Source organism: Kitasatospora sp. NPDC057965, from assembly GCF_042887135.1.
Taxonomy (GTDB): Bacteria; Actinomycetota; Actinomycetes; order Streptomycetales; family Streptomycetaceae; genus Kitasatospora.
In genome coordinates, this window is the sequence record NZ_JBHVPZ010000032.1 from 1 (window position 1) to 54,729 (window position 54,729).

The 54,729-nt window shown below is 74.0% G+C and carries 55 protein-coding genes; 13 read left to right on the forward strand and 42 right to left on the reverse strand.

From position 1 onward, the window contains the following. Positions 1-321: 321 nt before the first annotated feature. The 3 genes from ACFVVU_RS31770 to ACFVVU_RS31780 all read right to left on the reverse strand — a co-directional run bounded on the left by ACFVVU_RS31770 (position 322) and on the right by ACFVVU_RS31780 (position 2,270). Entirely contained in the window at positions 322-1,125 is an 804-nt protein-coding gene (locus tag ACFVVU_RS31770) for a DUF3710 domain-containing protein (protein ID WP_387793645.1), read from the reverse strand. 69 nt (positions 1,126-1,194) lie between these two features. Continuing rightward, a complete protein-coding gene (gene dut, locus ACFVVU_RS31775) occupies positions 1,195-1,662 on the reverse strand; it encodes a dUTP diphosphatase (RefSeq protein ID WP_380686934.1) in 468 nt (155 codons plus the stop codon). Continuing rightward, positions 1,659-2,270, reverse strand: a complete 612-nt coding sequence (locus tag ACFVVU_RS31780) for a PaaI family thioesterase (RefSeq protein WP_380686932.1) — start codon at positions 2,268-2,270, stop codon at positions 1,659-1,661. The genes dut and ACFVVU_RS31780 overlap by 4 nt, the downstream gene beginning before the upstream one ends. A gap of 85 nt (positions 2,271-2,355) precedes the next feature. On the opposite strand from ACFVVU_RS31780, the gene ACFVVU_RS31785 reads away from it, so the two are divergent. Next, the gene (locus ACFVVU_RS31785) at positions 2,356-2,805 is read left to right on the forward strand and encodes a DUF3093 domain-containing protein (RefSeq protein WP_380686930.1); all 450 of its coding nucleotides are present in this window, start codon (positions 2,356-2,358) and stop codon (positions 2,803-2,805) included. 255 nt (positions 2,806-3,060) lie between these two features. Here ACFVVU_RS31785 and ACFVVU_RS31790 read toward each other — a convergent pair whose 3' ends face one another. From ACFVVU_RS31790 to ACFVVU_RS31805, 4 genes are all read right to left on the reverse strand, one after another. Next, a complete protein-coding gene (locus ACFVVU_RS31790; RefSeq protein ID WP_327681335.1) occupies positions 3,061-3,360 on the reverse strand; it encodes a DUF4193 domain-containing protein in 300 nt (99 codons plus the stop codon). Between the two features lie 454 nt (positions 3,361-3,814). Then, a complete protein-coding gene (locus ACFVVU_RS31795) occupies positions 3,815-4,795 on the reverse strand; it encodes an acyl-ACP desaturase (protein ID WP_380686928.1) in 981 nt (326 codons plus the stop codon). 321 nt (positions 4,796-5,116) lie between these two features. Further along, on the reverse strand, positions 5,117-6,427 hold the full coding sequence (locus tag ACFVVU_RS31800; protein ID WP_380686926.1) for a sensor histidine kinase: 1,311 nt from the start codon (positions 6,425-6,427) through the stop codon (positions 5,117-5,119). Between the two features lie 94 nt (positions 6,428-6,521). Further along, positions 6,522-7,175 carry a response regulator transcription factor gene (locus ACFVVU_RS31805; RefSeq protein ID WP_148642660.1) on the reverse strand — a complete coding sequence of 218 codons (654 nt, stop codon included), beginning with the start codon at positions 7,173-7,175 and terminating at the stop codon, positions 6,522-6,524. A 455-nt stretch (positions 7,176-7,630) separates the two neighbouring features. Between ACFVVU_RS31805 and ACFVVU_RS31810 the strand changes: the two genes are divergently transcribed. After that, entirely contained in the window at positions 7,631-7,816 is a 186-nt protein-coding gene (locus tag ACFVVU_RS31810) for a hypothetical protein (RefSeq protein ID WP_030301315.1), read from the forward strand. Between the two features lie 198 nt (positions 7,817-8,014). On the opposite strand, the gene ACFVVU_RS31815 is transcribed toward ACFVVU_RS31810, so the two are convergent. Together ACFVVU_RS31815 and ACFVVU_RS31820 are read right to left on the reverse strand one after the other, a co-directional pair. After that, positions 8,015-8,818, reverse strand: coding sequence for an inositol monophosphatase family protein (locus ACFVVU_RS31815; protein ID WP_380687153.1), 804 nt, complete (start codon positions 8,816-8,818; stop codon positions 8,015-8,017). A gap of 42 nt (positions 8,819-8,860) precedes the next feature. Next, on the reverse strand, positions 8,861-10,003 hold the full coding sequence (locus ACFVVU_RS31820; protein ID WP_387793646.1) for a ferrochelatase: 1,143 nt from the start codon (positions 10,001-10,003) through the stop codon (positions 8,861-8,863). Between the two features lie 133 nt (positions 10,004-10,136). Between ACFVVU_RS31820 and ACFVVU_RS31825 the strand changes: the two genes are divergently transcribed. Together ACFVVU_RS31825 and ACFVVU_RS31830 are read left to right on the forward strand one after the other, a co-directional pair. Beyond that, the gene (locus ACFVVU_RS31825) at positions 10,137-11,405 is read left to right on the forward strand and encodes an MFS transporter (protein ID WP_387793647.1); all 1,269 of its coding nucleotides are present in this window, start codon (positions 10,137-10,139) and stop codon (positions 11,403-11,405) included. Between the two features lie 92 nt (positions 11,406-11,497). Then, a complete protein-coding gene (locus ACFVVU_RS31830) occupies positions 11,498-12,820 on the forward strand; it encodes a D-arabinono-1,4-lactone oxidase (protein WP_387793648.1) in 1,323 nt (440 codons plus the stop codon). Here ACFVVU_RS31830 and ACFVVU_RS31835 read toward each other — a convergent pair. Then, positions 12,817-13,683 carry a hypothetical protein gene (locus ACFVVU_RS31835; RefSeq protein WP_387793649.1) on the reverse strand — a complete coding sequence of 289 codons (867 nt, stop codon included), beginning with the start codon at positions 13,681-13,683 and terminating at the stop codon, positions 12,817-12,819. The two genes, ACFVVU_RS31830 and ACFVVU_RS31835, sit on opposite strands and share 4 nt — an antisense overlap. A gap of 580 nt (positions 13,684-14,263) precedes the next feature. Between ACFVVU_RS31835 and sepH the strand changes: the two genes are divergently transcribed. Continuing rightward, positions 14,264-15,340 (forward strand): septation protein SepH, encoded by a 1,077-nt coding sequence (gene sepH / locus ACFVVU_RS31840; RefSeq protein WP_380687143.1) that lies wholly within the window; start codon positions 14,264-14,266, stop codon positions 15,338-15,340. Positions 15,341-15,397: 57 nt separating this feature from the next. On the opposite strand, the gene ACFVVU_RS31845 is transcribed toward sepH, so the two are convergent. After that, positions 15,398-16,258 (reverse strand): sulfurtransferase, encoded by an 861-nt coding sequence (locus tag ACFVVU_RS31845; protein ID WP_387793650.1) that lies wholly within the window; start codon positions 16,256-16,258, stop codon positions 15,398-15,400. 155 nt (positions 16,259-16,413) lie between these two features. On the opposite strand from ACFVVU_RS31845, the gene ACFVVU_RS31850 reads away from it, so the two are divergent. Beyond that, positions 16,414-17,163, forward strand: coding sequence for a VOC family protein (locus ACFVVU_RS31850; RefSeq protein WP_387793651.1), 750 nt, complete (start codon positions 16,414-16,416; stop codon positions 17,161-17,163). Between the two features lie 12 nt (positions 17,164-17,175). Here the strand turns inward: ACFVVU_RS31850 and ACFVVU_RS31855 are convergent, their stop codons facing one another. The 4 genes from ACFVVU_RS31855 to ACFVVU_RS31870 all read right to left on the reverse strand — a co-directional run bounded on the left by ACFVVU_RS31855 (position 17,176) and on the right by ACFVVU_RS31870 (position 22,716). Beyond that, a complete protein-coding gene (locus ACFVVU_RS31855) occupies positions 17,176-17,832 on the reverse strand; it encodes a thymidine kinase (protein WP_380686681.1) in 657 nt (218 codons plus the stop codon). A 33-nt stretch (positions 17,833-17,865) separates the two neighbouring features. Next, positions 17,866-19,050, reverse strand: coding sequence for an alkaline phosphatase family protein (locus ACFVVU_RS31860; protein WP_380686683.1), 1,185 nt, complete (start codon positions 19,048-19,050; stop codon positions 17,866-17,868). A 159-nt stretch (positions 19,051-19,209) separates the two neighbouring features. After that, positions 19,210-19,809: a DUF5998 family protein gene (locus ACFVVU_RS31865; protein WP_355364902.1), complete on the reverse strand. Its 600-nt coding sequence runs from the start codon at positions 19,807-19,809 to the stop codon at positions 19,210-19,212. A gap of 93 nt (positions 19,810-19,902) precedes the next feature. Beyond that, positions 19,903-22,716 (reverse strand): GNAT family N-acetyltransferase, encoded by a 2,814-nt coding sequence (locus ACFVVU_RS31870; RefSeq protein WP_387793652.1) that lies wholly within the window; start codon positions 22,714-22,716, stop codon positions 19,903-19,905. Positions 22,717-22,955: 239 nt separating this feature from the next. Here ACFVVU_RS31870 and ACFVVU_RS31875 point away from each other — a divergent pair, with 239 nt between their 5' ends. Next, positions 22,956-23,237 carry an HPr family phosphocarrier protein gene (locus tag ACFVVU_RS31875; protein ID WP_355364908.1) on the forward strand — a complete coding sequence of 94 codons (282 nt, stop codon included), beginning with the start codon at positions 22,956-22,958 and terminating at the stop codon, positions 23,235-23,237. Positions 23,238-23,310: 73 nt separating this feature from the next. Here the strand turns inward: ACFVVU_RS31875 and ACFVVU_RS31880 are convergent, their stop codons facing one another. The 11 genes from ACFVVU_RS31880 to ACFVVU_RS31930 form a co-directional block, all read right to left on the reverse strand. After that, positions 23,311-25,887, reverse strand: a complete 2,577-nt coding sequence (locus ACFVVU_RS31880; RefSeq protein WP_380715418.1) for an ABC transporter permease — start codon at positions 25,885-25,887, stop codon at positions 23,311-23,313. Then, entirely contained in the window at positions 25,884-26,636 is a 753-nt protein-coding gene (locus ACFVVU_RS31885; RefSeq protein ID WP_355365251.1) for an ABC transporter ATP-binding protein, read from the reverse strand. The genes ACFVVU_RS31880 and ACFVVU_RS31885 overlap by 4 nt, the downstream gene beginning before the upstream one ends. A gap of 38 nt (positions 26,637-26,674) precedes the next feature. Then, positions 26,675-27,064 (reverse strand): SHOCT domain-containing protein, encoded by a 390-nt coding sequence (locus ACFVVU_RS31890; RefSeq protein ID WP_380683995.1) that lies wholly within the window; start codon positions 27,062-27,064, stop codon positions 26,675-26,677. Positions 27,065-27,279: 215 nt separating this feature from the next. Then, on the reverse strand, positions 27,280-27,945 hold the full coding sequence (locus ACFVVU_RS31895; protein WP_380683993.1) for a response regulator: 666 nt from the start codon (positions 27,943-27,945) through the stop codon (positions 27,280-27,282). Continuing rightward, the gene (locus ACFVVU_RS31900; protein ID WP_380683992.1) at positions 27,942-29,150 is read right to left on the reverse strand and encodes a sensor histidine kinase; all 1,209 of its coding nucleotides are present in this window, start codon (positions 29,148-29,150) and stop codon (positions 27,942-27,944) included. Before ACFVVU_RS31900 ends, ACFVVU_RS31895 begins: the two co-directional genes overlap by 4 nt. 13 nt (positions 29,151-29,163) lie before the next feature. Then, positions 29,164-29,829 carry a DUF2269 domain-containing protein gene (locus tag ACFVVU_RS31905; RefSeq protein ID WP_387793653.1) on the reverse strand — a complete coding sequence of 222 codons (666 nt, stop codon included), beginning with the start codon at positions 29,827-29,829 and terminating at the stop codon, positions 29,164-29,166. A gap of 223 nt (positions 29,830-30,052) precedes the next feature. Beyond that, positions 30,053-30,691, reverse strand: a complete 639-nt coding sequence (locus ACFVVU_RS31910) for an NAD(P)-dependent oxidoreductase (protein WP_387793654.1) — start codon at positions 30,689-30,691, stop codon at positions 30,053-30,055. Between the two features lie 151 nt (positions 30,692-30,842). Further along, positions 30,843-31,472 carry an NAD(P)-dependent oxidoreductase gene (locus tag ACFVVU_RS31915; protein WP_380683989.1) on the reverse strand — a complete coding sequence of 210 codons (630 nt, stop codon included), beginning with the start codon at positions 31,470-31,472 and terminating at the stop codon, positions 30,843-30,845. Positions 31,473-31,549: 77 nt separating this feature from the next. Continuing rightward, positions 31,550-33,181: a PQQ-binding-like beta-propeller repeat protein gene (locus tag ACFVVU_RS31920; protein WP_380683988.1), complete on the reverse strand. Its 1,632-nt coding sequence runs from the start codon at positions 33,179-33,181 to the stop codon at positions 31,550-31,552. A 31-nt stretch (positions 33,182-33,212) separates the two neighbouring features. Continuing rightward, positions 33,213-34,187 carry an NAD(P)-dependent oxidoreductase gene (locus ACFVVU_RS31925; RefSeq protein WP_387793655.1) on the reverse strand — a complete coding sequence of 325 codons (975 nt, stop codon included), beginning with the start codon at positions 34,185-34,187 and terminating at the stop codon, positions 33,213-33,215. A gap of 332 nt (positions 34,188-34,519) precedes the next feature. Beyond that, positions 34,520-36,184 carry an MDR family MFS transporter gene (locus ACFVVU_RS31930; RefSeq protein ID WP_387793656.1) on the reverse strand — a complete coding sequence of 555 codons (1,665 nt, stop codon included), beginning with the start codon at positions 36,182-36,184 and terminating at the stop codon, positions 34,520-34,522. 219 nt (positions 36,185-36,403) lie between these two features. Between ACFVVU_RS31930 and ACFVVU_RS31935 the strand changes: the two genes are divergently transcribed. Together ACFVVU_RS31935 and ACFVVU_RS31940 are read left to right on the forward strand one after the other, a co-directional pair. Continuing rightward, complete coding sequence (locus ACFVVU_RS31935; protein ID WP_387793657.1) at positions 36,404-37,267, forward strand: SDR family NAD(P)-dependent oxidoreductase; 864 nt, start codon at positions 36,404-36,406, stop codon at positions 37,265-37,267. A gap of 171 nt (positions 37,268-37,438) precedes the next feature. Continuing rightward, on the forward strand, positions 37,439-38,191 hold the full coding sequence (locus ACFVVU_RS31940; RefSeq protein ID WP_387793658.1) for a GNAT family N-acetyltransferase: 753 nt from the start codon (positions 37,439-37,441) through the stop codon (positions 38,189-38,191). Positions 38,192-38,349: 158 nt separating this feature from the next. On the opposite strand, the gene ACFVVU_RS31945 is transcribed toward ACFVVU_RS31940, so the two are convergent. The 13 genes from ACFVVU_RS31945 to ACFVVU_RS32005 all read right to left on the reverse strand — a co-directional run bounded on the left by ACFVVU_RS31945 (position 38,350) and on the right by ACFVVU_RS32005 (position 48,394). Then, complete coding sequence (locus ACFVVU_RS31945) at positions 38,350-39,399, reverse strand: ArsR family transcriptional regulator (protein WP_380690391.1); 1,050 nt, start codon at positions 39,397-39,399, stop codon at positions 38,350-38,352. Between the two features lie 149 nt (positions 39,400-39,548). Continuing rightward, positions 39,549-40,727: an RCC1 domain-containing protein gene (locus tag ACFVVU_RS31950; protein WP_387793659.1), complete on the reverse strand. Its 1,179-nt coding sequence runs from the start codon at positions 40,725-40,727 to the stop codon at positions 39,549-39,551. A 34-nt stretch (positions 40,728-40,761) separates the two neighbouring features. Beyond that, positions 40,762-41,160 (reverse strand): nuclear transport factor 2 family protein, encoded by a 399-nt coding sequence (locus tag ACFVVU_RS31955; protein WP_380684792.1) that lies wholly within the window; start codon positions 41,158-41,160, stop codon positions 40,762-40,764. A gap of 80 nt (positions 41,161-41,240) precedes the next feature. Beyond that, a complete protein-coding gene (locus tag ACFVVU_RS31960) occupies positions 41,241-42,668 on the reverse strand; it encodes an FAD-dependent oxidoreductase (protein ID WP_380684791.1) in 1,428 nt (475 codons plus the stop codon). A gap of 4 nt (positions 42,669-42,672) precedes the next feature. Beyond that, positions 42,673-43,038, reverse strand: a complete 366-nt coding sequence (locus ACFVVU_RS31965; protein WP_355364958.1) for an antibiotic biosynthesis monooxygenase family protein — start codon at positions 43,036-43,038, stop codon at positions 42,673-42,675. 33 nt (positions 43,039-43,071) lie between these two features. Beyond that, the gene (locus ACFVVU_RS31970; RefSeq protein ID WP_387793660.1) at positions 43,072-44,307 is read right to left on the reverse strand and encodes a beta-ketoacyl synthase N-terminal-like domain-containing protein; all 1,236 of its coding nucleotides are present in this window, start codon (positions 44,305-44,307) and stop codon (positions 43,072-43,074) included. After that, entirely contained in the window at positions 44,304-45,590 is a 1,287-nt protein-coding gene (locus ACFVVU_RS31975; RefSeq protein ID WP_380684789.1) for a beta-ketoacyl-[acyl-carrier-protein] synthase family protein, read from the reverse strand. The genes ACFVVU_RS31970 and ACFVVU_RS31975 overlap by 4 nt, the downstream gene beginning before the upstream one ends. Then, on the reverse strand, positions 45,587-46,015 hold the full coding sequence (locus ACFVVU_RS31980) for a cupin domain-containing protein (RefSeq protein WP_355364967.1): 429 nt from the start codon (positions 46,013-46,015) through the stop codon (positions 45,587-45,589). The genes ACFVVU_RS31975 and ACFVVU_RS31980 overlap by 4 nt, the downstream gene beginning before the upstream one ends. A 5-nt stretch (positions 46,016-46,020) precedes the next feature. Continuing rightward, the gene (locus ACFVVU_RS31985) at positions 46,021-46,527 is read right to left on the reverse strand and encodes an SRPBCC family protein (RefSeq protein WP_380684788.1); all 507 of its coding nucleotides are present in this window, start codon (positions 46,525-46,527) and stop codon (positions 46,021-46,023) included. 2 nt (positions 46,528-46,529) lie between these two features. Beyond that, positions 46,530-46,799, reverse strand: coding sequence for an acyl carrier protein (locus ACFVVU_RS31990; protein ID WP_380684787.1), 270 nt, complete (start codon positions 46,797-46,799; stop codon positions 46,530-46,532). 102 nt (positions 46,800-46,901) lie between these two features. Continuing rightward, positions 46,902-47,234 carry a TcmI family type II polyketide cyclase gene (locus ACFVVU_RS31995; protein WP_355364976.1) on the reverse strand — a complete coding sequence of 111 codons (333 nt, stop codon included), beginning with the start codon at positions 47,232-47,234 and terminating at the stop codon, positions 46,902-46,904. Positions 47,235-47,389: 155 nt separating this feature from the next. Then, positions 47,390-47,845 (reverse strand): ester cyclase, encoded by a 456-nt coding sequence (locus ACFVVU_RS32000; protein ID WP_380684786.1) that lies wholly within the window; start codon positions 47,843-47,845, stop codon positions 47,390-47,392. A gap of 84 nt (positions 47,846-47,929) precedes the next feature. Further along, entirely contained in the window at positions 47,930-48,394 is a 465-nt protein-coding gene (locus ACFVVU_RS32005) for a hypothetical protein (protein WP_355364982.1), read from the reverse strand. Positions 48,395-48,802: 408 nt separating this feature from the next. Between ACFVVU_RS32005 and ACFVVU_RS32010 the strand changes: the two genes are divergently transcribed. The 4 genes from ACFVVU_RS32010 to ACFVVU_RS32025 all read left to right on the forward strand — a co-directional run bounded on the left by ACFVVU_RS32010 (position 48,803) and on the right by ACFVVU_RS32025 (position 52,160). Continuing rightward, a complete protein-coding gene (locus ACFVVU_RS32010; protein WP_387793661.1) occupies positions 48,803-49,867 on the forward strand; it encodes an amidohydrolase family protein in 1,065 nt (354 codons plus the stop codon). 61 nt (positions 49,868-49,928) lie between these two features. Then, on the forward strand, positions 49,929-50,843 hold the full coding sequence (locus ACFVVU_RS32015) for an SDR family NAD(P)-dependent oxidoreductase (RefSeq protein ID WP_380684784.1): 915 nt from the start codon (positions 49,929-49,931) through the stop codon (positions 50,841-50,843). A 62-nt stretch (positions 50,844-50,905) separates the two neighbouring features. Beyond that, entirely contained in the window at positions 50,906-51,286 is a 381-nt protein-coding gene (locus tag ACFVVU_RS32020; protein ID WP_355364991.1) for a SchA/CurD-like domain-containing protein, read from the forward strand. A gap of 1 nt (position 51,287) precedes the next feature. Then, positions 51,288-52,160, forward strand: a complete 873-nt coding sequence (locus tag ACFVVU_RS32025) for an LLM class flavin-dependent oxidoreductase (RefSeq protein WP_380684783.1) — start codon at positions 51,288-51,290, stop codon at positions 52,158-52,160. A 138-nt stretch (positions 52,161-52,298) separates the two neighbouring features. Here the strand turns inward: ACFVVU_RS32025 and ACFVVU_RS32030 are convergent, their stop codons facing one another. The 3 genes from ACFVVU_RS32030 to ACFVVU_RS32040 form a co-directional block, all read right to left on the reverse strand. Next, complete coding sequence (locus tag ACFVVU_RS32030) at positions 52,299-52,934, reverse strand: TetR/AcrR family transcriptional regulator (protein ID WP_380687927.1); 636 nt, start codon at positions 52,932-52,934, stop codon at positions 52,299-52,301. A gap of 167 nt (positions 52,935-53,101) precedes the next feature. Further along, on the reverse strand, positions 53,102-53,608 hold the full coding sequence (locus tag ACFVVU_RS32035) for a quercetin 2,3-dioxygenase (protein ID WP_380687929.1): 507 nt from the start codon (positions 53,606-53,608) through the stop codon (positions 53,102-53,104). Between the two features lie 141 nt (positions 53,609-53,749). After that, the gene (locus ACFVVU_RS32040) at positions 53,750-54,727 is read right to left on the reverse strand and encodes an alpha-ketoacid dehydrogenase subunit beta (RefSeq protein WP_380687931.1); all 978 of its coding nucleotides are present in this window, start codon (positions 54,725-54,727) and stop codon (positions 53,750-53,752) included. Positions 54,728-54,729: the final 2 nt, after the last annotated feature.

Here is a 54,729-nt window from a genome sequence, read left to right on the forward strand (position 1 = left end):
CTCCAACCCCAGAGAATCTGAGGCCGGGGATGTCAACATATCTGGCGTTGACTTTTGGCACGCTGTTGAGTTCTCAAGGAACGGACGCTTCCTTCGAGCCGCCTTCCAGCGGGCCCTCCGGGCGCTTCGTTCTTTCGTGTTTCCAGCTTATCAGACGTTTTCCGCTCCGTTTTCCGGAGTTTCATTCATCGGACTTCGCTTTCCGCTTGTCCCCGCTCTCTCGCGGCGACTCCGGAACTGTACGGGGACGGGGCCGCCACATGCAAATCGCCCCCGCCCGGTGGTGCGGGCGGGGGCGATCGGCGAGCTCACACGTGCTGCTCAGCGGACCTCGGTGATCTCCGGGCCGCGGGCGAACGGGTCCAGCGCGGTGTTGCCGAAGCGGTTCTCACCCTCGCCGGTGGCCGCGACGGCGCCGCCGCCGTCGGCGACCATCTGCGCGTCCTCCGGGAGCTTCAGCACGATCGGATCGCGGGGCGCCATCGGGGTCTCGCCGCGGACGACGACCGTCTGCCGGAAGACCTGCTCCAGGATCCCACCCATCTCGGGCTGGACGGCGGCCTGGCCGGAGATCACGCCGCGGAGGAACCAGCGCGGGCCGTCGCAGCCGACGAAGCGCACCAGCTGCACGCCCTGCGTGCCGTCCGGCAGCTGCACCGGGACCTGCGCGCGGAGGTGCCAGCCGAGCGGGCCCTCCTCCTCCTCGACGATGCCGCCCTGCGCGGTGATGCCGCTGCCGATCTCCTCGCGGACCTCCCCCCAGATGCCCTCGGACTTGGGGGCCGCGAAGGCCTGCAGCTGGATGGCGCTGTTGCCGAGGACCAGGGTGGCGGCCACGATCGCGTCGCCGGCCACCTCCACCCGGAGTTCCATGCCCTCGACACCGGGGACCAGCAGGCCCCCGAGGTCGACGCGGCCCTCCTCCGGGTTCTCCAGCTCGGAGTGGTCCCACGGCCCGTCCGGACGCGGGGCCGGCGGCAGGCCGACCCGGTCCGCCGGGTCCAGCTCGGTCACGTTCTCGCTCTCGGCGGAACCTTCGACGTCATCGGCCGTCTCGTCGGCGCTGATGGCGTCGTCGGCGAGCTGCTCGACAGCGTCCTCGCTCTTCTGGCGACGACGGAACACGGTCACTGTCCTTCCCGGTCCAAGACCGATGCGAATACCTGCTCGGCTTCCTGCGAGGCCGCGGGCAGCCTAGACCGCGGCGTGGCCGCCGGTCGACCCGAACCCGCCCTCGGCGCGTGCCGACCCAGGCAGCTCGGCCACCTCGTGGAAGCGGGCCTTCTCGACCTGCTGGATCACCAGCTGGGCGATCCGGTCCCCTCGGCGGAAGCTGACGCCCTCGCGCGGGTCCAGATTGACGACGATCACCTTGATCTCTCCACGGTACCCGGCATCGACCGTCCCTGGGGCGTTCACCAGAGCAACGCCGCAACGAGCTGCCAGTCCCGAGCGGGGGTGGACGAACGCGGCGTAGCCGTCGGGCAACGCGATGGCGACGCCGGTGGGCAGCACGGCCCGCTCGCCGGGGGCCAGCTCGGCGTCGACGGTGGTCCGCAGGTCGGCGCCGGCGTCGCCGGGCTGCGCGTACGCGGGCAGCGGCAGCTCGGGGTCGATCCGCCGGATCAGGACGTCCAGGGGCTCGCGGGGGGTGGTGCTCAAGGGTTCACCTCAAAGGCTCGGGCGCGCTTCATCAGGTCGGGGTCGTCGAGGACCTTCTCGATGTCCTCGGGTCGACCGTGCTTGGTGAAGTGTTCCAGCTTCACCTGGACGAAGAGTGCCTGCGCGCGCACCGCGACCGGCCCGTCGGGGCCGCCGATCCGTGCCTCGGCGGCGCTGTAGATCTTCCGGCCGTGCACACCGGTGACCCAGGCGCGCAGGTGCAGGGTGGAGCCGACCGGTACCGGGGAGAGGAAGTCGGTCTCCAGCCGACCGGTGACGGCGGGGGCGTGCAGCAGCCAGTTGAGCGTTCCCAGGGTCTCGTCCATGGCGGTGGTCAGCAGGCCGCCGTGGGCCAGGCCCGGGCCGCCCTGGTGCTCCGGGCGGACGGTGAACTCGGCGGTGACGTCGAGGCCCTCGCCGGCCACCGCCTCGATCCGCAGGCCGCCGGGGTGCTGCGGGCCGCAGCCGAAGCAGTGCTCGTAGTGGGAGCCGAGCCGGGTGCCGGGGGCGGGGGCCTCGGGGGCGCGCGGCGGGAGGACGGCCTCCGGCGGCGGCGTGGTGGGGGTCGTGGGGGCGGCGGGCGCGGTGGGGGCAGTCGAACCGGTCACGGCGCCCCACCCTACCGAGCGGTAGCCGGGCCCCGGACGGGGGTTGCGTCCGGGCGCCGCCGTCATGGCGCCCACAATGGAGGGCATGTACGACGAACGCCTCACCGTGCCGCGCTCCTGGTGGCTGTTCCCGGTCGTGATCGGCCTCACCCTCGCGCTGATCCTGCTGCGCCTCAGCGCGGTGGGCGCGCTGGTCGGGCTGGTGGTCGGCATCGCCGCCGGCGCCGCCGCGATCAGCAGTTACGGCTCGGCCCGGATCCGGGTGGTCCAGGGCTCGCTGGTGGCCGGCCCGGCCCGGATCCCGGTGGACGCCCTCGGCGCCGCTCAGGCGCTGGGCCCGGCGGACGCCGCCGCCTGGCGCGGGCCGAAGGCCGACCCGCGGGCCTTCATGCTGCTGCGCAGCTACGTGCCGACCGCGCTGCGGGTCGAGGTGAGCGACCCGGCGGACCCGACGCCGTACCTCTATCTCTCGACCCGCTCGCCGATGAAGCTGGCGGAGGCCCTGGACGAGGCCCGCCGCAACGCCCGCACCTGAGGCCCGGCCGGGCAACGGGCCCGGGCGGGGCAGGACGGGACGGAGCAGGAGACGACCGAACGGAAAGGGACGGTACCGCCTGGGCGGTACCGTCCCTTCGCGTTTCCTGGAAACGCTTTCCATCCGACCGTATGACTGGTGCGTCCGTCACGACGGACGCCGGAGCTGCCGTCCGGCCCCGCTGCCCGGGGCCGGAAGGGGCGTCGCACCGGTCTCGCGAACACCGCGAGGCCCGAGTCATGACCGCCCTGGATCTCAGGCGCCGCAGTCCCGGCAGATCGGGTTGCCGTTCTTCTCGCTGTACAGCTGGCTGCGGTGGTGGACCAGGAAGCAGCTCATGCAGGTGAACTCGTCGGCCTGCCGCGGCAGCACCCGGACGGAGAGCTCCTCGTTCGAGAGGTCTGCGCCGGGGAGCTCCATGCCCTCGGCCGCCTCGAACTCGTCGACGTCGACCGAGCTGCCGCCCTTGTCGTTCCTACGGGCCTTGAGCTCCTCGATGCTGTCCTCGTTGAGCTCGTCATCGGTCTTGCGTGGGGTGTCGTAGTCGGTAGCCATATTTCGCTCTCCCCCTCCGGGTTGTGCGGTGTGTGCGGTATCTCCAGCGCACGTAACGCATGGGGGGTCGGTCTTGTGCCCGACCCGAGGCGGAGATTTTGCCTTACTTCAAGCCCCGTTACTCAATCGACACTCAGCCAGGGGTCCGTTGGGGTGATCCACTCGGGCGTTCGGGGCTTCACGCAGGGCCATCGTCGCGGGGTGCGAGTGACCACATGCTGGACACGCTCCGTAAGCGAAGCTCCTCGGCGCGCCCGCCAATTCCCTTGCCCACCTGGGCGGGAGGCGAACCCTCCGACTCGCCTCCGATCGCCGTTCCGCTCACGGACGGCGATCGGAGGGGCCGATGGCATGATCACTCTCCGGCGTCGCCCGATCCCGTGGAGCGACACGGTGTGAGCTTGCTCACGTTCACCGCCACCCCGGGCAAACCGTGGAAAATCCGCCCAAGCTCCTATGCCTGCTGCCGGGCCGCGCGGCGGGCCAGCAGCGCCGCCTGCCGCTCGTCGAACTTGGCCGCCTGGGCCTCCAGCCCGTCGAGGAAGAGGCCCAGCTCCTGCTGGGCCCGCACGCCGTCCGGGCCGAGGCCGTCCAGCTCCATGATCTTGAGGTGGCGCAGCACCGGCTGCAGCACGTCGTCGTGGTGGATGCGCAGGTTGTAGACGCCGCCGAGGGCGATCTGGGCGGCGGCCCGCTCGAAGCCGGGGATGCCGTGGCCGGGCATCCGGAAGTTGGTCACCACGTCGGTGACGGCGCGCATGGCCTGGTCCGGGGCGATCTCCAGGGCGGCCTTCAGCAGGTTCCGGTAGAAGACCATGTGCAGGTTCTCGTCGTTGGCGATCTTCGCGAGGAGCTGGTCCGCCAGCGGGCAGCCCGCGGAGTGGCCGGTGTTGCGGTGCGCGATGCGGGTGGCGAGCTCCTGGAAGGCCACGTAGGCGACCGACTGCAGCATGCTGTGCGCGTTGTCGGACGAGAAGCCGTCCGACATGTGGGCCATCCGGGCCCGCTCCAGCTCGTTCGGGTCGACGGCCCGGGTGGTGAGCAGGTAGTCGCGAATGGCTATGCCGTGCCGGCCCTCCTCCGCGGTCCAGCGGTGGACCCACTCCCCCCAGGCGCCCTCGCGGCCGAACATGGTCGCGATCTCGTGGTGGTAGCTGGGGAGGTTGTCCTCGGTGAGCAGGTTGACCACGAGCGAGACCCGGCCGAGCGGGGTCACCTTGGACTGTCCGAGCTCCCAGGCCTCGCCGCCCAGCACGCCGTCGAAGTCGCGGCCCTGGCTCCACGGGACGTACTCGTGCGGCATCCAGTCCTTGGCGACCTTGAGGTGCCGGTCGAGCTCCTTCTCGACGACCTCTTCCAGGGCCAGGATCAGCCGCGTGTCGGTCCAGGCGCTCGAACCGAGCGAGGTGCTGCGCTGCGCGGGGGCGATGGTCACGGGGCTGGCTCCTGGGGGACGGGCACGCGCGGTACGGGCGCGTTGGACGGGTACGCCGGAGTCCGTTCGGACGGCACTTACGGTCGCGTAGGTTACGACACCGTAAGTTGCCCGGGCCGGAAATGACAAGCCGCCCCCGCCAGGCCTTATGTCGTCTTGACGGGCCTGGCGGGGGCGGCTGGAAACGGTCGGCGCACGGACTTCGCTCACCCGGACGGCGCAACGGCCCCGCCATGGCCCCGAGAAGGGCCGTGACGGGGCCGCGGAGGCCCGGGGAGCACCCGCCCGGAGGGGAGGGCGCCCGGTGTGTCGGGAGGCCGGTCACCCGGCCGGGATGCGGACCCGCATGGTGAGGCCGCCGCCGGCGCGCGGGGTGGCCTCGATGGTGCCGTTGTGGGCGCGGACCACCGAGCGGACGATCGAGAGGCCGAGGCCGACCCCCTTGTCGCTGCGGGTCCGGTCGGCGCCCTTGACCCGGCGGAACGGCTCGAAGATGTGCTCCAGCTCGTAGCCGGGCACCACCGGGCCGGTGTTGGAGACCACCAGCTCACCGCCGCCGGGCACCGGGGCGGTGGTGATCTCGACCCAGCCGTCCGGGGCGTTGTAGCGCACGGCGTTCTGCAGCAGGTTGAGCGCGATCCGCTCCAGCAGGACGCCGTTGCCGGAGACCGTCGCCGGGTGCAGCGAGGCGCGCAGGTCGACCTCGCGCCGGGCGGCCTCCGCCCGGGTCTGCTCCAGGGCCCGGGTGGCGACCTCGGAGAACTCCACCGGGCGGCGGTCGGTCAGCTCGTTGTCGCTGCGGGCGAGCAGCAGCAGGCCCTCGACCAGCTGCTCGCTGCGCTCGTTGGTGGCCAGCAGGGTCTTTCCGAGCTGCTGGAGGTCGGGCGAGGCCTGCGGATCGGAGAGCTGGACCTCCAGCAAGGTGCGGTTGATCGCCAGCGGGGTGCGCAGCTCGTGCGAGGCGTTGGCGACGAAGCGGCGCTGGGAGTCGAAGGAGCGGTCGAGGCGCTCCAGCATGTCGTCGAAGGTGTCGGCCAGCTCCTTGAGCTCGTCGTCCGGGCCGTCCAGCTCGATCCGCCGGTGCAGGTCGGAGGAGGCCACCTCGCGGGCGGTGCGGGTGATCCGGCCGAGCGGGCGCAGCACCCGGCCGGCCATCGCGTAGCCGGCCGCGAAGGCGATCACGGCGAGGCAGACCAGCATGGTGAGCGACTTGCGCAGCAGGGTGTTGAGCGCGCTGTCCGACTTCAGGGTGTGCATGTTGGCGAGGTACTGGTTGAACTGGTCGGTGCTCATCCAGGCGCCGTTCACCCGGGCGCCCGAGGGCCCGAAGTCGAAGGGCGGCGGCTGGACGTCCCGCAGGGCCTGCTTGACGAACACGTACATCAGCAGCAGCAGCACCACGCCGGCCATCAGGAACATCCCGCCGTAGAGCAGGGTGAGCCGGATCCGGATGGTGGGGCGGAACGGCAGCCAGGCGAGCATTCCGTCGCCGGGCACGTAGGTGTCGTGCGAGGAGTGCAGCCGGGGGGCCCGCGGCGGGTGGGCGGGCTTGGGCGGTACGGGCCGATTGGGCACGGCGCGCCCGCCGGTGGGCGCGCCGGAGGGCCCGCCGGCGGAGGGCGGGGTGGTCATGATGGTCCTCTCGGGGCGTCCGCCGGGGCGGGCGCGTGGGTGGGGGCCGGTTCCTGGCGGGACCGCGGGTTCCGTTCGGAGCCGCGGGGTCCGGTCAGATCCGGTAGCCGGAACCCGGGACGGTGACGATCACCGGCGGGTCGCCGAGCTTGCGGCGCAGCGTCATCACGGTGACGCGCACGACGTTGGTGAACGGGTCGGTGTGCTCGTCCCAGGCCTTCTCCAGCAGCTGCTCGGCGGAGACGACGGCGCCGCCGGCCCGCATCAGCACCTCCAGGACGGCGAACTCCTTGGGGGCGAGCTGGACGGGTCGGCCGTCGCGGATCACCTCGCGGCGGCCGGGGTCGAGCGAGATGCCGGCCCGTTCCAGGACGGGGGGCAGCGGGACGGTCGCGCGGCGGCCCAGGGCGCGGACCCGGGCGACGAGTTCGCTGAAGGCGAACGGCTTCGGAAGGTAGTCGTCCGCTCCGATCTCCAGGCCCTCGACCCGGTCGCTGATGTCGCCGGAGGCCGTCAGCATGATCACCCGGGTGGCCAGGCCCTGGTCGACCACACTGCGGCAGACGTCGTCACCGTGGACCAGCGGCAGGTCGCGGTCGAGCACGACCACGTCGTAGTCGTTGACCGCGATGCGCTGGAGCGCGGCCTCCCCGTCGTAGACCACGTCGACGGCCATCGCCTCGCGGCGCAGACCGGTGGCCACTGCCTCGGCGAGCAGCTGCTCGTCCTCGACGACGAGAACCCGCACGGTGGTTGTCCCTTCTTCAGGCCGGCCCGGGAAGCGGACGCACGGCTCCGACGCTGCCTCCATCCTGCCTGGTCCGGCGGTAAGGCAGCGATAAGCTGCCCCGGAGGCACGGCCGCCCGCGGGCGGCGCCGGGCGCGCGCGGGCGTGGTTCGCGGCGGAAGCAGTCCGGTTGGACTGTGACGCAGGCAACTTTCTTCCGTCCGGAGGTTTCCCGGCCCCCGGGGCGGGGAGGACATCCGCACACCCGCGATCCGGTTTCTGAGCCGATCGCACCCACCCGCCGTGCGTTCATCCGCGCCGGCCCTGGGGCAGGGGAGTCACCGGGAGCGGCCGAGGGCCGTCTCCGCGTCCGTCCGGAGAGGTACGCCACCCGGACCGGACGCTTCCGCTGGCCGCCGTCACCCCGGGGCGGGGGGCGCACGACCGTGCACGTCCGACACAGTAAGGGGGCCCGTATGGACGCCTTCACCGCCGGAATCCTGCAGCGCATCGCCAATGCCGAGCAGGACCTGCACCGCGCGATCGAGGCCGGGGACGAGTTCCTCGCCGAGGTGGAACAGTCCGAGCTGGACGATCTGCGCCGTCTCGCCGCCGAGCACGGCGTGGACACGGTGCTGGAGCGCCACCGCACCGCCGCCTGATCCCCAGTCCGACCCGTCGCCGGATCTCCGGCACCAGCGGCCCTGTGGGGGCCGTGCGAAACCCAGGCCCTGGCATCCCCCGTATGTCAGGGCTCTTCGTCGCCCGGAGAGTCGTCCAGTCATCCGCAAGGGGCCCGTTCCCGACCGCCGGTGCGGTCGGGAAACGGGCCCCTCGGTGTGTCCGGTCCGTGTGCGGGCTCAGTCCGCCCAGGCGTTCAGCGCGGCCAGCCGCTCCTGGAGCGGCTCGTAGACGCCGGGGGCGGCGGCCACGGTCAGCTCGCCGTCCGCGCCCCGCCCGGGGCGGCCGCCGACCAGGGCGCCGGCCTCGGCCGCGATCAGGCAGCCGGCCGCCCGGTCCCACGGGGCCAGCCCGCGCTCGTAGTAGCCGTCCAGCCGGCCGGCGGCGACGTCGCAGAGGTCCACGGCGGCGGCGCCGGCCCGGCGGATGTCGCGCACCTCGGACATCAGCCCGAGCACCACCTCGGCCTGCCGGACCCGCACCTCGCGGACGTAGGCGAAGCCGGTGCCGATCAGCGCCTGGCCCCACGGCGGGGCCGGGCGGACGGCGATCGCGCGGCCGTCGCGCCGGGCGCCGCGGCCGAGCACGGCCTGGAACAGCTCGCCGCGCGCCGGGGCGTACACGACCCCGACCACCGCGCGCCCGTCCAGCTCGGCGGCCACGCTGACCGCCCAGGACGGAAGTCCGTACAGGTAGTTGACGGTTCCGTCGAGCGGGTCGACGACCCAGCGCACACCACTGGTGCCGGGCCGCTCGGCGCCCTCCTCGCCCAGGTAGCCGTCCTCGGGCCGGCGGGCGGTGATCAGTTCCAGGACGAGCTTCTCGGAGGCCAGGTCCATCTCGGTGACCACGTCGACCGGGCTGCTCTTGGTGCCCGCGACACCGAGGTCGGCGGGCCGGCCCTCCAGCAGCAGGGTGCCGGCCCGGCGGGCGGCGTCCAGGGCGACGTCGAGCAGTTCGTCGAGCAGGGCGGGATCGGGCACGGCGGGGCTGGACACGGGGATCTCCTCCGGGGGCGGAACGGGTCAGCGCTCGGCGGCGGCCGGGCGGGGGGCGCGCGGGTTGGGGCAGCAGGCCACGGCGCAGACGTCGTGGCTGGGGCCGAGCGAACCGAGGGCGCAGCGGCTCACCGGCTCGCCGCGCTCGGCGGCGGCCCGCTCCAGGACGAGTTCGCGGACGGCGGCGGTGAACCGGGGGTCGGCGCCGACGGTCGCGGCCCGGGCGACCGGCAGGCCGAGCTCGGCGGCCTTGGCCGCCGCCTCGGTGTCCAGGTCGTACTTGACCTCCATGTGGTCGGAGACGAAGCCGATCGGGACCATCACCACGGCCGGGGCGCCGTCGGCCCGCTGGGCCTCCAGGTGGTCGCAGATGTCCGGCTCAAGCCAGGGGACGTGCGGGGCGCCGCTGCGGCTCTGGTACACCAGCTCCCACGGGCGGTCGGCGACGCCGGTGCGCTCGGCGACGGCCGCGGCGACCAGCCGGGCGACCTCCAGGTGCTGGGCGACGTAGGCGCCGCCGGGGCGGCCGCGGGCCGGATCGTCGGGGGCGCCGGAGGTCTCGGCCATGGTGTCCGGGATCGAGTGGGTGGTGAACGCCAGCCGCGCGCCGGCCCGGACCTCCTCGGGCAGCCGGCCCAGGGCGGCCAGGGTGGCGTCGATCATCGGCTCGACGAAGCCGGGGTGGTTGTAGAAGTGGCGCAGCATGTCGACCCGCGGCTCCGGCAGGCCCTCGGCGGCCAGCGCGGCCAGCGCGTCGGCGAGGTTCTCCCGGTACTGGCGGCAGCCGGAGTAGCCGGCGTAGGCGCTGGTGGCCAGCACGGCGATCCGGCGGTGGCCGTCGGCGACCATCCCGCGCAGGGTGTCGACCAGGTACGGCGCCCAGTTCCGGTTGCCCCAGTACACCGGCAGGTCGAGGCCGTGCCCGGCGAAGTCCTCGCGCAGCGCGGCCAGCAGTTCGCGGTTCTGCCCGTTGATCGGGCTGACGCCGCCGAACAGGAAGTAGTGCTTGCCGACCTCCTGGAGCCGTTCCCTGGGGATGCCGCGCCCGTGGGTGACGTTCTCCAGGAAGGGGACGACGTCCTCGGGGGCCTCGGGCCCGCCGAAGGAGAGCAGCAGCAGGGCGTCGTACGGGGCGGCGCCGGTGCGGGAGGTGTTGCGCGCGTCGGACATGGCTCCGATCCTGCCACTGTGGACAGGGGGGCCGGGCCCGGGCCGGCTCCGGGTGCCCGGAAAAATACCGTTTGCCAAGGTTCGTAGGCTGTCTTTGCCAGCAACGTTCCTTACCCCCTGCGGAGCCTCCCCCGTGCTGTCCAGCTACCGCCAGATCTTCGCCTCCCCCGGCAGTCTGGCCTTCTCCTCCACCGGGTTCATATCCCGGCTGCCGATCTCCATGACGGGCATCGGCATCGTCACGATGCTCTCCGAGCTGCGCGGCTCCTTCGGGGTCGCCGGTCTGGTCTCGGCGACGATGGCGGTGTCCGCGGCGATCCTCGGCCCGCAGGTGTCCCGGCTGGTGGACCGGCACGGGCAGCGCCGGATCGTCCTGCCGGCCACCGCGATCACCGTCGTGGCCGCGATCGGCCTGCTGCTGTCCGCCCGGTTCGAGGCGCCGGTCTGGACGCTCTTCGTGTTCGCCGCCGGGATGGGCGTGATGCCGAGCACCGGGGCGATGGTGCGGGCCCGCTGGGCGCACCTGTACCGGGAGGAGGCACCGAAGCTGCACACCGCCTACTCCTTCGAGGCGGTGGTCGACGAGATCTGCTTCATCGTCGGCCCGATCCTCTCGGTGACGCTGGCCACCGCGGTCTTCCCCGAGGCCGGCGTGCTGCTCGCCAGCGTGTTCCTGGCCGTGGGCGTGGCCCTGTTCGCCGCCCAGCGCTCCACCGAGCCGCCGGTCCATCCGGCCGCCCGCCACGCCGGCAGTCCGGTGATCCTCAACCGGGGCCTCCAGGTGCTGATCCTGACCTTCGTGTCCACCGGCGCGATCTTCGGCTCCGTCGAGGTGGTCACCGTCGCGTTCACCAAGGCGCAGGGCCACGGCGCCACCTCCGGTCCGATCCTGGCGCTCTGGGCGCTCGGTTCCTGTGTGGCCGGCGTGGTCTTCGGTGCCCTCAAGCCGAGGGGGTCGATGCCGGTGCGCTTCCTCGTCGGCGTGGTGTTCATGGCCGTCAGCATGGTCCCGCTGCTGCTGCTCGCCGAGACGGTGAACGGCGTCGGCGGCCTGGTGGCGGTCGGTGGCGCGCTGCTGATCGCCGGCATCGCCATCTCCCCCACCCTGATCACCGCGATGGCCGTGGTCGAGCGGCTGGTGCCGGCCGCCCAGCTGACCGAGGGCATGACCTGGACGACCACCGGGCTGGCGCTGGGTGTCGCGGTCGGCTCCTCGGCCGGCGGCTGGGTGGTCGACGCGTCCGGCGCGGCGGCCGGCTACTGGGTGCCGGTGGCCGCCGGGATCTTCGGCGTGCTGGCGGCGCTCGTCGGGCTCGCACGGCTGCGGGCCGGGCTGGCCGCCGGGGAGACCGTCGCGCGGAGTGCCCCGTCCTCGGCCGAAACCGTGGACCTCGAACGGTGACCTGACCTACTCTCCTCCCTACCCGTGGCCTACCCGCGGGTAGGGACCGAGGTGAGCCGACGCCGTTCGGCCACGGAGCAGGAGGCGCCGCAATGCCCCAGGCCAGTACCGCGACCCGCACCCGCTGGACCAACTGGGCGGGCAACCAGAGCGCCGCGCCCGCCCGGGTGGTCACCCCCGGCACCGCGGAGGAGCTGGCCAAGGAGATCCTGCGCGCCGGCGACCAGGGCCGGACCGTCAAGGCGGTCGGCTCGGGCCACTCCTTCACGGCGATCGCCTCCGCCGGGGACGGCGTGCTCGTCCGCCCGCACGCGCTGACCGCCGTGCGCGGGATCGACCGGGAGAACGGCACGGTCACCGTCGAGGCCGGACTGCCGCTGCACCGGCTCAACCGGCTGCTGGACGCGGCGGGCCTGTCGCTCACCAACATGGGTGACATCGAGGTGCAGACCGTGGCCGGCGCCACCAGCACCGGCACCCACGGCACCGGCCGGGACTCCGGCTCGCTCGCCGCCCAGATCCGCGGCCTGGAGATCGTGCTCGCCGACGGCAGCATCCGGCGCTGCTCCCCCACCGAGGACCCGCGGCTCTTCGAGGCCGCCCGGCTCGGCCTCGGCGCGCTGGGCGTGATCACCGCGCTCACCCTCGGCGTCGAGCCGGCCTTCCTGCTCACCGCGCACGAGCAGCCGATGCGCTTCGACGAGGTGCTGGAGCGGCTGGACGACCTCACCGCGGTCAACGAGCACTTCGAGTTCTACTGGTTCCCGCACACCGACCGCTGCTCCACCAAGCGGAACAACCGCAGCCAGGGCCCGGCCGCGCCGCTGCCCCGGTTCAAGGAGTGGCTGGAGGACGACTTCCTCTCCAACACCGTCTGGGAGGGCGCCTGCCGGGTGGGCCGCCGGTTCCCCGGTTCGGTGCCGGCCATCGCCTCGCTGGCCAGCCGCGCCTGGTCGGACCGCAGCTACACCGACACCGCGTACAAGGTGTTCACCAGCCCGCGCAAGGTGCGCTTCGTCGAGATGGAGTACGCGGTGCCGCGCGCGGCGGCCGGTGAGGTGCTGCGCGAGCTGCGGGCGATGGTCGAGCGCTCCGGCTGGCGGATCAGCTTCCCGGTCGAAGTGCGGTTCGCCCCGGCCGACGAGGTCTGGCTCTCCACCGCGCACGGCCGGGACACCGTCTACATCGCCGTCCACCTCTACCGGGGCACCGCCGAGCAGGGGTACTTCACGGCGGTCGAGCGGCTGATGACCGAGCACCGGGGCCGCCCGCACTGGGGCAAGCTGCACACCCGGGACGCCGAGTACCTCGCCGGGGTGTACCCGCGCTTCGCGGAGTTCACCGCGCTGCGCGACGAGCTGGACCCGGACCGCCGCTTCGGCAACGACCACCTGCGCCGGGTGCTCGGCGCCTAGCCTTCCGCCCCGCCGGGAGCGGCCGGGGCGGCCGGAGCGGCGGGGGCGGCGGGCGGTTCGACGGCGGTGGTCGGGGCCGGGGGCTTCGGGGTGGCGCCGCCGTACGGCTTCGCGGAGGCGGCCCCGTCCCCGGCCGGCGCGGAGGGCGCGGTGGACGCGGGGGGCGTGGACGGGGCGGACGGCTCGCCGCCGGGGCGCGCGGAGGGCTTCGCGGACGGCTCCGTTCCCGCCCCCGACCCTGAACTGGAACCGGCCGACGGGGAGGCGGACGGCTCGCCGCCCTCCGCACCCGGGCGCGGGTCGGGGCTCGGCCGCCCGGAGGCGCCGCCGTCCCGGCCGGCCGACGGCGAGGGCACCGAGGCGGGCCCGGAGGACGGCGCGTCACCCGGTGGGACGGTCGGTTTCCGGTCGACCCGGCCACCGATCGAGGTACCGGTGCCCGACCCGCCCTTGACGGTCGCCGACACCGGCTGCCCGGTCGCCACCTCGAAGGCGAGGATCGGCACCATCGCGAGGGTGAAGACCAGCGCCGAGACCGCCGCGTACGACTTCCAGGTCCATCGCCGACGCGCCCGGACCACCTGCGGCGTGTTCCACTCCGCGGAGGGCGGCGGCTCCACGCCCGGAACCGGCTCCGGCGCCTGCCGCAGTCCGTTCGCCAACTGCCCCGGCCCGGCGGTCCGGTCCACGGCGCCGCGCAGCTGTTCACCGGTGCGTTTGAAGACGTGCTGGAACACCGCACTGCCGGTGGTGGCGCCGATGCTCACCACCGCCGCGCCGAGAATGGTTCCGTAGACCCCGAGTTCGGACGCGAGCACCGCCCCCACCACGGTGGCCAGTGCGCTGGCGGCGACCTGAGCCACACTCAGATCAATTCGCCTGCGACCTTCCTCGGCTCCGTCCGGGGCGGGCTTCACCTGCGGCATCAACATCCCTCAAGTCAGTACGACTGTCCTTCGAACAAGTCACTCCATCTTGCACAAAGAAGGACACAAGGGTCGAAAATGCGGTTCTGCGCGGGAGATATATGTGAAGATGATCACCGTTCACCGGCCGATCCTCGGCCATTGGGGTCGCGTGCTCTTGAGATTCCCGTGAATCGCGGGAGACTTGAGCGGCGAGCCGCCCCTTTGGATGCCACGAATGGAGTACTGTTCGTAAAGCCTGAGGCCCGGGTCGACTTGTCGACTGCCCATCAACCGGCAGCTCGACGAAGAGCTACGGCACAGGCACGCACGGCGACGCCCGTCCCGGACCGTCGCGACACTCCGCGTGCGAGGACGGCCGGGACACCCAGGCGCGACGCCGACGGATGGCGTGGCAAAAAGGCAACCGTGCCACAGCGACGTGGACGGGCGTGAGCCCGACACGCCGGGGAACTCAGCAAGGTTGTGGCCAGTCGCGAGTGGGCAGGCCACACTCAGTACGGGAGCAGCGACGCAGGTGACGTCGGCAGGCACCACCCGGGAGGTAACCGTGCCCGAACTGCGGGTTGTGGCCGTCAGCAACGACGGCACACGGCTGGTGCTCAAGGCTGCCGACAGCACGGAGTACACCCTTCCCATCGATGAGCGGCTGCGCGCCGCCATCCGTGGTGACCGGCCGCGCCTCGGCCAGATCGAGATCGAGGTCGAGAGCCACCTCCGCCCCCGGGACATCCAGGCGCGGATACGAGCCGGTGCCTCCGCCGAGGAGGTCGCGCAGGCGGCCGGCATCTCCGTCGACCGGGTCCGCCGCTTCGAGGGTCCGGTGCTGGCCGAGCGCGCCTTCATGGCCGAGCGGGCCCGCAAGACCGCGATCCGCCGGCACGGCGAGGCCCCCGGCCCGCAGCTGGGCGAGGCGGTGGCCGAGCGGCTGGCGCTGCGCGGCGCGGAGAAGGAGACCGAGCGCTGGGACTCCTGGCGGCGCGACGACGGCACCTGGGAGGTCATCCTCTCCTACCGGGCCGACGGCGAGGGCCGCAGCGCGTCCTGGACGTACGACCCGCCCCGGCGGCTGGTCCAGCCGAACGACGACGAGGCCCGGGCGCTGATCGGTGAATCGGTCGAGCGCGAGGAGGAGTCGGTCTTCCCGTTCATCCCGCGGATCGCCCGGCTCCCCCAGGACCGGCCGCCGCGCCCGATGATCGACCGGCCGTCGGCGGACCGCATCATGTCGGCCCGTGAGGTCCGGGAGTCCCGCGAGGCGACGGCCGAGTCCCGCGACTCGCTGACCAGCCTGCTGGACGTGGTGCCCGCCTTCCGCGGCGACCTCGCGGTCGGCGCGCCGCCGCCGATCGAGCCGGTGCCCGCCGAGGTGGCCGAGGAGGCGGAGGAGCCGGCGGCCGCCGCCCCGGCGGTCGGCGCGGGCTCGGCGTACGCGGACATCCTGATGCCGCGCGCGGTCGCTCCGCACCGGGACCGGCTGGTCGGCACCACCGACCGGCAGGCCGAGGCGGACGGCGTCCGGCCCGGGCGCCGGGCCACCGTGCCGAGCTGGGACGAGATCGTCTTCGGCAGCCGGCGCAAGAAGCAGGAGTAGTCGCACGAACGGAGGGGCGGACGGCCGTGGCCGTCCGCCCCTCCGGTGTGTCCGGGATCAGCCCGGCTGGTCGGTGACGGCGACCGGGCGGCTCCCGTCGCTCGACCACTCGCTCCAGGACCCCGGGTAGAGGGTGGCCGGCAGGCCGGCGACCGCGAGGGCCAGGATCTGGTGGGCGGCCGTCACCCCGGAACCGCAGTAGACGGCGGTCTCCCGCTCGCCCGCGCCCAGCGCCCGGAAGCGGGCGGCGAGTTCGGCGGCGGGCCGGAAGCGGCCGTCCGGGCCGACGTTCTCGGTGGTCGGCGCGGAGAGCGCGCCCGGGATGTGGCCGGCCCGCGGATCGATCGGCTCGGTCTCGCCCCGGTAGCGCTCCCCCGCCCGGGCGTCCAGCAGCAGCGCCTCCCGGGCCCAGACCGCGGCGCCGTCCGCGTCGGTCACCGGCAGCTGCCCCGGCACCGGCTTGAAGTCGCCGTCCTCGGCGGGCGGCACCTCGGTGACGACCGGCAGTCCGGCCTCCCGCCAGGCCGCGAAGCCGCCGTCCAGCACCCGGACGTCCGGGTGGCCGGCCCAGCGCAGCAGCCACCAGGCGCGGGCGGCGGCCATCGCGGTGGCACCGTCGTAGACCACCACCGGGCGGTCGGCCGAGACGCCGGAACGGCGCAGCGCGGCGCCGAACTCCTCCGGGTCGGGCAGCGGGTGGCGGCCGCCGCGCCCGGGCGAGCCGGCCGGGGCCGCGAGGTCGGTGTCGAGGGCCACGAAGTGCGCGCCGGGCAGGTGGCCGGCGGTGTAGTCCTCGATGCCGGGCGGGCCGCCGAGTTGCCAGCGCACGTCGAGCAGGACCGGCGGGCGGGCGGAGGCGAGCGCCTCCCGCAGCCCGGTCACCGACACCAGCGGGGAGTCATCGTGAGTGGTGGTCATGGCGGACATTCTGGCGCAGGGCGACCGCACCGGTGCTCTTTGTGCGGTCTTTGCCGGACTTTCCGCGCGGCCCGAGGGTTCGACGCGCGCCACGGTGGAAGCATCACCCTCACTGCGCCGTTTCGTGCGCCGTCCGCCCCCTGAGGAGACCTGTCATGTCCGCGCTGACACTCCGGCTGGCCCAGGGCACCCCGTGCTGGGTCAGCCTGATGACCGACGATCTGCCCGGAGCCCGGGCGTTCTACGGCGAACTGCTCGGATGGACGTTCACCCCGGGGCCGGCGCAGCTCGGCACGTACGTACGGGCCCGGCTCGGCGAGGAGCCGGTGGCCGGGCTCGGGGTGTCCTCGGTGACCGGCTTCCCGGTGCAGTGGACCACCTACTTCGCCGTGGACAGCGCGGACCGCTCGGCCCAGCTGGTGCGGGAGTGCGGAGGGACGGTCGCGGTCGGGCCGCTGCAGGCGGAACGGGCCGGGCGGCTGGCCATCGCGGCGGACGTTTCGGGGGCGGTCTTCGGACTCTGGCAGGGCGAGGAGCACCTCGGCCGGGAGGCCGGCCCCGAGCCGGGCGGGCCGGCCTGGGCCGAGCTGCTCACCCCGGACCCGGACGGCGCGGCGGTCTTCTACCGCGCGGTGCTCGGGGTGCCGGTCGCGGAGGCCGACGGCGGGTCGGCGCTGCTGGTCGGCGGCCGGGCGGTGGCCGGGATCCGGCGGGACGCCGAGCTGCGCGGCCACCCGCCGCGCTGGCGCACCCACTTCGCGGTCACCGACGTGGAGCTGACGGCGCGTCGGGCGGTGGAGCTGGGCGGCCGGGTGCTGGTGGAGCCGCAGCCGACGCCGCAGGGCCGCGCGGCCCGGCTGGCCGACCCGCGCGGCGGGCACTTCTCGGTGCTGGAGACGAGCTAGCGACTCTCCGCCTCAGACCTGCTGGTCCTCGAAGGGGAGGACGTCCGGGGAGAGCACGGCGGCGCGGGCGGTGGCGGCGGTGAGCCGGCGGCGGTGGTGGCGGCGGCAGAGCACCTCGTAGCCGACCTCGTCCTGGCGCACCGAGATGTCGCCGATCACCACCTGCGCGCCCTCGACCACCATCACCCCGCCGACGGTACGGGCGTTGTGGGTGGCCCGGGCGCCGCACCAGCAGAGCGCCTCCACCTGGAGCACCTCGACCCGGTCGGCGAGTTCGATCAGCCGCTGCGAGCCCGGGAAGAGCCGGGTGCGGAAGTCGGTGGTGATGCCGAAGGTGTAGACGTCGATGTCGAGTTCGTCGACGACCCGGGCGAGCTGGTCGATCTGGCCGGGGGTGAAGAACTGGGCCTCGTCGCAGATCAGGTAGTCGACCCGGCCGCCGGCCGAGAGCCGGTGCACCACATGGGCGTGGAAGTCGAAGTCGTCGCCCACCTCGACCGCGTCGGCGCGCAGGCCGAGGCGGCTGGAGATGGTGGCCGCGCCGGCCCGGTCGTCGCGGGTGAGGATGATCCCCTGCCGGCCGCGGGCGGCGTGGTTGTGGTCCATCTGGAGCGCGAGCGTCGACTTGCCGCAGTCCATCGTGCCGGAGAAGAACACCAGTTCAGCCATGGGTGGTGCAAAGGCCTTTCACATCAAGGGAGTTCAGTGGCGAAATTCGAGCAGCGGCACGTACTGCTCGACCGGGGTCATCGAACCGTGCAGGCCGATCATCGCGGACTCGCCGGGCTCGTTGCGGGAGGCGGTGATCGCGATGTCGTCGCGGGCGGCGGCGACCACGTCGCCGATCCGGTGGTAGACCCGGTCGTCCACGGCGGGGCCGAACCAGCCGGCCTCGATCGCCTGGTCGCGGGTGGCCACCCACATCCGGTCGCCGAGCACCTCGCTCCAGACCGTGTGCACGTCGGCGGCGGCGCCGGGGACGGCGTAGACGTGGCGGGCCCGGCCCTCGCCGCCGAGCAGGGCGACGCCGGCCCCGAGCTCCCAGTCCTCGTCGAAGTCGATCCGGTCCTCGGGGGCGATGTCGATCATGCCGTGGTCGGCGGTGACGTACATCACCGAGCGCGGGGGCAGCTGCTCGGCCAGTCGGCGGGCCAGCCGGTCGACCGCGTCCAGGGTCATCCGCCACTCGTCGGAGTCCACGCCGAAGCGGTGGCCCGCGCCGTCCAGTTCGCTGACGTAGGTGTAGACGAGCGCGCGGTCGTGCTCGGCCAGCCAGGCGGCGGCGCGGTCCATCCGCTCCTCGCCGGTGGTGCGGCCGAGGAAGGTGCCGCCGGAGAGCGCCACCCGGGTGAGCGGGGTCTGGGCGAACAGCGGGGAGGAGACCTGGGCGGTGGCCACCCCGGCGGCGTCGACCCGCTCGAAGACCGTCGGGTACGGCTGCCAGCTGCCCGGGTCGGTGTGCGGCTGCCAGCGGAGCTGGTTCATCAGGTGGCCGGCGCCGGGCACCGCCACCGTGTAGCCGGCCAGGCCGTGCAGGCCGGGCGGGGTGCCGGTGCCGACCGAGGCCAGCGAGGTGGCGGTGGTGGACGGGAAGCCCGCGGTCAACGGCCGGCCGGTGCCGCCGAGCGAGCCGGCCGTCAACGAGGAGAGGAAGGGCGCGTACTCGGGGTGGCGCAGCAGCAGTTCCCAGCCGAGGCCGTCGACGAGGAAGACCACCGCGCGGTCGGCGGGCGCCAGCGGCAGCGCCGCCTCGAAGCCGGGTACGCCGAGGCCGGCCGCCACCGAGGGCAGCAGGTCGCAGAGCGAGCCGGTGCCGTAGGGGGGCGCGGGGGCGGTGGCGGGGTCGAGGAGCTCGAAGGCGTCGTGGCCGTCGGGGGCGAAGGGCATGGTGGCGGAGGTGGCTTCCTGGCTGGCCGGTACGGTCCGGGCGGGTGGGGGCGGCGTCCGGACGGCGCGGGTCGGTACGTGGCGGCGGGGTGTGACGGCGGTACCGGACCGCGGCACCGTACTACGGAGCCGGACGGCGGGGCTGGACGGCGGCGCGGATCAGACCCGGGGGCCGTTGGTGATGGTCGCCTCGGACAGGGCGCGGGCGAAGACCAGGGCCTGGGCGACCGTCTCCGGGCCGTCGCCGGCCTCGCTGACCCGCAGCGACAGGTCGTCGGCGGTGGCCGAGCCGGTGTAGCCGTGGTCCGCCTCGCAGTTGGGGTCGGAGCAGCCGGCCGGTTCGAGGTCGAGGCGCTGGACGGCGCCCCAGCCGATGGTCAGCACCACCTCGCGGGGCAGCGTGCCCGGGGTGTAGGTCTCCGGGTTGGCGACCATCCGGCTCACCACCACGGAGTTGATCCGGTCCAGCCGGACGCTCTCGGTGGAGGTGGTGGCCAGCGGGACGGCGGGGCTGCCGGCGTCACCGGTCTGCTCGTCGGTGTGGCTCACCACGAAGCGGGTCGGGGTCAGCACCAGCACGGTGACGTGCCGGCGGACCTCGTTGGCGTCGAAGGTCGTCTCCTGGTGCACCAGGTAGGAGGTGATCGGCTCGGGACCCACCGCGGACTCCACCGCCTCGGACACCAGGGCCGGGTAGTAGCCGCTGCGCTCGATCGCGGAACGCAGGTCCTGCGTGGTGGTGGTACCGGTCTTCGCCATAACTCCATCCTGGCATGGTCCGCCGACGAAGCGGGCGGCGCGGCGCCGAGCTTCGGACAACGGCGCCCGCGGTCCGGACGCAACCAAGGAAGGTTACAGCGTGCTCATGGCGCGCGGGCCCAGATCGCTGCGGACCGGCAGGGGTGCGATCCGTACGCGCGCCCCCAGGATCGCCAGTCCGTGCGGGGCGACGACCACCGGTTCGAGATCCACCGAGGCAACCTCCGGGAGGTCGTCGACCAGCCGGGACACCCGCAGCAGGACCTCCTCCAGGGCGTCGGTGTCGACCGCCTCGGCGCCGCGCCAGCCGAACAGCAGCGGCGCCGCCCGGACCTCGCGGACCAGCGAGGCGACGTCCTGGTCGGTGGCCGGAACCAGCCGGTGGGCGACGTCGCCGAGCAGTTCGGCGGGGGCGCCGGCGAGGCCGAAGGAGAGGATCGCGCCGACCGCCGGGTCGACGGTGGCGCCGATCACCGTGTCCACCCCGCGCGGGGCGAGCCGCTGGACCACCAGTTCGGCCCCGGCGGCGCCGCCGAGCAGGGCGTCCAGCTCCTGGTGGGCGCGGCGCAGGCCGGGCTCGCCGGTCAGGTCGAGCCGGACGCTGCCGAGGTCGGGGCGGTGGCGCAGGTGCGGGGCGGTGGCCTTGAGCGCGACGGGGTAGCCGAGGGTGGCGGCGGCGCGCACCGCGCTCTCCTCGTCGGGGGCGGGCAGGGTCGGCGAGACGTCGACGCCGTAGCGGGCGAGCAGGGCGGCGGCGTCGGCGTCGGGCAGGGTGATCCGGGCGCCGCCGGGCTGGGTGCGGGCGGCCACCGCCGCGCGGGTGGAGAGCGCGGCCTCCACCAGGGCGCGGGCGCCGGCCTCGTCGATCCGGTCGAGTTCGGGGACCCGGGCGGTCTCCTCGGCGGCGGCCATCCGGTGGCGCCAGTCGGCGTAGTGGACGGCGTGGGCGAGGGCGCGCACGGCCCGTTCGGGCGCCGGGTAGGCGGGTATGCCGCCGGGACGCAGCCGGCCGGGCAGGTCGGTGAGCGCCAGGTGGGCGAGGAGCAGCGGCTTGCCGGCGGCGCGGGCGCGCTCGCCGGCGTCCAGCAGGGCGGCGGCGATCTCCGGGTCGTCGGAGCCGAGCTCGGGGTCGTCGGGGCCGGTGAGCCGGCCGCCCATGAAGTCGTGGGCGGAGGTGCCGATCGGCGGGATGGCGACGGCGATCACCGCGTCCACCCCGGGGTCGCCGAGCGCGGTGTCCAGGGCGATCCGGAAGTTCTCGCCGGTGGCGGCGGTGGTGAGGTCGACGGGGGTGCGCGGGCGCAGGCCGGCGGAGAGGCAGGCGTCGTGGGTGAGCAGGCCGAGGGAGTCGGAGTTGCCGATCACGGCGACCCGGTCGCCGGGCGGCAGCGGCTGCAGGGCGAGCAGTTCGCCGGTGTCGTACAGCTCGGTGATGGTCTCCACCCGGGTGACGCCGGCCTGCTGGAAGAGGGCGTCGACGGTGGCGTCCTTGAGGCCGGTGGCGGTGGCCGGGACGGCGTGGCCGGGCGGCAGGCTGCCGGTGTGGCGGGCGCCCTTGACCACGACGACCGGCTTGGCCTGGGCGAGCCGGCGGGCGATCCGGGTGAACTTGCGGGGGTTGCCGAAGGACTCCAGGTAGAGCAGGACGACGTCGGTGGCCGGGTCCTCGGCCCAGTACTGGAGGAAGTCGTTGCCGGAGACGTCGGCGCGGTTGCCGACCGAGGCGAAGGAGGAGATGCCGAGGCCGCGCCGGTGGGCGGCCTCCAGCAGGGCGACGCCGATCGCGCCGGACTGGCAGAAGACGCCGAAGCCGCCGCGGGCGGGCAGCACCGGGGCGAGCGAGGCGTTGAGCGGCCGCTCGGGGTCGGTGGAGATCAGGCCGAAGGCGTTGGGGCCGATCACCCGCATGCCGGCCGCGCGGGCCTGGCGGACCAGGGCGCGCTGGCGGTCACGGCCCTCGGGGCCGGTCTCGGCGTAGCCGGCGGAAACCACCACCAGGCCCTGGACGCCGTGCGCGCCGCACTCGGCGACCGCTTCGGGGACGGCGGAGGCGGGCACGGCGATCACCGCGAGGTCGACCGGGCCGGGGACGTCCAGGATCGAGCGGTGCACCGGGAGGCCGTCCAGCTCGGTGCCGGGCGGGGCGTTGCGGTTGACCGCGTGCACCGGGCGCTCGTCGCCGGCGAAGCCGGTGAGCAGGTCGCGCAGCAGGGCCCGGCCGACGGTCTGCGGGCGGCGGGAGGCGCCGATCACCGCCACCGAGCGCGGGGTGAGCAGCCGCTGGACGGAGCGGGCCTCGGCCCGGTGCTCGCGGGCCCGCATGACGGCGAGCGAGGCGGCGGTGGGTTCGAGGTCGAACTCCAGGTGGACGACGCCGTCGGCGAAGCTGCGGCGCTGGACGTAGCCGGCGTCGGTGAAGACCTTCACCATCTTGCGGTTCTCCGGCAGCACCTCGGCCTGGAAGCGGCGGATGCCGCGCTCCTGGGCGACGGCGGCGATGTGCTCCAGCAGCGCGGAGGCGACGCCGCGGCCCTGGTGGGCGTCCTGGACCAGGAAGGCGACCTCGGCGTCGGTGCCGGTCTCGGAGGGGCGCCCGTCGTGGTCGATCCGGTCGTAGCGGACGGTGGCGATGAAGCGGTCGCGGACGACGACGGCGAGGCCGACCCGGTTGACGAAGTCGTGGTGGGTGAAGCGGCGGACGTCCTTGTCGGAGAGCCGCGGGTAGGGCGCGAAGAAGCGGAAGTACTTGGACTGGTCGGAGACCTGTTCGTAGAACTCGACCAGCCGGCCGGCGTCGGCGGGGGTGATCGGCCGGATCCGGGCCGTGCCGCCGTCACGCAGCAGGATGTCGGCCTCCCAGTGCTGGGGGTACTCCGGCTCGGATCGCGCTACCGCAGAGTCGTCCACGACCGTCAGGTTATCCGGCGGCGAGCCGAATGGCGCCGGGCGTGCGTTCCCGGCAGGGTGGACGCAGCGTGGACAGGGCCGCTGAACGGGGATTATGCGCCGTTTATGGCCCTGAAAGAAACAATCACAACTCCCGAACGCAGCGGTTCGCGGGCGGGGGCTGCGTGCAACACTGGTCTAGACAACACGTCCGTTTCCCCCATCACGGCCGTGACCAGCTTTACCGAAAGGCACGTCTCATGGCTGAGCGCCGCGTCACCATCGGTTGGGCCGAGGGCCTGCACGCCCGTCCCGCCTCCGTCTTCGTCAAGGCCGTCGCGGCCACCGGCGTGCCGATCACCATCACCAAGCCGGGCGGCAACCCGGTCAACGCCGGCTCGATGCTCGGCCTGCTGGCGCTCGGCGCGCAGGGCGGCGACGAGGTCGTGCTGGCCTCCGACGCCGAGGGCGCGGACCAGGCCCTGGACCGCCTGGCCAAGCTGGTCTCGGAGGGCCTCGACGAGCTGCCCGCCGCGGCCTGAGACCGCACCGCACACGTCCGGAGCCCGGGCCCCGTTGGTCGGGGGGCCCGGGCTCCGGTGTGTCCGCGGCGGATCAGCCGGCCGCGATGGCCCGCAGGATGTCCAGCCGGGCCGCCCGGCGGGCCGGCCGCAGCCCGGCCACCGCACCCGCCACCAGTCCGGCCACCAGCACCACGGTGAGCTGCAGCGGCGGGACGGCGAAGCTGCCCGTCCCCTCGGTGTCGGCCGCCCGCACCAGCGCCCAGCCGAGGAACGCCCCCAGGCCCAGGCCGCCGATCGTGCCGAACATCGCCACCAGCACCGACTCCCAGCGCACCATCGCCCGCAGCTGGCCGCGGGTCTGGCCGACCGCGCGCAGCAGGCCCAGCTCCCTGGTCCGCTCGTGCACCGCCAGGGTCAGCGTGTTGGCGATGCCCAGCAGCGCGATCAGCACCGCGAGCGCCAGCAGCGCGTAGACCACCGACAGCATGATGTCGACCACCGAGGCGGCGCTCTTCGCGTACTCCGACCTGGTCTGCACGTCCGGGGCGCCGAACGGCTCCACCGCCTTCTTCACCGCCGCCTTGCCGGCCGACAGCGACACCCCGTCCTTCAGCGCGACCGCCACCAGCGAGTCGGTGTCCTGGCCCCGGTGCGGGGCCCAGGCCTCCCGGGTGACCAGGTAGTCACCGGTCAGCTCGCCGGCGCCCTGGTAGAGCGCCTTCACGGTGAACGCCGACTCGACGCCGTCGCTGAACCGCACCGGCACCGAACTGCCCACCTGCCAGCCCTGCTTCTCGGCCTCGCTGCGGGACACCGCCATGCCGTCGGTGCCCAGCTGCAGCGAGCCGTCCACCCGGCCGAGGTCGACGATGCCGGCCAGCCGGGTCGGATCGGTGACGTCCAGGGTCCGGCCGTGGCCGTCCACCCGGGCCACGCCGCGGCCCAGGCCCACGCTCTGGCTCACCTCCGGCAGCGCGCCGACCGCGTCCGCCAGCTTGGGACTCAGCCCGCCGCCGCGGAAACCGCCGGTGGAGACCGCGAGGTCCCCGGCGAAGGTCTTGCTCACCGTGTCGTCCATGGTCGCCTTGATCGACGCGCCGAAGACGGTGAACAGCGAGACCACGGTGACCCCGACCATCAGCGCGCTGGCCGTCGCCGCCGTGCGCTTCGGGTTGCGGGCCGCGTTGCGCTCCGCCAGCACGCCGGGCATGCCGCGCAGCCTCGGCAGCGGGGCGCCCAGCAGCCGCACCACGTAGGTCGCGAACACCGGGCCGAGCACCACCACGCCGAGCAGCGTGGTCACCGCCCCGCCCGCGGTCAGCCCGACCGACGGGCCGTTGGTCGCGCCGACGACCGTACCCGCCACCCCGGCCGCCACCAGCAGCGCGCCGACGATCCAGCGGATCCGGCCCGCCCGGCCGGCCGCCGCGCCGTCCACCGCCACCGCCCGCATCGCGGCCAGCGGCGCCGTCCGGCCGGCCCGCACGGCCGGCGCGACGGCCGAGGCGACCGCCGTGACCGTGCCCACCAGCAGCGGCAGCGCCACCGAGAGCGCGCTGATCACCAGGCCGCCGGTCGGCAGGTTGAAGCCGATCACCTTGAACAGCGACTTCAGCCCCGCCGCCACGCCGATCCCGCCGAGCAGACCGGCCACCGAGGCGGCCACGCCGACCACCACGGCCTCCGCGAGGGTCGCCGCCAGCACCTGGCCGCGCGCCGCGCCCAGGGCCCGGAGCAGCGCGTTCTCCCTGGTCCGCTGGGCCACCACGATGGCGAAGGTGTTGTGGATGGTGAAGGTCGCCACCAGCAGGGCGATGCCCGCGAACACCAGCAGCAGGGTGGTGAACATGGTCAGGAAGCGGCTGGACACCTGCTTGGTGGCCTCTTCGCTGATCTTCGTCCCGGTCACCGCCTCCAGACCGGACGGCAGCTTCGCCGACAGCGCCGTCACCAGCTGCTGCTGGGAGACCCCGCTCTCGGCCCGGAACTGGATCGAGGTGGCCTGGCCCTGCCCCTTCGGGGTCAGGTAGCGCTCGGCGTCCTCCAGGGTCAGCCCGGTCCAGGTGTTCTGGCCCATGCCGTCGGCCTTGGCGCCGAAGGTCGCGATGCCGACGATGGTGACCGTCACCGGGTCGGGGGCGCGCAGGATGGTCGTGTCGCCCAGCTTCAGCTCCCCGGCCTTGGCCGCACCCCGGTTGATCACCGCCTCCCCCGGCCGCTGCGGGGCCCGGCCCTCGGCCAGCCGGTACGGGTTGAGTCCGCTGTCCGTCTGCCAGTAGCCGGCCAGGGTGGGCGGACCCTGACCGCCCACCGCCTTGCCGTTCTTGCCGATCAGCTGGCCGGAGCCCTGGATCGCCGGCTCGGCCGCCGCCACCCCGGGCACCTGGCGCAGCTGGTCGGCCAGCGCCAGGTCCACCGGGGCCCGGACGCCGCCGAAGGTGTTCTCGGTGTCCATCACGTCGGCGCTGCGCACCACCGCGTCGGTGCCGCGGTTGGCGTCGGTGAAGAGGGTGTCGAAACTGCCGCGCAGGGTGTCGCCGAGCACCAGCGTGCCGGACAGGAAGGCCACCCCGAGCAGGATCGCGGTGAAGGTCCCGGCCAGCCGCCGCTTGTGCGCGGACAGCGAGCGCAGGCTGATCCGCAGGGTGGCGGTGGCGCTGCTGCTCATGAACCGACGCCTCCCCGTGCGGCCGCGGGAGCGTGGTCGAAGGCCTTCATCCGGTCCAGCACCCCGGCCGGGGTGGGTCGCTCCATGCGGTCCACCAGCCGGCCGTCGGCGAGGAAGAGCACCTCGTCCGCGTAGCCGGCGGCGGTCGGGTCGTGGGTGACCATGACCACCGTCTGGCCCATCTCGTCCACCGCGCGGCGCATCAGCTCCAGCACCTCGGCGCCGGTGCGGGAGTCCAGGTTGCCGGTCGGCTCGTCCGCGAAGACCACCTCGGGGCGGCCGGCCAGCGCCCGGGCCAGCGCGACCCGCTGCTGCTGGCCGCCGGAGAGCTCGCTCGGCCGGTGGTCGAGCCGCTCGCGCAGCCCGACCGCGTCGATCAGGGTCTCCACCCACGCCTGGTCCACCTCGCCGCCGGCCAGGTCGACCGGCAGCGTGATGTTCTCCCGGGCGGTGAGCACCGGCACCAGGTTGAAGGACTGGAAGACGAAGCCGATCCGCTCCCGGCGCAGCAGGGTCAGTCGGCGGTCGTTGAGGTTCTCCAGCTCGGTGTCGCCGATCATCGCGGTGCCGGCGGTCAGCCGGTCCAGCCCCGCCGCGCAGTGCAGCAGGGTGGACTTGCCGGATCCGGACGGCCCCATGATCGCGGTGAGCCGGCCGGCCGGGAAGCCGACGGTCACGTGGTCCAGGGCGCGCACCTCGGTGCGGCCTATCCCGTAGACCTTGACCGCCTCGGTGACCCGGGCGGCCATCCGGTCGGTGTCGACCAGGTCGAGGACCGGGATGGTGGTCACTTGGCACCGCCCTGGCCCGGCTTGGTGTCGCCCGGGTCCTGCAGGTGCTCGATCAGGGTGTCCCGGCGGGTGCGGTACTCCTCCTCGCTGATCTCACCGTCGGCGTACCGGCGGGCCAGGCTCGCCAGCGGGCCCTCCGGACCGCCCGGCCAGCCGCCGCGCCAGCCCGGGCCGCCGCCCCACGGGCCGCCCCACTGACCGGCCCACGGCGGGCCCCACGGCCCGCGCCGGCCCCAGCCGCGGCGACGCAGCACGGTGAACAGGGTGATCAGGACGAGCAGCCAGAACAGCGGGAAGATCAGGAACCACGGGCCCGGGCCGCCCCCGTTCCACGGGCCCCAGCCGTCCCGGCAGATCGTGTCGGCTAGCAGTGCGGTGCTCTGCATGTCGGTCAACTCCTCGGTGGGCCCCGCGGGTTCGGACGGGGGCCGCGCTCCGGCCCCGGACCGTTCCCGAGGCCACCACGAGCGTCCCGCCGGGAGGGGGTCCGGCGCGTCCTCCGGGGAGCGGCACCGGGGGTACGACGCGGGGAGTACGGGGCGGGGGCGGTGCTGCTCCCGCCCCGCCCCGGGCCGCACCCGGTCGGCGGGCGACCGGCAGGCTACAGCCAGCCGGGACGGACCAGGCCGGACTCGTAGGCGAGGACGACCAGTTGGGCGCGGTCGCGGACGCCGAGCTTCACCATGGCGCGGCTGACGTGCGTCTTGGCGGTGAGCGGGCTGACCACCAGGCGGCGGGCGATGTCGTCGTTGCTCAGGCCCATGCCGACCAGGGTGAGCACCTCGCGCTCGCGGTCGGTGAGCGAGGCCAGCAGCCGTTCGCTCGACGCGGGCTCGCGGGAGCGGCTGGCGAACTCGTCGATCAGCCGGCGGGTCACGCCCGGGGAGAGCAGCGAGTCGCCGACGGCGGCGACCCGCACCGCCCGCAGCAGGTCGGCCGGCTCGGTGTCCTTGGCCAGGAACCCGGCCGCGCCCAGCCGCAGCGCCTCGAAGATGTACTCGTCCAGCTCGAAGGTGGTCAGCACCACCACCCGGACCGCGGCCAGTTCGGGGCGGGTGCAGATCCGCCGGGTGGCCTCCAGGCCGTCGGTGCCGGGCATCCGGATGTCCATCAGCACGACGTCCGGCCGCAGTTCCTCCACCAGCCGGACGGCCGCCTCGCCGTCGTCGGCCTCGGCGACCACCTCGATGTCCGGCTGGGCGTCGAGCAGGGCCCGGAAGCCCGCCCGGACCAGGACCTGGTCGTCCGCCAGCAGTACCTCGATCATCCCGACCGCCCCTTCTCGCTCGCCGTGCCCTCCCCCGCCGGGTCGGGCAGCCAGGCCCGCACCCGGAAGCCGCCGCCGTGCGGTCCGGCGGTCAGCTCGCCGTCGAAGGCCGCGGCCCGCTCGCGCATGCCGACCAGGCCGTTGCCGGAGCCGCCGCCCTCGCCGCCGGCGGCCGGGCCCGGGTCGTCCACCCGGAGCAGCAGCCCCCGCGGGGAGGACCAGTCCATCAGAACGGTGGCGGTGCGCGCGGCCGAATGGCGGATGACGTTGGTGAGCGCCTCCTGGACGATCCGGAAGGCGGCCAGCTCCACCTGGGTGGACAGCGGCCGGGCCGTACCGGCCGTCTCGATGGTGACGGTGAGCCCGGCGTGGCCGGCCTGGGTGACCAGTTCGGGCAGCCGGGCGAGCCCCGGGGCCGGAGTGCGCGGGGCCTGGCCGTCCGGACCGCGCAGGGTCCCGAGCACCTGGCGGACCTCGCCCAGCGCCTCCTTGCTGGTCGCCTTGATGACGGTCAGCGCGGCGCGGACCTGGTCGGGGTGCTCGTCGATGAGCTCCAGGGCGACCCCCGCCTGCAGGTGGATCACCGAGATCGAGTGGGCCAGGATGTCGTGCAGTTCGCGGGCCATCCGCAGCCGTTCCTCGGCGGCCCGGTTCTCCTCGGCCTGCCGCCGGGCCAGCCGGCGGGCGGCGAGCTGTTCGCCGCGGTTGCGCATGATCTCGGCGCCGGCCAGGACCAGCAGCAGCCAGGCGGCCGCCCCGGCCTCCTGCCACCAGCTGGGGCCGGGGCCGGGCGCGCGCTGCCAGTCGTGCGGCAGCAGGTGGGAGCTGGACAGGTGGACCAGGTAACCGGCGCCCAGCGAGATCCAGGCCCACCGGCGGCGGCCTCGCGCGAGCGCGCCGTAGACGGCGACGCCGAGGCTGAGGAACACCGGGCCGTACGGGTAGCCGGCCAGCAGGTAGCCGGTGGTGACGGCGGTGACGGCGGCCACCACCGGGCCGGGGTGGCGCTCGCGCAGCAGCAGCAGGGCCGGGCCGAGCAGCAGCAGCGCGTACCCGGCGGCGTCCAGCGCGGCCCGGTCCGGCTGCTGGCGGGCGGCGGCGGTGGAGCCGACCACCTGGACCAGGGCGACCAGGAGCGCGGAGACCCGCGTCCAGGACGGCCTGGTCCACGGCGGTCCGCCGTAGGGGTAGTGGTCGGTGCTCATGTACGGAGGAGGTTCACCGCCCCGGCGCCGCGGCGGCGGGACGCTTGGTGCGCGCGGCGCGGGCCTCGGCGGCGAGGCGCCGGCCGCGCTTGGTCATCCCCCAGGGCTTGACCACGGAGAGCACGGTGGCGACCAGGTAGATGGTCAGGGCCACCGAGGGGGCGATGACCAGGACGTGCGGGGCCCGGCCGTCCGGCGGCACGGTGCCGGCGGCGACCTGGCCGGCCGCGTCGTGGATGAAGGCGCGCAGCGCGAAGATCGAGGCCAGGGTGGCGGCCAGGGTGAGCCAGAACTTGGTGGCGACCCAGCGGTACCGCAGCAGGCCCCAGGTGGTGCCGAGGGACAGCAGCACTCCGGAGAGCAGCGAGACCAGGCTGACCGGGATCAGCAGCCAGTCGGCGAAGATCTGCTGGGCCAGGTAGGCGGCGCGCACGGTGTCGGGGTCGTCGGAGAAGCGGCCGGCGATGCCGAGGGCGAGCACGCCCGCGGTCAGGCCGAGCCAGCCGACCGAGAAGGCGACGTGCACGACCAGCCAGACCCGGCGGGCGTGCCGGGGCAGCCGCAGGCGCCCGGCGCGGTCGGCCGGGGGCGCGTCGGGGGCCACCGGCGGCTCCCCCGCGGTGGCCCCGGTCGGGGGCGCGGAGGTGGCGGCGGCGGGCGGACCAGGAGGTGTGGGCATCGGCTTGTGCTCCGGAGGGCGAGGGGCGACGCGGGCCACGGGCCGGCGGCCACCGGGGTGGATGGTGTGCGGCCGCCGGCCCACGGCTTGGGTGATCCGCGGGATCACTCCCCACTCTGCCCGGTCCGCGGGGGCCGGGCATCGCACCGCGGGAGTAGCCGCCCGTACCGCTCGTTGAGTACGGACGGACGGGCGGCCTGGTCGGCGGTCGGTGGACGAGCGGTCAGTACGCGATCTCGACGACCGCGCGCCGGGCGGCCGGGTCGCCGAGCGCGCCCAGCAGGTAGTGCGCGAGGTCGGCGCGGGATATCGACCAGGCCCCGGGCAGCCGCCGCCCGGCGGCCGTGCGGTAGCGGCCGCGGGCCCTGCCGCCGGTGAGCCGGGCGGCCCGGACCAGCGTCCAGTCCAGGCCGGTGTCGGCCAGCAGCACCCGCTCCATCCGCGCCATGTCCGCGTACGGCCGGCGGAGCATCGGGTGCAGCACCCAGGAGGTGAGCGCCCGTTGCAGCGGGGCGGCGCTCCACGGCGCCGGGCTCATGCTGGTGGTGGAGACGCACAGCACCCGGGCCACCCCGGCGGCGTGCATCGCCTTGAGGATGTGGCCGGTGCCCGCGGAGTAGACGGTGGTGTCGGCCCGGCTGTAGCCGATGCCGAGCGCGGAGACCACCGCGTCCGCGCCCTCGACGGCACGGGCCACCGCCTCCGGGTCGAGGACGTCGCCCTGCCGGATGGTGGTCGGCCGGGCGTCGGCCAGGGCCAGCGGGTCGCGGGCGAAGGCGACGGTGGAGTGCCCGGCCGCGGCGGCCAGCTCCAGGAAGTGGCGGCCGGTGCCGCCGGTCGCGCCGAAGACGACGATGTTCACGGTGCGTTTCCCCCTTGATCCCTTGATCCCTGGGTCCCTCGGTCCCTGAATCGCTCGGTCGCTCGGTCGCTCGGTCAGCGGTGGCCGCGCCGAGCGCGGCCGACCCGCGCCGCGGACGTGCCGCGGGTGGGCCGGCCGCCGCCGGGGGTCATCAGTTGGCCACCTCGACGCGCCGGCCGTAGGTGGCCGCGTCATCCAGATGAGTGACGATGTAGTCGGCGACGTTCGCCCGGGCGACGCGCGAGGCCTTGGGAAGGTGACCGCCCACCACCGCCTGGTAGTTGGGCGTGGCCGGCCCGTCCGTGAGCATCGGCACCCGGACGATCGTCCAGTCCAGCGGGCTGGACTCGACCTCGTCCTCCATCCGGCCGAGGTCGAGGTGGATGTTCCGGTAGACCCGGTCCACCACAAACTCGGCGACGAAGCGCTGCATCGCCGGCAGGTGCTTGGTCTCCAGGCCCGCCGAGGACATCGTGACCAGCCGGCGCACCCCGCCCGTCCGGGCGGCCGCGATGACGTTGCGCACGCCCTCGGAGAACACCGTCGTCGTGGTGCGGCTGGTCACGCCCAGCGACACCACCACGGCGTCCTTGCCCGCCAGCGGACCGGTCAGCGAGTCGACGTCGAACACGTCGCCGCGCACCTTGGTCAGCCGCTCATGCTCGACCGGCAGCTTGGCCGGGTCGCGCAGCAGGGCGGTGACGCCGTGCTTGTTCTCCAGGGCCTTCTCGACCAGCAGCCGACCGGTGCGGCCGGCCGCTCCCACCACGACGATCTCCATGACTTTCCTCCTTGCCGGGGCCGGCGGCAACTTCTTGCCGCCGGCCGTGAGTTGACCTTCTCTTACACCGACGGGTCCTACCGTAGGGAAAACGCGAGCAGCGCGCCGCCCGAGGCGCTCGGGTACTGCGGGTAGTACGCCGCCTGGACGTAGAGCATGCCGTCGGCGACCACCGCGCCACCGCCGCCGGAGAGCGCCGTGCCGTGCGCCGGAACGCCGTTGACCGTGGTGAAGTCGCGGACCACGTCGTACTGCCAGAGCACCGCGCCGGTGCTCGCCGAGAAGACCCGCATCTTGCCGTCGGCGTTGCCCTCGTAGACCAGGCCGCGACTGCTGCTCACCGCGGGCGTGAAGCCGCGCTGGCAGAGCTCCGGATTGGCGGCCGAGCCGCCCCACTGGCAGCCGTCGGCCGGGCTCTCGGTCTGCCAGAGGATCGCGCCGGTCGCCGGGTCGAGCGCGTACAGGGTGCCGGGGTTGGCGAACCAGGTGGCGACGTAGAGGCGGGTGCCGTCGTAGCTGGTGCCCCACTGGATGCCCGAGCTGCCGCCCTGGGTGTTGGGGTTGGCGACGACCGCGCGGTCCCACACCTTGGCGCCGGTCAGCGCGTCGTAGACGTGGTAGACGCCGTTCTTCTGGCCGATGCCGACCACCCGGCGGTTGCCGATGCTGAAGACGTTGGCGCTGGCGCCGAAGTCCCAGTCGTGGTCGGTGCCGTTGGCCTTGCTGGGGCAGTAGGCGTCGGCGCCGGCCATGCCGCAGGCGACCGTGAAGGTGTCCGGGAAGACCTCCTGGGCGCGCCAGCGGACGGCGCCGGTGGCGGCGTTCAGGGCGAGCAGCGAGTCGGTGTCACCGGCCGCGCCGCTGTAGTTCTGGCCGGTGCCGACGTAGACGGTGCCGCTCTCCCGGTCGATCACCGGCGTGCTCCAGACCGCGACGCCGGAGGGCTCGTAGCGGTTGGCGCCGTTCGGCCAGGTGCCGACCAGCTGCGGCTCGGGGGTGGTCCAGTGCCGCCAGGTGAGCTGCCCGGTGGCCGCGTCGACGGCGACGACCGAGCCGCGGAAGGTGCAGCAGGGGTAGGTCAGGTCGAAGGTGGCGCCGGACTCCCGGCTGGATATGCCGATGTAGACCTGGCCGTTGTAGACCAGCGGCGAGCTGGTGATCTGGGCCTGCGGGTGGTCGTCGAGCTTCAGCGACCAGCGCAGCGCACCCGTCCAGCGGTCGAGCGCGTAGAGGTAGCCCCGGTTGTCGCCGAAGTAGACGGTGTTGCCCTCGACGGCCGGGCTGCTGCGCACCGGGTCGGGGCTGCTGGTGGAGTGGGCGCCGGCCACCGGGGCGACGTCGAACGTCCAGCGGGTCGCGCCGGTCCGGGCGTCCAGGGCGTGGAAGGTGCCCTCGACGCCGCCGACGTACAGGGTGCCGTCCACCACGGCGGGCTGGCTGCCGAGGAAGACGCCCGGGACCTTGGCGTGGCCGAAGGCCCACTTCAGGTCGAGGTTGGCGACGTTGGACGGGGTGATCCGGTACTCCTGGCCGTTGAACCGGCTGCCGGCCGGGTCGAACTGCCAGCTGCTCCAGGCGCCGGATCGCGGGCGGGCCTCGGTGTCCTCGGCACCGGCGCCATTGGTGGCGGCGAGCAGCACGAGGGCGGTCAGCAGGGCCACCAGACTGGTGCCGAAGCCGGCTATCCGGGGCCGTCTGGGTTGGGACACGTGGATCAACTCCTCGGTGAGGGCGAGCGGTTCACGTACGGTCCGGGGTGCCGGCCAGGCCGGCGGCGGCCTCCGCGTGGGAGAGCACGGCAGCGCAGTCCAGCTCGCCGAGGCCGGCCTCGGCGGCGGCCACGAGGGTGTCGTGGGTGGCGTCGCAGACGGGGGTGTCGACGCCCAGGCGGTCGGCCTCGGCGATGGCCAGCCGGAGGTCCTTGCGCATCAGGTCGAGCCTGAACTGCGGTTCGCCGTAGGCCCGGCGGCGCATCACGCCGGCCTTGTAGCGCATCACCGGCGAGCTGAAGCCGCTCTCGCTGATCATCGACAGGGCGAGCTCGCGGTCGATGCCGGCCCGCTGGGCCAGCGTCACGGACTCGGCGAGCACCTGCATCTCGACGCCCATCAGCACGTTGAGCATGACCTTGGCGGTGGCACCGAGGCCGCTCGGGCCGAGGTGGCGGATCTCCTTGGCGAGCGGCTCCAGCACCGGGCCCAGCCGCTCGAAGGTCTCGGCGGATCCGCCGACCATGAAGCGCAGTTCGCCGTCCTTGGCGTGCTGGCCGTTGCCGATGATGCAGGCGTCGACGGAGCTGCGGCCGCGCCCGGCGACCCGCTCGGCCACCGTGCGGGCGAAGTCCGGGGAGACGGTGCTGGTGTCCATCACGATGCCGTGCGCGGGCAGCGTCTCCAGAACCCCGCCGGTGCCGAACAGCTGCTCCTCGACGGCCGCCTCGGAGGCGAGGCTGAGCAGCACCACGTCCACCCGCGCGGCCAGTTCGGCCGGGGTGGCGGCGACCTCCGCGCCGCGGGCGGCGAACGGCGCGGTGCGCTCGGGGGTGCGGTTGTGGACCACGATCCGGTGGCCCTGGTCGAGCAGCCGGGAGGCCATCCCGCCGCCCATCACGCCGAGACCGATGACACCGATCCTGGTCGCCGGGGGTATGCCGGGAGTGGCCGCGGGCGGGAGATCCCGGGAGAGTGCACGCCGCTGGCTGGGTATGTCGGCCATGGAGTCGACCCGCTTCCTGGTGGGCTGGTCGCGCCGGGTTCCCGGCGCTCGGAGTGCGGCGGGGAAGGCCGTGCCAGACACCCCGCCCCACCGCGGCCGGGGTGCCGACTGCCTGTCCAGCCTAGCGGGTGAACACTCACTCCGCGATGGCTTCCGGCGTCCGTTTCGAGCCGCATCGTTTGCTGAGGTGTCGTCAACTGTCGTTCCCGGGCACCCTGGAGTGCCCGGGAACGGTCCGAACAGACCTCCTCCCCCACCGCCGGGGGTAACGGTGGGGGAGGAGGGGCAGCGGTGGCGAACACCGGTCCGACCGGTACGGTCGGCCGCCGCGGTCAGCCGGTCGCCGTCTCCGGGCGCCCGCCGGCCGCGGAACCGGGCTGAGCACCCGGGGCACCCGCGGCGCCCTGCTGGCCGGCCTGGCCCGCCGGGGCGCCCTGGCCCTGACCCTGACCCTGCCACTGGCCGCCGCCCTGGCCCTGCTGCTGACCGCCGGGGCCGCCCGGGCCACCGGGGCCCTTGCCGCCGGGCGCGCCCATCGGCGCCCGCATCGGCCGCTCCTGGAGGAAGACCACCACCAGGGCACCGACCAGCGCGATGACCATGCCGATCAGGTAGACCACGTGCAGCGACTCGGCCAGCGCGGCGGCGACACCGTCGCGCACCGGCGGGGCCTGCGCCCGGACCTTGGCCGGCGCGGTCAGCAGGCCGTCCGTACCGAGCCGCTCCAGGGCGTCCGCCGGCACCTTCTTGGGCAGCCAGTCACGCAGCTGGGAGTTGAGGATCGCGCCGAAGATGGTCACACCCATGGCGCCGCCGAGCGAGCGGAAGAAGTTCGCCGCGGCCGTCGCCACGCCCAGCTGCCGCATCTCGACGGAGTTCTGCACCGCCACGATGAGGACCTGGGTGACCAGACCGAAGCCGATGCCGAAGACCGCCAGGAAGACGCCCGCGGAGACCTGCGAGGAGTCCGCCTTGAGCGTCGACATCAGGTAGAGGCCGACCGCCATGACCAGCAGGCCGACGATCGGGAAGAGCTTGTACTTCCCGGTCTTCTCGACCACCTTGCCGGAGAGCGTCAGGCTGGCCACGGTGGCGAGCATCATCGGGACCAGCAGCAGGCCGGACTCGGTGGCGCTGTCGCCGTTGGCGATCTGGAGGAAGAGCGGGGTGTAGACGGTCGCCACGAACAGCGAGACCGAGGTGAGGAAGAGGCCGAGGGTGGCCACCAGGACCACCGGGTCCTTGAAGAGCGCCAGCGGGACGACCGGCTCGCTGGCCCGGTTCTCCTGCCAGACGAAGGCGCCGAGCAGCAGCACCGCGAGCACCAGCAGGCCGATGATCTGCACCGAGCCCCAGGCGTACTGGTCGCCGGCCCAGACCGAGACCAGCAGCACCGAGACGATGGCCCCGCTGAGCAGCGCCGAGCCGAGGTAGTCCAGCTGCTTCTGCTGCTTGCGGACCGGCAGCTTCAGCACCGAGCTGACGATCAGCAGCGCGACCACGCCGATCGGCAGGTTGATGTAGAAGATCCACGGCCAGGACAGGTGGTCGACGAAGGCGCCGCCGATCAGCGGGCCGACCACGCCGGCGAGCACGAAGCAGGACTGCGCGTAGCCCTGCCACTTGCCGCGCTCGCGCGGCGGGACCAGCTCCGCGATGAGGGCCATGGCCAGCGCCATCAGGCCGCCCGCGCCGAGCCCCTGGAGGGTGCGGAAGCCGATCAGCTGGCCGATGTTGCCGGAGATCCCGGACAGCGCCGAGCCGAGCAGGAAGATCGTGATGGCCGACTGGAACATCAGCTTGCGGCCGTACAGGTCGCCCAGCTTGCCCCAGAGCGGCGTGGCCGCGGTGGCGGCCAGCATGTAGGCGGTGACGACCCACGACAGGTGGGTCACGCCGCCGAGGTCACCGGCGATGGTCGGCAGGGCCGTCGCCACGATCGTCTGGTCCAGGGCTGCCAGGAACATGGCAAGCACCAGGGCAGCGAAGATCGTCAAGAAGGTTTTACGTGGCACTTCCGGGGCTGGTGCTGCGTACGGGGCGCTCATGGGGTACTCCTCGAGGAGGCGCTCGCCGGCTCGGAGTCCTTGCTCCAAGCTTGAATTCGTATAGACTATACAATCAAAATTAGCCGTCAAGGGCCAACGTCAAGGGCGACCACCGGCCGCCCGGAGGGGCAGCTAACGATGAGTCAACTGCAGGGAAAGATTGCGCTGGTGACCGGTTCCACCTCGGGCATGGGGGCGGCCGCCGCGGCCGCCCTGGCCGCCGCGGGTGCGCACGTGGTGGTCTCCGGCCGCCGCGCTGAGCTGGGCAACGCCGTCGTGGAGCGGATCCGCGAGAAGGGCGGACAGGCGGAGTTCATCGCCGCCGACGTCACCGTCGAGGATGACGTCGCCCGGCTGGTGGGTACCACGGTCGAGCGACACGGCCGGCTGGACATCGCCTTCAACAACGCGGGCGGCGGCGGGGCGTTCGGCCCGCTGGACCGGGTTCCGGCGGACGCCTTCACCCAGGTGATCGCCGTCAACCTGATCGGCACCTACCACTCGCTCAAGCACGAGATCGCCGTGATGCGGGCGAACGGCGGCGGCAGCATCATCAACAACGCCTCCACCGCCGGCGTCCAGGGCACCGCCTTCGGCCTGGGCGCGTACACCGCGGCCAAGCACGGCGTGGTCGGCCTGACCCGGGCCACCGCGCTGGAGGCCGGCCCGGCCGGCATCCGGGTGAACGCGCTGATCACCGGGCCGGTGGACACCGAGGACTTCCGCCAGCGGGTCGGCGGCCAGCCGGGTGCGCTGGAGCGGGCCGGGGCGGCCACCGCGCTGGGCCGGATCGCCACCGAGGAGGAGGTCGCCAACGCGGTGGTCTTCCTCGGCAGCGACGCGGCCAGCTTCGTCACCGGCTCGCTGTTCGGGCTGGAGGGCGGCATGACGGCCGGCGTCACGGCCGGGACGATGGGGCGGCCCGGCGGCGGCGCTCCGGGCCAGGGCCAGGGCGGCCCCGGCCAGGGCGCTCCGGGTCAGGGCGCTCCGGGTCAGGGCGCTCCGGGCGCCGGACGCCCGGGCGCCAGCTGACCCGAGACCGTCCACGGGCGGTTTCCCGGCGTACCACCCATTGCCAGCAATCCACCCTCCGAGTATTTTTTCGATATGCTCGTGAAAACCACAAGGAACACCGAAGAGTTCATATCCGAAACCGGTGAGTGGATTGCTGGCAACCCGGTCGAGAATTCCATCCTGCTGACCATGCTGGCAGCGGCGAAATTCCGGCCGCCGACCGCCCCGCCGACCAACTGGAGCCGTGTCGAGGACCCCGCGTCCGACGGCGGCCCGGTGGTCGGCGCGGCGGCCTTCACTCCCCCGCACCTGGTCGTGCTGAGCGGCATGCCGACCGCCGCCGCGGCCGCCCTGGGCGCCGAGCTGGGCGCCGGCCCCGATCCACTGCCCGGCGTGATCGGCTCCGACCCGGCGTCCGGCGCCTTCGCCGAGGCCTGGTCGAAGACCACCGGCCGCCCGGCCCGGGCGGACCGGCGCGAACTCGTGCTGTGCCTGGACGGTCCGGCCGCGCCGAACGGGCGGCCCGCCCCGTCCGGGCAGTCCCGGGCCGCCCGGGCCGAGGAGTTGGAGCTGCTCACCGACTGGTGCCTGGAGGCCGCGCACGGCGCCCGGCTCAGCCGGGAGATCGCCCGGCGCTCGGTCCAGGGCCAGATCGCCGGCGGCCTGCTGCGGGTCTGGGAGGACGACGGGCAGCCGGTCGCCGCGGTCGGCCGGACCGCCGCCGTCGCCGGGGTGGTGCGCTTCAACCCGGTGTACTCGCGGCCCGAGGCCCGCCGGGGCGGCTACGTCCGGGCCCTGCTCGCCGAGGCGGCGACCGGGCTGCGCGCGGACGGGCTGACCGGCCTGGCGGTGCTCGGCGAGGCCAACACGGCCGTCCAGGGGCTCTTCACCTCGCTCGGCTTCCGGCCCGTCGGGGGCCTTTCGGAATACCGCTTCGACTGACCCCGGGGATTTCCCGGAAAAACACCCGCGGGCCCGGATCCAGGAAGGATCCGGGCCCCCTTTCGCGAATCTCCCGCGATTCTCCGGGGCAGGCCCGGAAAACCGGCCCGGCCCCCGGGAATTCCGGGGGCCGGGCCTGCGTCGTCCGCTCCGCCGGGTCAGTCCAGCGGGTCGGGGTCCGGCACGGCCTCCAGCAACGAGAAGGCCGTCCCGGTCGACACGACCCGGTTCAGCCGGTAGCCACCGCGCCGGAAGACCTCGGCGAACTGCGCCTCGGTCCGCACCTCGCCGCTCATGGTCACCAGCATGACCAGGTCGAAGTTCTTCACGAACCGCGGCACGCCCTCGCGGTGCACCAGCTCGGCCGCGACGAAGCGGGCGCCCGGCGAGGCCTCGCGGCACCGGCGCAGCAGGCGCACCAGCGCCTCGTCCGGCCAGGAGTGCCAGACCTGCTTGGTGACGTACGTGCCGATCCCGGCCGGGACCCCGGCGAAGAAGTCGACCGGCTGGAACTCCAGCCGGCCCTGCTCGGCCAGCTTGGCGACGTCCGGCTGGGTGCGGGCCTGCTCGATCACGCTCGGCAGGTCGGCCAGCACGCCGCGGCCGACGGCCTCGTAGGCGTTCAGGATCGCGGCCAGGTAGGTGCCCTGCCCGCCGCCGAGGTCGCAGACCGCGCCGGCCTCGGCGAAGTCGGGGTACGCGGAGACCAGGGCGTCGGCGAGCGCGTCGGTGAAGTCGGTCATCGCCTGGTTGAAGGTCGCGGCGGCGGCCGGGTTGCGCTGCAGCCAGGGCCAGAGCGCGGTGCCGTGCACCTTCTCGAAGCCGGGCTTGCCGGTCTCCAGACTGTGGTCCAGTGCGCCCCAGGAGGACCAGAGCCACTCGGCGCCGACCATCCGGGCCATCGCGTCCATCGAACCGGGCACACCGGGGCGGAGCAGTTCGGACAGCGCGGTGTTGGCGAAGACACCGGGCTCGGTCTCCTCGAAGACGCCGTCCTCGGACAGCAGCCCGAGCACCTTGGCGAGCGGGCCGGCGGCCACCCCGGCGCGCTCGGCGAGTTCGGCGGCCGGCAGCGGGCCGTCGGCGAGCAGCTCGGCGATCTTGAACTCGGCGGCCAGGGCCAGGCAGCGCGGGGTGGACGGGAACATCAGTTCGGAGAGGAACACCGCGCCGGCCGAGGCAGGGGCGGTCTGGGGAACGGCGGTCATGGGGTGAGGCCTCCCTGCGGGGACCGGGCCGGGGGCGGACGGCGCCCCCGGCCCGAGGGTCAGCGGTCATGGGTGGGCGGGCCGGACGGGCCCGCGCCGGGCGGCCCTGGACGGACCGGGGCCGCCCGGCGTTCGCACGGGGCCGGGTCTCAGCCCAGCAGGGCGAAGCCGAAGCCGCCGCCCGGGTTGGCCATGAACTTGTTGGTCGGCGGGATCTCGCCGCCGGCGGCGACGCCCACCGCCGGACCGGCCAGCGCGATCCGGGTCGGGGTCGGGACGATCTGGACCTGCCCGGCGGCCAGCTGGCCCCAGTTGTTCCAGCCCCAGCCCTGCACCGAACCGTCGGCCAGCAGCGCCAGCGCGTGCCCGCCGTTGCCGGGGGCCGCGTCGGTGCCGCCACCGCCGGCGGCGATCGCCTTGACGCCGGTCAGGCCGGGCACCGGGGCCGGCACCGCGCGGTCCTCGGTGGTGCCGTCGCCGAGCTGGCCGCCGTCGTTGAGGCCCCAGGCCCAGACGGTGCCGTCGGCCAGCAGCGCCACCGTGTGGTGGTAGGCGCCGACCAGCTGGCTGACCGAGTGCAGGCCGGTGAGCTTCTGCGGGGCGGCACGGTCGACGGTGGTGCCGTCGCCGAGCTGGCCGCGGTCGTTGAAGCCCCAGACCGAGGCGGTGCCGTCGGCGTGCACGACCAGGCTGTGGCCGCCGCCGGCGCTCATCCGGACGACCGGCTCCAGGCCCTCGATCACGGCCGGGCGCGGCCGGCAGTCGAAGGAGGCGGTCATGTACGAGCGGACGATCCGGCCCTCACGGGTCGAGCCCGGACCGTCGCCGAGCTGGCCGCGGTCGTCACGGCCCCAGGACCAGACGGTGCCGTCGGCCTTGAGCGCCAGGTTGTGGGCGCCGCCGACCGCCAGGTCGACGACGTCCTCCAGGCCCTCGACCCGGACCGGGACGGGCTGCACGCCGAAGTTGGCCTCGCCGAGCGCGCAGAAGAAGCCGGCGCCCCAGGCCCAGACGGTGCCGTCCTCCAGCAGGGCGGCGCTGTGGCCGCCGCCGGCGCCGGCGGTGCGGACCCGGCCGGGCAGGCCGACGGTCCGCACCGGGGTCGCCTGGTTCTCGGTGGAGCCGTCGCCGAGCTGGCCGAAGGCGTTGCGGCCGAAGCCCCAGAGCTCGCCGTCGGCGGTGATCGCCAGCGCGTGGCCACTGCCGGCCGCCACCCGGACGACGCCCTCCAGGCTCTTGATCTCCTGTGCGGTGGTCCGGCTGACGGTCCCGCCGTCGCCGAGCTGGCCGTTGGTGTTGTCACCCCAACTGCTGATGATGCCTGCCATGGTGATGCGACCTCTCTCGATCGTCGGGGGGCGGTCAGGCCCAGAACTGGTCGACGGCGTACTGGTCCTCGGGGTAGGTCCAGAACTCGGCGATCAGGCCGTCCTGGATGCGCGCCACGTTGATGAAGGGCATCTCCAGGCTCTTGCCCTCGCGCTCGTAGCGGGTGAACACGGTGGCGAAGGCGAACGAGTCGCTGGCGCCGATCTCGTGGATCTCCATCTGGATGCGGCCCTGGCAGATCTCGAACATCCGGCCGGCGAAGGCCAGCGCGGACTCGATGCCCTCGTGCGCGCCGGACAGCTCGCTGGTGCCCGGGTAGTAGTGCACGCAGTCCTTGGTCCAGTAGCTGGCCGCCTTCTGCACGTCGCCCACGGTGAAGGCGGCGTAGACCGCTTCCATGAGCTTGGCGTTCGGGTGGTCGACGACCTTCATGACTCTCCTCCTGTGCTGGTGCGGTGCGGGGCTGGGCGGTACCGAAAAGGGGTCCGGCGGAGCCGGCGCCCGACGGGGCGTCAGACCGCGGCGCGGCGGACGATGTCGACGAGGGTGGCCCGGTCCGGGGCGGGGAACGGCGGCGGCGAGCCCGCGACCGCCTGCTTGACCCGCAGCCGGATCTCCTCGTCCTCGTACAGGCCGGCCGGGTTGTCGAGCGACATCATGGTGCGGACCAGCCGGCGCCAGACCACCTCGTCGGTGGCGGCCGCCTCGGCGACCGTCCCGAAGGTGAGCACGTCCGGCGGCAGCGGCGGCAGCTGCTGGCCGGCCACGGTGGCCCGCCAGAGCCGGGCGCGGCCCGCGTCGTTGCGGACGGCGTCCTCGAACCACGGGCGGAAGGTCCGCCCGGCCAGACCGGCCGCCAGCGCGGCCTGCTCGGCGTCCGGCTCCGGGTGCTCGCGCACCAGGTCGGCCAGCCCGAGCACGTGCGCGATGGCGAGCGAGACGCCGCGGCCGAACGAGGGGTTGGTGGTGCAGACCGCGTCGGCGACCGGCAGGAAGCCGGGCACCGGCTGCGCGTCCTGGCCGTACAGCTTCAGCGAGTTGTCCAGGCCGCCCATCGCGTGCACCGGCGAGATCGGCACCGAGGCCTCCGGCGACACCCAGGGGGCGAGCAGCGGGGTGGCCCGGACCACCGCGGTGAAGACGTCCTCGGCGCGCATCTGCTTCAGCTCGGCGTCGTCCGGCAGGATGCCGAAGGAGATGGCGAAGGTGTTGTTGTCGCCGAGGAACATCACGCCGGTGTAGTGGTCCCAGAGCCCGCCGGCGCCGAAGCCGCGGTTGAGCGGGCCCACCGGGCGCGGGCCGAGCGCCCGGTAGTAGCGGGTGTAGTAGGTGATGTCGGCGCTGTGCGCGACCAGTTCGGGCTCGGCCAGGCCGTGCTCGCGCAGCCACTCGTGGCCCTGCGAGCGGCGGCCGCTGGCGTCGATCACCAGGTCGGCCTCGACGGTGCGGCCGTCCTTGGTGACCACGCCGGTCACCCGGGCCGGGCCGCGGTCGGCGACGGTCAGGCCGCGCACCGTCTCGCCCCGGCGGAAGGAGATGCCGGGCTTGCGCAGCGCCTCCTGCCGCAGGATCAGCTCGAAGGTGGTGCGCCGGCTGCCGAGCATGCGCAGCTCGGCGTCGGCCGGGTGCGGCGTCTTGTCGGCCAGGGTCGGCGGCATGGCCTTGCCCAGCTCGATCTCCCGGGCGCCGGCCCCGACCAGCGCCTGGTAGACGGACGGCAGCCGGTCGCGCAGCAGGTTGGTGCCGAGCGAGCCGAACGCGTGCGAGTGGTGCAGCTGCGGCACGGTCGGCCGCTGCCAGTCGCCGTGCGCGTCGTCGACGGTGTCCGGCGCCTCGTTGCCGTCCCGCTCCAGCACCGTGATGTCGTGCCCCAGGTCGGCGAACGCCAGCGCGGCCACCAGGCCGGCGACGCTGCCGCCGATGATCACTGTCCGTGTCATGACCTCACCCCGCGGTGGTAGCAGTGGAAAGGCCCGCCCGCGGGGTGTCCCGCGAGGTCTCGGCCTTGATGTGGAAACGGATGGACCTGGCCTCGCTGAAGCACTCGCGCATCGGGCGCACCAGGTCCCGGTGCTCCTCGGTCCGCTCCCAGGCGACGAAGTCCTCCAGCGAGCGCCACTCACTGGTGATCAGCCACTGCTCCGGGTCGGTGGAGGACTGGCAGACCTGGTCGCGCAGGTGCCCGGGGACGCCCTCGGCGACCAGGTGACGGATCTGCTCGTACGCCGCGAGGAAGTCCTCCCGGCGCTCCTCCTTGACGGTGATGAGGAAGAGCACGCGGCCCTGTGCCGCGCCCTCGACGACCGGCATGGCGGTCTCCTTCCGGGTCGGTGGGTGGTCGGGTCAGCCGTGGGCGCGCAGCAGGACGGCGCTGTTGAAGCCGTCGAAGCCGCGGGCGCCGATCAGCGCGGTGCGCACCTCGGTGGCCTGCTCCTCGCGGACGAAGGGCAGGTCGCAGCCGTCCGCCGGGCGGGCCGGGCCCGCCGAGGGCGGGATCAGGCCGTAGTCCATGGCGAGCACGGCGGTGGCGGCATCCAGGGCGCTGCCGCCCTGGTAGAGCCGGCCGGTGAGCGGCTTCTGGGTGGTGACGGCGGCCGGGCCGGCCGGGCCGAACACCGCGCGCAGCGCCTCCGCCTCGGTGCGGTCGTAGCCGGGCACGCCCACCGCGTCGGGGAAGGCGACGTCGACGTCCCCGGGGGTGAGGCCGGCCCGTTCGACCGCGGTGCCGAGCGCGCGGGCGTACTGGCGGACCGAGCCGGTGGCGGTCCGGGTGGCGGCGACGGCGTCCTGGGTGGCGGCCCAGCCGGCGATCTCGGCGCGGATCCTGGCGCCGCGGGCGAGCGCGTGCTCCAGGTCCTCGACGATGAACACCGCGCCGCCCTCGCCGGGCACGTAACCGCCGGCCCGCTCGTCGAACGGCAGGTAGGCGGCGGCCGGGTCGGTGCCGGTGTACAGCCGGCCGCTGCGCTGCTGGCAGGCGAGCGCGTACGGGCCGAGCGGTGCCTCGGTGCCGCCGGCGAGCACCACGTCGGCGCCCCGGCGGATCAGCCGGGCGGCGTGCGCCAGCGAGTCCAGGCCGCCGGCGCCCTCCGAGACGAGCACGCTGGACGGGCCCTTGGCCTGGTGCCGGATGGCCAGCTGCCCGACGGTCGCGGCGTAGAACCAGGCGATGGACTGGTAGGCGCCGACGGTCCGCGAGGTGTCCGGCTGCCAGAGCCGCTGGAGCTCGCGCTGGCCGAACTGGTTGCCGCCGGAGGAGCTGGCCAGGGCCACCGAGAGCTTGTAGGGCTCGACCGTGGACGGGTCCAGCTCGGCCTCGCCGAGGGCCAGTTCGGCCGCCGCGTAGGCGAGGTGGGTCCACCGGTCGGTCTGCACCTGGAGCCGGCGCTCGACGTAGCGGTTGACGTCGAAGTCCGGGACCTCGCCGGCCAGCGTGGTCTCGTACGGGCCGGCGTCGAAGAGCGTGATCGGTCCGATCCGGCTCTCGCCGCCGCAGACCGTCTTCCAGTGCGCCTCGCTGCCGATGCCGCTCGGCGCGACCACGCCGATGCCGGTGATGACCGCGCGTCGGGTGCTCATCGGCCCCTCCCCAGCTTGGCGAAGAGCATCGCGGACTGGAAGCCGCCGAAGCCGCTCCCGACCGAGAGCGCCGCGTCCACCCGCACCTCGCGGGCGGTGTTGGGGGTGTAGTCGAGGTCGCACTCCGGGTCGCGGTTCTGCCAGTTGGCGGTCGGCGGGACGACCCCGCGCTCGACGGCCAGCGCGCAGGCGGCCATCTCGATCGCGCCGATCGCGCCCAGCGAGTGGCCGACCATCGACTTGATCGAGCTGATCGGCACCCCATAGGCGGCGTGGCCGAGCGAGCGCTTGAAGGCGCCGGTCTCGTGCCGGTCGTTCTGGCGGGTCCCGGAGCCGTGGGCGCTGATGTAGCGGACGTCCTCGGGGTTGAAGCGGGCCTGGCGCAGGGTGTCGTTGATGGCCTCGGACATCTCCAGGCCGTCCGGGCGCAGACCGGTCATGTGGAAGGCGTTGCCGCGGTTGGCGTAGCCGACCACCTCGCAGTAGATCCGGGCGCCGCGCCGGCGGGCGTGCTCCAGCTCCTCCAGGACGAGCACCGCGCAGCCCTCGCCGAGCACGAAGCCGTGCCGGTCCCGGTCGAACGGCCGGGAGGCGTGCTCCGGGTCGTCGTTGTCCGGGGTGGTGGCCCGGATGGCGTCGAAGGAGGCGACGGTGACCGGGGAGATCGGCGAGTCCGAGGCCCCGGTGATCATCACCTCGGCCTCGCCGTCCAGCAGCAGCTGGTAGGCGTGGCCGATGGCGTCGATGCCGGAGGTGCAGCCGGTGGAGACGACCACCGCCGGGCCGTGCGCCCCGTGCCGCACCGCCACGTCGGCGGCCAGGCTGCTGGGGATCAGGCCCTGGTAGAGGAACGGGCTGGTGACGTCCGGGTCCACCAGCCACTTGCGGCCGGAGTCGCTGGCGACGACGAACTCGTCCTCCAGGACGATGGTGCCGCCGACCGCCGAGCCGAGCACCACGCCGGTGGCCTCCCGGGTGCGCTCGTCGAGCTCCAGGCCGGCGTCCAGCACCGCCTCCTGGGAGGCGGCGAGCGCGAACTGCACGTAGCGGTCGGCGCGGCGCAGCTCCAGCGGGGTCAGTCCGGCGGCGGCGCCGTCGAAGTCGGCCTCGGCGGCGATCTGCGAGCGGAACGCCGAGGCGTCGAACGCGGAGATCCGGCGGGTCGCGGTGCGGCCCGAGGTGATGAGGTCCCAGAAGGTCTCCCGGGTGGTGCCGCCGGGCGCCACCACACCGATCCCGGTGACCACCACCCGGCGGGCACCCGTGGTGGGGAAGGCGGTCATCGCTCCCCCAGCACTATGTGGGCGTCCGCCGTGGTCCCCGGGCCGTCCTCGGTGTCGACGTGGCCGAGCTCGGGGGACGGTGCCAGCGGGCCGAGGTGGAAGACCGCGAAGGCCTCCTCGGAGCCGGTGTTGCGCAGCCGGTGCCGGACGTCCTTGGGGATGACCAGGCCCTGGCCGGCGAACAGCTCGAAGGGCTTGTCGTCGAGGTCGAGGGTCAGCTCGCCGCGGATGAGGAGCAGGAACTCCTCGCTGTACGGGTGGTAGTGCTCGCTGATCCGCTCCCCCGGCTGGAGCCGGGCGATCCCCATGAAGCCGGAGGTCGAGCCGACGGTGCCGGGCGAGAGCACCGCGCGGGTCTCGCCGCCGCGCTTGCGGTTGGCGGGGACGTCGTCGGCGGCGATGATGCGGATGTTCCTGGCGGCCACGGCGCTCACTCCTTCTCGGCGGTGTTCGGGGCTACGGCGTTCGGGTCGGCCGTGTTCGGGTCGGCCGCGAGGGCCTCGACCTTGGCCTTGATGACCTCCAGCTGGACGGGCGAGTTGGTGTTCAGCCGGTCGGTCATGCCCTGGTCGTCGACCGGGGCGGTGGGCTTCATCGCGAAGTCCTGGATCCAGGTCATCCGGGTGCCGCCGCCGGGCAGCTCCTCGTAGCGCCAGTGGATCTGCATGTAGGCGAACGGGCCGGTCTCCACCCGGTGGGCGTGGACGGTGCGGTCGGCGACGTTGACGGTGCGGTCGCTGACCCAGCTCCAGATCCGGCCCTCCTCGTCCGGGTGCATGGTGAGCCGGAAGCGGACGGTCTCGCCGCGCCGCTCGACGATCTCGGCGGACGCGTACTCGGTGAACAGCTCCGGCCAGCCGGCGACGTCGTTGGTGACGTCCCAGACGAGCTTGAGCGGGGCCTGGATGACGATGCCGTTCTCGGTGTGCCCGGCCATCCTCAGCCCACCGCCCCGGCGGTCTGAAGCTCGGCGACGATCTGGTCGACGCTGAGGGCGACGGCGCCGTCCGGGACCTTCAGGCCGTAGCGGTCGGCGATCACCGCCTCCAGCTCCAGAACGGCGAGCGAGTCGAGGCCGAGCTCCTCCAGGGGGACGTGCCGGGAGCCCTCGAAGACGTCCGGCGCCGCGCCGGCGCTGGTGATGAGGACGTTCTCGATCTCCTCCGCGGTGACGACGACCGTCGTCCCGCCGGCCTGGTGGTCGGTCATGGTGCTGCCTCTTTTCTCCGGTGTAGGGACTGCTCCTGGGCCGCACGGCCGGCCGGGGTGAACGGGCCCCGGGTCGGCCGGCGCCGCCTGCGGAGGGCGGGCTCAGCGACCGCCGTTGCCGGGCTCCCAGGTGTAGAAGCACCGGGCGACCGCGTCCTGCGGCGAACGCCAGGTGGGCAGGTAGGGGGAGATGAACGGGGTGAGCCGTTCGCTGACCCGGCCGAACTCCGGGTGCCGGCGGGCGGCCTCGACCGCCTCCGGTCCGGGGTCGTCGGTCTCCAGCAGGTGGACGTAGGCGTCGCCGAGCAGGTACAGCGAGCGGTGGGTGACGCCGGCGAGCCGGGGCAGTTCGGTCTCGTCCGACTCGCCGAAGACGCGGGCGACGTCGCCCTCCGCTCCGGGCACCATCCGGGCGATGATCAGGGTGCGGTGCATGCGGACTCCCCTCGGGCTGGTTCGGGTGGTTGGGGCTGCCGGGCCGCGGGACCGTGCGGCCTCGGGCCGCTCAGTGCTGCGGGCGGCTCAGTGCTGCGGGCCGCTCAGTGCTGCGGGCCGCTCAGTGCTGCGGGCCGCTCAGTGCTGCGGGCCGCTCAGTGCTGCGGGCGGCCGACCGGCTGGATGGCGCCGATGTCGAGCAGGATCCGGGGCACGTTGTCGCCGATCCAGGACTCGACGACCCGGCCGTCGACGACCCGGTGGCACGACATCTCGTGCACGGTGACCGGCTTGCCGGTGGGCGGGATGTCGAACAGCTGCCCCTGGTGGGTGCCGCGGGTGGTGAACCGGGCGTAGACGCGGTCACCGTCGCCGGCCACGTCCTCGACGGTCACGTGGACGTCCGGGAAGGCGTTGCGCCACAGCAGCACGGCCTGGCGGAAGGAGTCCGGGCCGGGCGGCATCGGGGGCAGGCCGGGGGCGTGCACCACGTAGTCCTCGGCGAAGCGGTCGCCGATGGCGGCGAGGTCGCCGTCGTTGAACGCCCGCTCGGTCAGGTCGCGGATGAGGGCCTTGTTGGCCTCCACCGCACTCTCGTTGGACGAGGTCATGACAGTCCTTTGCTCGGCGGACGGCCCGGCCGGCACACGGCCGGGGGCGGGTCCGGGGAAGGAAGGAGCGGTTGGGGGCTCGGGTCAGAGCAGCGAGGCGAGCACGAAGCAGGCCGCGGCGCCGATCGCGCCCATGGTCCGGGTCTCGTGCGCCAGGTGCCAGCGGCGGCGCTTGCCGCGCCACGCGGCGTCGCTGTCGCGGTACGGGCTCCAGCGCTCGATCTGGCGCCAGATCGGGCGGTTGACGCCCTCGGAGGCGACCGCGACGGTCGCCATGCCGACGGTGCCGGCCGCGTACAGCACCTTGGCCACCTTGTTCTCCGAACGGACCGCCTTGGTCGCGCCGACGGCGGCGGTGGCGAGGCCGTTCCAGAAGGCGATCGGGTGGAACACGTGCATGTCGATGAGCTGGCAGGTGTTGACGTACCGGTCGTAGGGAAGCGAGTTCAGCATCGGCAGGATCGAGGTCTTCATGATCCACAAGGTGCCGAGCTGGACGCTGGACGACGTCACCAGCCAGGTGTCCGTGTTGTCCTTCATGTCCTTCATATCGATTCCTCGAATCGATCGGGGATCGCGGGACGTCCGCCGCGACGGTGCGGCGGACCGGGGCGGGGTCGCCCACTTCGAGAGAGCGGGACCCCGGGGACCGGGGCATCTCGGCCCCCGGGGCGCCCCGCCGCCTCATCCTTGCCGCCGGGCGGTCCCAGTGTCAGGAGGCATCCGTCTCCACCGGGCTGGGACGTCGCCCGGCCGCCCACGGACCGAATCCCGGCCGTCCCGGGCGGTTCGCCCAGTCCGTTCGTTGCACCAACCTGCCGACCGCCGGGCCGTGTTGACGCACCCACCGACCGCACCCTACGGTGCGAGCGGGCACTCACTCACTGAGTGCCCGGGGCCCGTGACCACCCCCGCCGCGCCGACCGGCCGGCGGCCGTCCCAGGAGGTGCCGAGCCGATGACGATCGATGTGCACGGCCACATCACGTCGCCCGAACTCTTCCGCCGCTTCCCCATGCCGCCGAGCCTCGCCGACGTCGACGGCATGGTCGAGCTCAAGGCGGCGGCCGGGATCACCACGTCCCTGGTCGGCAGTCCCGTCGGCGCGGGCACCATGGTGCGCACGCCCGGCCTGGACAACTACCGCCAGCCACTGGACACCCTCGAACGCTTCCACGACTGGCTCGGCGAGCAGGTCCGCGCCCGGCCCACCGCGCTGCGCGGCTACGTCTACACCAACCCGCTCGGCTCCGACGCCGAACTCGCCGCCGCCGCCAAGCGGTTGGAGCAGGACGAATTCGTCGGGCTGATGGTCAACTCCTCCGTCGCCGGACGGTTCCTGGACACCCCGCAGGCCGACGCCTTCTTCGCGATGGCCGCCCAGCACCGCACCCCGGTGATGCTGCACCCGCCGGCCGAACCGGCCGGGGCCGGGGAACTGGACGACCTGCGACTGGTCGAGCAGATCGCCCGGCCGTGCGACGTCACGCTCGGGACGGCGGCGGTGCTGTTCGCCGGCTGGCTGGAGAAGTACCCGGAGCTGCGGATCGTCGCCCCGGTCTGCGGCGGCGGGCTGCCGCTGCTGCTGGAGCGGCTGGAGCTGGCCCGGCGGATGCCGGTCACCTTCGGACGGCCGGGCGGCGCTCCCGGGGGCGGCCCGGGCGGCGCTCCCGGCGGGCCGCCGCCGGGGGTCGGCGGGCCCGGAGCGGGTGGCCCCGGCGGTCCCGGCGGACCTGGGACGGCCGGGCCGGGCGGACCCGCCGTACCGCCGCTCGCCGAGGCGCTGCGCCGGGTGTACGTCGACACCGCGACCCCGAGCCTGCGGGCCGTGGCCGCCGCCGTCGACGCCTTCGGGGCCGGCAACGTCATGTTCGGCACCGACTCCCCGCCGATGAGCGCGCCGCTGGACGCCTCGCTGGCCCGGCTGGGCGGCCTCGGCCTGGACGCCGCCACCGTCGCGCGGGTCCGGCACGACAACGCCGCCGAGCTGTTCGGCCTGCCGGGCTCGACCGCCGCGGCCTGAGCACGTCTGACGCTCCGTCAGAGCATCCGCATTCACCGACACGCGACAGGGAGGTGCTGCCATGACGGCAGCCGCACCGACCCAACCGCCCGGCCCGCCCCAGGGCTTCGGCGGACCACCCCCGGGCGTCGGCGGCCCGCCCCCGGGGATCGGCGGCCCGCCCGGCGCCGCCGCACCGCCCCGGCCCGCGCCCGAACGCGTCCCCGCCGAACGGGAGTTCCTCGGCTGCCGGGTCCTGCTGGTCGGCGGCTACGGCAGCATCGGCGCGGCCGTGGCGGCGGACCTCGCCGCCCGGGGCGCCAAGGTCGCCGTCGCCGGCCGCTCGCTGAAGAAGGCCGAGGAGGCCGCCGAACGGCTGAACCCGCTGGCCGCCCGCGGCGGCACGGTCGCCCCGCACGCCGTGGACGTCGCCGACCGCGCCGACGTCGACCGGCTGGTGGACGCGGTGACGGCCGACTGGGGCGGCGTCGACGTCCTGGTGAACTGCGCCAGCGCGCTGGTCACCGTCGGCGCCGAGACCATCTCCGAGGAGGACTGGCGCACCATCGTCGACACCAACCTGCTGGGCGCCTTCTGGCTCTCCCAGTCGGTCGGCCGGGCGATGATCGCGGCCGGCGGCGGCCGGATCGTCCACCTCTCCTCGGTGCGCGGCAAGTTCGGCGCCCGGCGCGGCTTCAGCGCCTACGGCGCCAGCAAGGCCGGCCTGGACCTGCTGGTCAAGCAACTGGCCGCCGAATGGGGTCGGCACGGGATCGCGGTGAACGCCGTCGCCCCCGGCTTCGTGCGCACCGACTTCGTCCAGGAGAACGCCGGCAACCCGGAGTTCATGCGGATGGTGCTCGGCCGGATCCCGCTCGGCCGCACCGCCGAACTGCACGAGGTGGCGGACGCCGTCACCTTCCTCGCCTCGCCGCGGGCCGGCTTCGTCACCGGCCAGGTGCTGTACGTGGACGGCGGCGTCACCGCCAGCCAGTGACCCCCGCGCCTTCCCACCCACCGACGGGCCGAGCCCGGCCCCGAACCGTCAGGAGACGATCCATGAGCACGTGGCACGCGCTGTACTACCCGCTGCTGCCGGGCAGCGAGGACATCGTCAAGGACCTCTTCCGCAAGAGCGGCCGCCCGGACTTCGACGTCAAGGCGCCCGACGGCACCGTCGTCGGCAAGCTCCTCGGCACCCAGGCCTTCGTGGGCCGGGAACTGGCCGTCCGGGTGATCGAGATCGAGGGCCCGCTGCCGCTGGTGGCCGCGCACATGAGCCAGCAGCCCGCCGTCCGCGAGTTCGAGCGGGAGCTGGAGAAGCACCTCGCCGTTCCCCGCGACATGACCAGCCGGGAGGGCGCGCAGGCCTTCTTCCGGCTGGCCTCGATGGAGAACGTGCTCTCCCGCCGCCACGACCAGCCGATCGAGGGTGAGTGAGATGAAGGTCGGAATCGGACTGCCGACCTCGCTGGCCGGCGCGGCCGGCGCCGACGTGGTCGCCTGGGCCCGGCTCGCCGAGGAAGCCGGGTTCTCCACCCTCGGCACCATCGACCGCCTGGTGCACACCAGTTGGGAGCCGCTCACCACGCTGGCCGCGGCCGCCGCGGTGACCGAACGGATCGGTCTGGCGACCAGCATCCTCATCTCGCCGCTGCGCGCCAACACCGCGCTGCTGGCCAAGCAGGCGGCCACCGTGGACCGGCTCTCCGGCGGGCGGCTGACCCTCGGCCTGGCGGTCGGCTCGCGCCAGGACGACTTCGAGGTCGGGCAGGTCGAGAAGACCGGCCGCGGCGCCCGGACCGGCACCCAGGTGGCCCAGCTGCGCCGGCACTGGGCCGACGCGCAGTCCGGCCGCGAGCCGGCGGTCGGTCCGGCCCCGGTCCGGCCGGACGGACCGGAGCTGATCCTGGGCGGGCACTCGCCGGCCGCGCTGCGGCGGGCGGCCCGGCTGGCCGACGGCTGGATCGGCGGCGGCACCGGACCGGTGATGTTCGCCCAGGGCGCCCAGGCGCTGCGCGAGCAGTGGGCCGCCGAGGGGCGGACCGGGGCGCCGCGGCTGGTGGCGCTGGCGTACTTCGCGCTCGGCGAGGACGCCGGCAAGCACACCGAGGGCTATCTGCGGTCCTACTACCGGGACGCCGGGCCGTTCGTCGACCACATCCTGCGCGGTGCGGCCGACAACCCCGGCAAGCTGCGCGGGATCGTCGGCAAGTACGCCGAGGCGGGCTGCGACGAGCTGCTGCTGATGCCGTGCGCCGGTGACCTCGGCCAGGTCACGGCGGCGGCCCAGGTCCTGGGGCTCCAGGGCTGAACCGCGGTACGACGGGCAGGGGCGGACGGCATCCAGCCGTCCGCCCCTCCGCCGTTCCCGCCGCCGCCGTCCCCGGAAGGCGAAGAGCCCGCCGCCCGGTACTGCTCACGGGCGGCGGGCGGTCTTCGCTTCACCGCCTCAGCGGGACTTGCCACGGCCCTTCGCGGGCGCCGCGGGGCGGTCGGCCGGGGCGAGCGTACGCCAGAGCTGGCGGACGAAGGCCTCGGCCTCGCGCAGCGCCTCCGAACCGCCGGCCGGGCTGGCGAACACGCCCCCGTAGGCGGCCAGGTAGCAGGCGCCGAGCAGGAGCTGGGCCGCCGCCACCGGGTCGGCGTCCCGGCTGACCAGATCGGCCCGCTGGGCCCGCCGCAGGTAGTCGGCCAGCAGCTCGGAGGCCCGGTGCGGCCCCGCGTTGTTGGCCTGCATCCACTCCCGGTGGCGGTCGAGCAGCTTGGGTTCGGCGAAGACAGACAGCAGCATCGGCATCGACTCCCGGTAGAAGGCGAGCGCCTCCTCGGCCACCTGCTGCAGGGCCGCCCGGACCTCGCCCTCGCTGGTGACCTCCTCCGGCAGCGCCCGCAGCACCGGCAGCAGGCCGGGCAGCCGCTCGGCGAGGACGGCCAGGAAGACGTCCTCCTTGCTGCGGAAGTGCCGGTAGATGGTGCCCTCGGAACAGCCCGCCACCTCGGCGATCTCCTTGGTGGTGCAGCGGGCCAGGCCGAGGTCCCGGATCACCCGCTCGGCGGCGTCGACGATCTGCTCGCGCATACTCATGAAGGCTCCGAGGGAACGGGGCGGCCGGTTGCGAACCGGTCCGCGGCTGCGGAGGGGTACCCGAAGGATAGCGTGCAGGTGAGTGCCCGCTCACAGGTTTCGACCAGTACGCCGGCCCCACCGCCCACGAAGGGCGACGGGGCCGGCGAAGGAAGCGGCGGCACCGGTCAGCGCGGCGGCCCGGCGGGCCCGCCCGGCCCGGGCGGCGGCCCGACCAGCTGCACGCCGAGCGGCTCCAGCGCGCCGAGCAGCCGGGCGAAGTCCGGCGGGCCCTGCAGCGGCGGCGGCAGCTCCAGGCTGGTGGCCGGCTCGCCGGTCTGGAAGAACCACTCCTCGAACCCGGCCGGGGTGCCCAGCACCAGGAACCTGGTCCCCTCGGTCTCCACCCGGTACTGGTGGGCGATGCCGCGCGGCGCGAAGACCGTCGCGCCCGGACCGACCTTGTGCTCGTCGTCGCCGATCCGCAGCACCATCTCACCCTCCTGGACGATGAAGAACTCGTCCTCGCGGGTGTGCAGGTGGACCGGCGAGGCGTAGCCCGCCGGGGACAGCTGCTCGGCGAGCCAGAACTGCCCGTTGGTCTCGGCGCCGGTCGCCTTGAACTTGAGCAGCGCGCCCACGTGCCAGATGGCGCGGCCCTCGTCGGGCTGCTTCACGAACGGTTGGGACGTCACTCGGTTCCTCCTCGGTCGGCGGGCCCGGACCCGGGCCCGGCAGCACAGCGGTACGGAAACTGATGGATCGTCGTTGCGGCGGTACGGCGGTACGGCGGTACGGCGTTGCGGCAGTGCGGCAGTGCGGGGGCGGTACGGCGCTCAGGCCGCGCTCCGCACCGACCCGGTGGCCCGCACGGCGGCCGCCACCTGGTCCGGCCCGGGGGCGAAGGCGTCCTCCAGCTCGGGGCTGAACGGCACCGGCGCGTGCGGCCCGGTGACCATCCTGATCGGCCCGCGCAGCGCGGAGAAGCGGTCCTGCGCGACCTGCGCGGCGATGTCGGTGGCCAGGCTGCAGCGGGGGTGGGCCTCGTCGACCACGACCAGCCGCCCGGTGCGCTCCACGCTGCCGTAGATGGTCGAGGTGTCCAGCGGGGACAGCGTCCGCGGGTCGATCACCTCGATCTGCACGCCCTCGGCGGCGAGCTGCTCGGCGGCGGCGAGCGCGACCGAGACCATCCGGCCGATCGCGACCACCGTGCAGTCCGTCCCCGGCCGGACCACCTTGGCCGAGCCGAACGGGATCGCGTAGGGCTCCTCGGGGACGCCGCCGGGCACGAAGTAGAGCATCTTGTGCTCCAGGAACAGCACCGGGTCGTCGTCCACCAGCGCCTGCGCCATCAGCCCCTTGGCGTCGTACGGGTTGGACGGCGCGACCACCTTGAGGCCGGGCAGGTGCACGAAGAGCGGGTGCAGCGCCTGCGAGTGCTGGGCGCCGCGACGCAGGCCGGTGCCCCACATCGCGCGCAGCACCAGCGGGACCGAGATCCGGCCGCCGGCCATGTAGCGCAACTTGGCCGCCTGGTTGGCGATCTGGTCGAAGCAGACGGTGGCGAAGTCGACGAAGAGCAGGTCGACCACCGGGCGCAGGCCGGTCGCGGCGGCGCCGACCGCGGCGCCGACGAAGGCGGCCTCGGTGATCGGCATGTCGAGCACGCGGTCCGGGAATTCGAGGTGCAGGCCCTTGGTCGGGCCCCAGGCGTTGGTGCTGTCCTCGCCCATGAGGACCACCGAGCGGTCGAAGCGCATCTGCTGGGTCAGCGCCTCGCCGATCGCCTGCTGGTACGTGATGGTGCGCACGT

What these genes read in the sequence shown, in the direction of transcription:
- ACFVVU_RS31785 (WP_380686930.1), top strand. Translation starts at nt 2,356, where the DNA reads ATGTACGACGAACGCCTCACCGTGCCGCGCTCCTGGTGGCTGTTCCCG.
- ACFVVU_RS31790 (WP_327681335.1), bottom strand. Translation starts at nt 3,360, where the DNA reads ATGGCTACCGACTACGACACCCCACGCAAGACCGATGACGAGCTCAAC.
- ACFVVU_RS31800 (WP_380686926.1), bottom strand. Translation starts at nt 6,427, where the DNA reads ATGACCACCCCGCCCTCCGCCGGCGGGCCCTCCGGCGCGCCCACCGGC.
- ACFVVU_RS31810 (WP_030301315.1), top strand. Translation starts at nt 7,631, where the DNA reads ATGGACGCCTTCACCGCCGGAATCCTGCAGCGCATCGCCAATGCCGAG.
- ACFVVU_RS31820 (WP_387793646.1), bottom strand. Translation starts at nt 10,003, where the DNA reads ATGTCCGACGCGCGCAACACCTCCCGCACCGGCGCCGCCCCGTACGAC.
- ACFVVU_RS31830 (WP_387793648.1), top strand. Translation starts at nt 11,498, where the DNA reads ATGCCCCAGGCCAGTACCGCGACCCGCACCCGCTGGACCAACTGGGCG.
- ACFVVU_RS31845 (WP_387793650.1), bottom strand. Translation starts at nt 16,258, where the DNA reads ATGACCACCACTCACGATGACTCCCCGCTGGTGTCGGTGACCGGGCTG.
- ACFVVU_RS31850 (WP_387793651.1), top strand. Translation starts at nt 16,414, where the DNA reads ATGTCCGCGCTGACACTCCGGCTGGCCCAGGGCACCCCGTGCTGGGTC.
- ACFVVU_RS31855 (WP_380686681.1), bottom strand. Translation starts at nt 17,832, where the DNA reads ATGGCTGAACTGGTGTTCTTCTCCGGCACGATGGACTGCGGCAAGTCG.
- ACFVVU_RS31860 (WP_380686683.1), bottom strand. Translation starts at nt 19,050, where the DNA reads ATGCCCTTCGCCCCCGACGGCCACGACGCCTTCGAGCTCCTCGACCCC.
- ACFVVU_RS31865 (WP_355364902.1), bottom strand. Translation starts at nt 19,809, where the DNA reads ATGGCGAAGACCGGTACCACCACCACGCAGGACCTGCGTTCCGCGATC.
- ACFVVU_RS31875 (WP_355364908.1), top strand. Translation starts at nt 22,956, where the DNA reads ATGGCTGAGCGCCGCGTCACCATCGGTTGGGCCGAGGGCCTGCACGCC.
- ACFVVU_RS31880 (WP_380715418.1), bottom strand. Translation starts at nt 25,887, where the DNA reads ATGAGCAGCAGCGCCACCGCCACCCTGCGGATCAGCCTGCGCTCGCTG.
- ACFVVU_RS31885 (WP_355365251.1), bottom strand. Translation starts at nt 26,636, where the DNA reads ATGGCCGCCCGGGTCACCGAGGCGGTCAAGGTCTACGGGATAGGCCGC.
- ACFVVU_RS31890 (WP_380683995.1), bottom strand. Translation starts at nt 27,064, where the DNA reads ATGCAGAGCACCGCACTGCTAGCCGACACGATCTGCCGGGACGGCTGG.
- ACFVVU_RS31895 (WP_380683993.1), bottom strand. Translation starts at nt 27,945, where the DNA reads ATGATCGAGGTACTGCTGGCGGACGACCAGGTCCTGGTCCGGGCGGGC.
- ACFVVU_RS31900 (WP_380683992.1), bottom strand. Translation starts at nt 29,150, where the DNA reads ATGAGCACCGACCACTACCCCTACGGCGGACCGCCGTGGACCAGGCCG.
- ACFVVU_RS31905 (WP_387793653.1), bottom strand. Translation starts at nt 29,829, where the DNA reads ATGCCCACACCTCCTGGTCCGCCCGCCGCCGCCACCTCCGCGCCCCCG.
- ACFVVU_RS31915 (WP_380683989.1), bottom strand. Translation starts at nt 31,472, where the DNA reads ATGGAGATCGTCGTGGTGGGAGCGGCCGGCCGCACCGGTCGGCTGCTG.
- ACFVVU_RS31925 (WP_387793655.1), bottom strand. Translation starts at nt 34,187, where the DNA reads ATGGCCGACATACCCAGCCAGCGGCGTGCACTCTCCCGGGATCTCCCG.
- ACFVVU_RS31940 (WP_387793658.1), top strand. Translation starts at nt 37,439, where the DNA reads ATGCTGGCAGCGGCGAAATTCCGGCCGCCGACCGCCCCGCCGACCAAC.
- ACFVVU_RS31945 (WP_380690391.1), bottom strand. Translation starts at nt 39,399, where the DNA reads ATGACCGCCGTTCCCCAGACCGCCCCTGCCTCGGCCGGCGCGGTGTTC.
- ACFVVU_RS31950 (WP_387793659.1), bottom strand. Translation starts at nt 40,727, where the DNA reads ATGGCAGGCATCATCAGCAGTTGGGGTGACAACACCAACGGCCAGCTC.
- ACFVVU_RS31955 (WP_380684792.1), bottom strand. Translation starts at nt 41,160, where the DNA reads ATGAAGGTCGTCGACCACCCGAACGCCAAGCTCATGGAAGCGGTCTAC.
- ACFVVU_RS31960 (WP_380684791.1), bottom strand. Translation starts at nt 42,668, where the DNA reads ATGACACGGACAGTGATCATCGGCGGCAGCGTCGCCGGCCTGGTGGCC.
- ACFVVU_RS31965 (WP_355364958.1), bottom strand. Translation starts at nt 43,038, where the DNA reads ATGCCGGTCGTCGAGGGCGCGGCACAGGGCCGCGTGCTCTTCCTCATC.
- ACFVVU_RS31970 (WP_387793660.1), bottom strand. Translation starts at nt 44,307, where the DNA reads ATGAGCACCCGACGCGCGGTCATCACCGGCATCGGCGTGGTCGCGCCG.
- ACFVVU_RS31975 (WP_380684789.1), bottom strand. Translation starts at nt 45,590, where the DNA reads ATGACCGCCTTCCCCACCACGGGTGCCCGCCGGGTGGTGGTCACCGGG.
- ACFVVU_RS31985 (WP_380684788.1), bottom strand. Translation starts at nt 46,527, where the DNA reads ATGGCCGGGCACACCGAGAACGGCATCGTCATCCAGGCCCCGCTCAAG.
- ACFVVU_RS31990 (WP_380684787.1), bottom strand. Translation starts at nt 46,799, where the DNA reads ATGACCGACCACCAGGCCGGCGGGACGACGGTCGTCGTCACCGCGGAG.
- ACFVVU_RS31995 (WP_355364976.1), bottom strand. Translation starts at nt 47,234, where the DNA reads ATGCACCGCACCCTGATCATCGCCCGGATGGTGCCCGGAGCGGAGGGC.
- ACFVVU_RS32000 (WP_380684786.1), bottom strand. Translation starts at nt 47,845, where the DNA reads ATGACCTCGTCCAACGAGAGTGCGGTGGAGGCCAACAAGGCCCTCATC.
- ACFVVU_RS32005 (WP_355364982.1), bottom strand. Translation starts at nt 48,394, where the DNA reads ATGAAGGACATGAAGGACAACACGGACACCTGGCTGGTGACGTCGTCC.
- ACFVVU_RS32010 (WP_387793661.1), top strand. Translation starts at nt 48,803, where the DNA reads ATGACGATCGATGTGCACGGCCACATCACGTCGCCCGAACTCTTCCGC.
- ACFVVU_RS32015 (WP_380684784.1), top strand. Translation starts at nt 49,929, where the DNA reads ATGACGGCAGCCGCACCGACCCAACCGCCCGGCCCGCCCCAGGGCTTC.
- ACFVVU_RS32020 (WP_355364991.1), top strand. Translation starts at nt 50,906, where the DNA reads ATGAGCACGTGGCACGCGCTGTACTACCCGCTGCTGCCGGGCAGCGAG.
- ACFVVU_RS32025 (WP_380684783.1), top strand. Translation starts at nt 51,288, where the DNA reads ATGAAGGTCGGAATCGGACTGCCGACCTCGCTGGCCGGCGCGGCCGGC.
- ACFVVU_RS32030 (WP_380687927.1), bottom strand. Translation starts at nt 52,934, where the DNA reads ATGAGTATGCGCGAGCAGATCGTCGACGCCGCCGAGCGGGTGATCCGG.